This is a genomic window from Luteimicrobium subarcticum, from assembly GCF_002798015.1.
GTDB classification, from domain to species: domain Bacteria; phylum Actinomycetota; class Actinomycetes; order Actinomycetales; family Cellulomonadaceae; genus Luteimicrobium; species Luteimicrobium subarcticum.
Window position 1 is genome coordinate 1 of sequence record NZ_PGTZ01000006.1, and the last position, 57,135, is coordinate 57,135.

Below are 57,135 nucleotides of genomic sequence, written 5' to 3' on the forward strand. Positions count from 1 at the left end.
TATCAAGCACACTGTTGAGTTCTCAAGCAACCGACACACCCAACCTCACCCTCACGGGCTCGCATCGGGGCAACTTCTCCATCTTACCCGCCCCCACCCGCCGGACCAAATCCGTACTGCGGACTCCAGGAGACCGCCGGACCGACCAGCATCGTGAGACGTGCGAACCCTCCAGAACCAAAGCCCTGGCCAAGAAGTAAGGGGTTCGGCCCCCGGGACCAGCCTCACCAGACCAGGCTCAAGGCCTTCTGTCCAGCTCGTCCGTTCCTCCCTGCCGGGGCAACAAGAAGAACACTACACGAGCCCCGCCCAAGCGTCAAAACCGCGAGATACCAACGATTCCGCGCTCGCGACGCCACGCGTCCACCGAACGCGTGGCGTCAGGAGGAAAGGTCGCAGGTCAGGCGCCGACGACGGCCAGCGCCAGCGTCCGCTTGCCCCGGCGCAGCAGCGCGTACCGACCGTGCAGGAGCACCGCCGGCTCCAGGACGACGTCCTCGCCGGTCACCTTCACGTTGTTCACGTACGCGCCACCCTCGGCGATCGCACGGCGAGCCGCCGACCGTCCCGCCACGAGACCGCTCCCCGCGAGCGCGTCGAGCACGAGGCTCCCCGCCGCCACGTCGACGCGCGGGAGCTCCGCCGTCGCCGAGACCAGCGTCTCCTCGTCGAGGCTCGCGAGGTCGCCCCGGCCGAAGAGCGCCTGGCTCGCAGCGATCACCGCCGCCGTCGCATCGGCTCCGTGCACCAGCGTCGTCACGTCGGACGCCAGCGCGCGCTGCGCCTCGCGGGCGGCCGGCCGCTCCGCCACCGCTCGCTCGAGCTCCTCGATCTCCGCCCGGGAGCGGAAGGTGAAGATCTTCAGGAACCGCACCACGTCGGCGTCGTCCGCGTTGACCCAGAACTGGTAGAAGGCGTACGGCGTCATCATGTCGGGAGCGAGCCACACGGCGCCTCCCTCGGTCTTGCCGAACTTCGTGCCGTCCGCCTTCGTGATCAGCGGGGTCGTCATCACGTGCACCGACGCCTGCTCCGCCTTGCGGATCAGCTCGACCCCCGACAGCAGGTTCCCCCACTGGTCGTTGCCGCCCGTCTGAAGCGTGCAGCCCTCGCGCCGGAACAGCTCGAGGAAGTCCATGCCCTGCAGGATCTGGTAGCTGAACTCCGTGAAGCTGATGCCCTGGTCGCTCTCGAGGCGTCGCGCCACGATGTCCTTGGCGAGCATGGTGCCCAGCCGGTAGTGCTTGCCCACGTCGCGCAGGAAGTCGATCGCCGTGAGCTCGCCGGTCCAGTCGAGGTTGTTGACCATCGTCGCCGGGTTCTCCCCGGTGAAGTCGAGGAACCGCGAGATCTGGGTGCGCAGGCGCTCCGTCCAGTCCGCGACCACGTCCTTCGTGTTCAGGGTGCGCTCGCTCGAGGGACGGGGGTCGCCGATCAGGCCCGTCGCGCCGCCGACCAGCGCCAGCGGCCGGTGCCCGGCGAGCTGGAGGTGACGCATGAGCACCAGCTGGACGAGGTGGCCGTGGTGCAGGCTCGGTGCCGTCGGGTCGAACCCGCAGTAGAACGTGACGGGGCCCGACGCGAACGCGTCACGCAGGACGGCCTCGTCGGTCGTCTGGGCGACGAGGCCGCGCCAGCGGAGCTCGTCGAGGATGTCGGTGGTCTGCGGGGCGGCGTCGGCGCCCGAACCGGTCGCGGTGGTCACCGTGCCATTCTGCCAGCGCGACCGCGGGCGCCGAACCGAAAACGGGCCGCGGTCAGCGGAAGCCCGCGCGGTACCGGGTGACCGTCGGCTCGCCGTCGAGCCACAGCCGCCACGGGAACAGGTGCGGGTCCGAGCCGTCCCTGCCGACCCCGACCCGGGGACCCGTCGACACCGCCCCCACCGTGCCGCGAGCAGGCTCGATGCCGACGGCCGACGCAAGACCGAGGGACACCGGCGCGTGCCCGGGCGGCAGGACGAGGTCGGCGCCGTTCGCCCGGATGTCGAGGCCGAGGGCCACGGCGAGCCGCGCCGGCCCCTGCGCCAGGTCGGTCTGCGAGTAGACCGAACCCGCTCCCGCCCGACGCCGCCACGCGAGGTCCTGCCCCTCGACCACCTCGCCCGCGCGCAGCAGCACCGCGGACGCCTCGCCCGTGCGGCCCGTCACGACGTTCACGCAGTGGTGGAGCCCGAGATGGCGGTAGACGTAGAGGTGCCCCGACGCACGGAACATCTGCTCGTTGCGGGCCGACCGGCCGCGAAAGGCGTGCGACGCCGGGTCGTCGGCACCCCGGTACGCCTCGACCTCCGTCAGGCGGACCGCCACCGGACCCTCGGGCGACTCCGTCCGCACGACCGCACCGAGGAGGTCTCGGGCGACCAGGAGCACCTCGCGGTCGAACCAGCTCCGCGCGACCCGCGGCAGGGTCTGGGGCGTGACCGAGGACGGCTCCCCCGCGCCACTGTCGTCCGGCCGGCCCGCCGAGGCGCCGTCCGCGAACGCGTCAGGACTCGTTCCGGTCGTGGCCATCCGGCGCACCTCCGTCGTCACGGCTGCCCCCTGCCGTCGGGGCGATCGTACCGAGCGCGACCGCCCGCCGCGGGCGCGACGCGACGATCGCGCCCACCCCGTCGAGGACGACCGCCGCGCGCTCCCACGTGCGGTCGCGCTCGTACGCCGCGCGCTCCTCCGTCATGAAGCCGAGCCACTGCTCGCGCATGCCGGCACCGTCGCGCTCCAGCCCGCGGACCAGGCGCACGTCGTCGGGGGCCTCGACCCAGACCGTGAACGGGTCCAGCGCGTCCACCGGCCGGCGGCCCGCATGGCACCCCTCGACCAGCAGCGGCCTGCTCGGGGACACGTGCCGCCGCTCGGCGCGACGGCCCGCGACCCAGTCGTACCGGCGGTACGACGCGTCCTCGCCGCGCGACCACGGCGTGAGGACGTCGTCGTGCAGCACCCGTACGCCCTCCTCGACGCCGTCCCACCCGGCGTACAGGTCGTCCATGTGGACGACCTGAGCAGCGAGCGGAGCGGCGAGCTGGGCCGCCAGAGTGGTCTTCCCCGAGCCCGCGGGCCCGTCGACCACGACGAGGAGCCTGCCCGTCGCCCCGGACGCCGCGTGCTCGCGCGCACGGCGCACGAGCAGCGCGAGGACGTCCGGCGCCACACTCATCTCAGCGGTCCTCCCCCGTCGGCCGGCTCAGCCCTGGACCCAGAACCGGAACTCGGCGGAACGCTCCTTCGCGGCCTGCAGCTGCTCCGCCACGCGCGCCGGGGCGGTACCGCCCACGGCGTCGCGCGACGCGAGCGATCCCTCGACCGTGAGCACCGCGCGCACCTCGGGCGTGAGGTGCTCCGAGATGGCCGCCAGGTCGTCGTCCGACAGGTCCCACAGCTCGATGCCGCGCTCCTCGCACACGCGCACGCACGCGCCCGCGACCTCGTGGGCCACCCGGAACGGCACACCGTCCCGGACGAGCCACTCGGCGATGTCCGTGGCGAGCGAGAAGCCCTGGGGCGCCAGCTCGGCCATCCGGTCGGTGTCGAACGTCATCGTCGCGACCATGCCGGCGAACGCCGGCAGCAGCGCGTCGAGCGTGTCGACCTGGTCGAACACCGGCTCCTTGTCCTCCTGCAGGTCGCGGTTGTACGCGAGCGGGAGGCCCTTGAGGGTCGCCAGCAGGCCCGTCAGGTCACCGATGACGCGGCCCGCCTTGCCGCGGGCCAGCTCGGCGATGTCGGGGTTCTTCTTCTGCGGCATGATGCTCGACCCCGTGGAGAACGCGTCGTCCAGCCGGACGAAGCCGAACTCCTTGGTGTTCCACACGATGATCTCCTCCGCGAACCGCGACAGGTCGATCCCGACCATCGCCGCCACGAAGGCGAACTCCGCGACGACGTCCCGCGACGCCGTGCCGTCGATGGAGTTCTCGACCGGGCCCTCGAAGCCGAGGTCGGCGGCCACCGCCGCGGGGTCGAGGCCCAGCGACGAGCCGGCGAGCGCGCCCGAGCCGTACGGCGAGCGGGCCGCCCGGGCGTCCCAGTCGATCCAGCGGTCCACGTCGCGCAGCAGCGGCCACGCGTGCGCCAGCAGGTGGTGCGCGAGCAGCACCGGCTGGGCGTGCTGGAGGTGCGTACGGCCCGGCATCGGGGCCGCCGGGTGCGCCTCGGCCTGGTCGATCAGGGCGTCCACGACGTCCAGCACGTGACCCGCCAGAACGCGCGACTGCTCCCGCAGGAACATGCGCACCAGCGTCGCGATCTGGTCGTTGCGCGAGCGGCCCGCGCGCAGCTTGCCGCCCAGCTCCGGACCGGCGCGCTCGATGAGACCGCGCTCGAGGGCCGTGTGCACGTCCTCGTCGTCGTCGGCCGCGACGAACACCCCCGACGCCACGTCCGTCGCGAGACGGTCGAGCGCGTCGAGCATCCCGGCGAGCTCGTCGTCGTCCAGCAGGCCCGCCGCGTGCAGGACGCGCGCGTGGGCCCTCGAGCCCGCGACGTCCTGCGGCGCGAGGCGCCAGTCGAAGTGCGTCGACTTCGACAGGCGCGCCAACGCCGCGCTCGGGCCGCCGGCGAACCGGCCGCCCCACAGGCTCAGGCGCTCCGACGCGGTCGACGCCTCGGCGGCCGCGCCGGCAGGCTCGTCGGCCGGGACGGGCTGCGCGCCGGACGTGGTGTCAGGGGTGTGGTCGGTCATGGCTCAGAACGCCCCGGTCCCGAAGTCCACGCCGTTGCCGAACTTCACGTCGCGCGCCGCGGCGAGCTTCGCCTGCAGGCCGTAGATCTCGATGAACCCGCGGGCCTGCGACTGGTCGAACGAGTCGCCCTCGTCGTACGTCGCGAGGTTGAAGTCGTACAGGCTCGCCTCGCTGCGGCGACCCGTGACCGTCGCACGACCGCCGTGCAGCACCAGGCGGATGTCGCCCGACACGTACTTCTGCGTGTCGTCGATGAACGCGTCGAGCGACCGCTTCAGCGGGCTGAACCACATCGCGTCGTACACGAGCTCCGTCCAGCGCTGCTCGATCTGGCGCTTGAAGCGGGCCTGCTCGCGCTCGAGGGTCACGTTCTCGAGCTCCTGGTGAGCCGCGATGAGCGCGATCGCGCCCGGCGCCTCGTAGATCTCGCGCGACTTGATGCCCACGAGACGGTCCTCGACGATGTCGATCCGGCCGACGCCCTGGGCGCCCGCACGGCGGTTCATCTCCTGGATCGCCTGCAGCGGCGTGACCTGCACGCCGTCGAGCGCGACCGGGACACCCTGCTCGAACGTGATGACGACCTCGTCGGCGACCGGCGGGAACGTCGGGTCGTCCGTGTAGGAGTAGACGTCCTTCGTGGGCTCGTTCCAGATGTCCTCGAGGTAGCCCGTCTCGACGGCGCGGCCCCAGACGTTCTGGTCGATCGAGAACGGGTTGTGCTTCGTCGTCGCGATCGGCAGCGCGTGCTTCTCCGCGTAGTCGATGGCCTTCTCGCGCGTCAGGGCCAGGTCGCGCACCGGGGCGATCGACTTGAGGTCCGGGGCCAGCGACGTCGTCGCGACCTCGAAGCGCACCTGGTCGTTTCCCTTGCCGGTGCAGCCGTGCGCGACCGTCGTCGCGCCGAACTGGCGGGCCGCCCGCACCATGTGCTTGACGATCACCGGACGCGACAGCGCCGAGACCAGCGGGTAGCGGTCCAGGTACAGGCCGTTCGCGCGCAGCGCCGGCATGCAGTAGTCCGTCGCGAACTCGTCACGGGCGTCCGCGACGTACGCCTCGACGGCACCGCAGTCCATCGCACGCTGCCGGATCACCTCGAGGTCCTCGCCGCCCTGGCCGACGTCGACCGCCACGGCGATGACCTCGGCGCCCGTGGCCTCTCCGATCCAGCCGATGGCGACAGAGGTGTCCAGGCCGCCCGAGTAGGCGAGCACCACGCGTTCAGTCATGTCGGTCTTCTCTCTCTGCTCTTGCTTGTCGCTGTTGTCGTTCTTGTGATGGATATGCCGGCGGGATGCAGGCGTCAGGCGCCTGCGAGCGCCAGGAACCGTGCCGCCACGGCGTCGCCGCCGTCCTCCGCGCGGGCGACCACCAGGACGGTGTCGTCGCCCGCGACGGTGCCGAGGACGCCCGGCAGCACGGAGTGGTCGATGGCCGAGGCCAGGTACTGCGCCGCTCCGGGCGGAGTCCGCAGCACGACGAGGTTCCCGGACGCCTCCGCGGCGACCAGGACCTCGGCGCACACGCGCGCGAGGCGGACCGCGAGGACCTCCGTCCCCGCGGCGACGGCGGCACGGTCGCCGCCCTCGGCGGGCACGGCGTAGACGAGCGAGCCGTCGACCCCGCGGACCTTCTCGGCACGCAGCTCGACGAGGTCGCGCGACAGCGTGCCCTGCGTCACGTGCACGCCGCCCGTGGCGAGGAGCTCGGCGAGCTCCGCCTGCGAGTGGACGGCGTGGTGCTGCACGGCCCGGACGATCCGGGCGTGCCGTGCCGCCTTCGTCGTGGGGACGGACGGGTCCGCGGACGCGTGGACGCTCACTCGTGCTCCAGGAGCCAGGTCAGCAGCGCCTTCTGGGCGTGCAGCCGGTTCTCGGCCTCGTCCCAGACCGCCGACTGCGGGCCGTCGAGGACCTCGGCGCTGATCTCCTTGCCACGGTACGCCGGCAGGCAGTGCAGGACGAGGGCGTCCGCCGCGGCGTGCGCGAGCAGCTCGGAGGTCACCGCGAACGGCACGAACGGGAGCTCGCGCGCGGCGGCCTCGCCCTCCTGGCCCATCGAGACCCACGTGTCGGTCGCGACGACGTCGGCGCCGACGACCGCCTCGACGGAGTCGGTCGTCACAAGGACGGACCCACCCGTCGTGGCGGCGATCGCCTCGGCGTCGGCGACGATCTGCGGGTCCGGGTGGAAGCCCGCAGGACCGCCGACGCGGACGTGCATCCCCGCGGTCACGCCGCCGAGCAGGTACGAGTGCGCCATGTTGTTGGCCGCGTCGCCCAGGTAGACGAGGGTCTTGCCAGGGAGACCGTCGACGCCGCCGCGGAGCTGGGCGACCGTGAGCAGGTCCGCGAGGATCTGGCACGGGTGGAACTCGTCCGTGAGCGCGTTGACCACCGGGACGCGCGACACGGCCGCCATCTCCTCGATGCGCGCCTGGCCGAACGTGCGCCACACGATCGCGGAGCACTGCCGGTCCAGCACGCGGGCGGTGTCGGCGATCGGTTCACCCCGGCCGAGCTGGCTCGTCGCCGCGTCGATCACCAGCGGGTACCCGCCGAGCTCGGCGACACCCGCCGAGAACGACACGCGGGTGCGCGTCGACGGCTTGTCGAAGATCACCGCGACCGCACGCGGACCGGCGAGCGGCGTGCGCACGAACCGGTCGTCGCGGAACGCGAGCGCCAGCTCGAGGACCTCGCGCTGCTCCGCGGGCGTGAGGTCGTCGTCGCGCAGGAAGTGGCGTGGGGTGCGGGACATCTCAGCTCTCCTTCGAGGGGGTCGGGAGGGACGCCGGCAGCGCGGCCAGGAACGCGACGAAGTCGTCGGCCTGCTCGGTCGTCAGGACGAACGGCGGCGCGAGGCGCACGGTGTCGGGAGCGACGGCGTTCACGACGAAGCCGGCCTCGAGCGCGCGCTCGGCGACGAGCGCCGCCACCGGCGCGGTGAGCCGGACGCCCACGAGCAGCCCGGCACCGCGGGTCCCGGCGACGAGCGGGTGCCCGGTCGCCTCGACCGCCGCGCGCAGGTGCGCGCCGACGCGTCGGACGTTCTCCAGCAGGCCGTCGCGCTCGATCACGCCGATCGTCGCGAGGGCCGCGGCGGACGCCACGGGGTTCCCGCCGAACGTCGTGCCGTGCTGGCCACGCCCGAGGAGCCGCGCGGCACGTTCGCCGAACGCCACCACCGCACCGATCGGGAAGCCGCCGCCCAGGCCCTTCGCGAGCGTCATGACGTCCGGCTGCACGACGTCGCCCGCCGCGGCGCGGTGGTCCGTGCCCTGGTGGGCGAACCAGGTGCCGGTGCGCCCCATGCCGGTCTGCACCTCGTCGAGCACGAGCAGCGCTCCGTGCTGCGTGCACAGCTCCCGGGCGCGCGCCAGGAACCCCGCGGGCAGCGGGAGGACGCCCGCCTCGCCCTGCACGGGCTCCGCGAACAGGGCGGCGACCTGCGGGCTGCCGTCAGCGTCCGACGCCGCGAACGCGGCCTCGAGACCCTCGATCGTCGGCGGGACGAACTCGACGCCGCCCGGCAGCGGCGCGAACGGCTCGCGGTACGCGGCCTTCGACGTCAGGGCGAGCGCGCCCATCGTGCGGCCGTGGAACGAGTTCTCCAGGGCGAGGACGCGGGTGCGGGTCCCGTCGTCGTTGGTGCGGCGCGACATCTTGAACGCCGCCTCGTTCGCCTCGGTGCCCGAGTTCGCGAAGAACACCCGCGAGCCCTCGGGGGCGTCGGCGAGCGCCAGCAGCCGCTCGGCGAGCGCGACCTGCGTCGGCGAGGCGAAGAAGTTCGAGACGTGGCCCAGCGTGCCGAGCTGCGCGCTGATCGCCGCGGTGAGCGTCGGGTGCGCGTGCCCCAGCGTGTTGACGGCGATGCCGCCGAGCAGGTCGAGATACCGCTTGCCGTCGGCGTCCCACACGTAGGCGCCCTCGCCGCGCACCAGCACGCGCTGCGGCGGGCCGAAGGTGTCCATCACGGCGTGCGTGTACCGCTCCGTCCAGGCGGCGGCCGACGGGCCGGCCGGGCCCTGCGTCGACACCGTCTCACCGGTCGCCGCGGTGAGGATCTCGCTCATGCGGGGGCTCCTTCGGAGGTGGCACCGTCGGGGGTGGCACCGTCGGGGCGGTCTGGGACGGCACCGTCGGGCAGGACCATCGTCCCGTTGCCCTGCGCCGTGAAGATCTCGAGCAGCACCGAGTGCGGCACCCGGCCGTCGATGATGGTCGCGGACGGGACGCCGGAGCGTACCGCGCGCAGGCACGCCTCCATCTTGGGGATCATGCCCGACGCGAGGGACGGCAGGAGCGCGTCCACCTCGGCGGCCGTGATCTGCGTGACCAGCGAGCTCTTGTCGGGCCACGACGTGTACAGACCCTCGACGTCCGTCAGGACGATGAGCTTGCGCGCGCCGAGCGCGGCGGCGAGCGCGGACGCCGCCGTGTCTGCGTTGACGTTGAGCACCTGGGTGGGGTCGTCGACGTCGGGCGCGACCGTCGACACGACGGGGATGCGGCCGGCGTCCAGGAGGTCCTGCACGGCCTGCGGGTCGACGGTGACGACGTCGCCGACGAGCCCCACGTCGACGGGCTCGCCGTCGACGAGCGCCTGCCGACGCTCGGCACCGAACAGGCCGCCGTCCTCGCCCGACAGGCCCACCGCGTGCGCGCCGTGCGTGTTGATGAGCCCGACGAGCTCGCGCGAGACCTGGCCGGTGAGGACCATGCGGACGACGTCCATCGCCTCCGGCGTCGTGACCCGCAGACCGCCGCGGAACTCCGACTCGATCCCGAGGCGGTCGAGCATCGCGGAGATCTGCGGACCGCCACCGTGCACGACGACGGGCCGCAGCCCGACCGTGCGCAGGAACACCATGTCCTCAGCGAAGGCGCGCTTGAGGTCGTCGTCCACCATGGCGTTGCCGCCGTACTTGACGACGACGAGCGCACCGTGGAAGCGCTCGAGCCACGGGAGCGCCTCGACGAGCACCTCGGCCTTCTGGTCGGGGCGCAGGTCGGTGCGGGTGTCGAAGTGGAAGCCCGGCTCCGTCGGGACGGACGAGGGCGGGGTCGTGGTCTCGTCGCCGCTAATCATGTGGAGTACGCGCTGTTCTCTTCGACGTAGGCGTGCGTGAGGTCGTTCGTCCAGACCGTCACGACCTCCGTGCCGGCGTGCAGGTCGATCGCGACGCGCACCTCGCGCTGCGACGCGAGGTCGACGAGGTGGCGCGGCTCGTGCGCGCGGCCAGCCCGGCAGACCTGGACGCCGTTGATCGTCACGTCGATGAGCTCGGGGTCGAACGGCGCGACGTCCTCGGGGACCGTGCCGACCTGTGCGAGCACGCGCCCCCAGTTCGGGTCGTTGCCGTAGATCGCGGCCTTGAACAGGTTGGACCGTGCGACCGCCCGGGCGACGGCGAGACCCGCGTCCTGCGTGTCCGCGTTCTCGACCGTGACGGCGATGTCGTGGCTCGCGCCCTCGGCGTCCGCGATGAGCTGGCGGGCGAGGTCCGCGCACACGCTCTCGAGCGCGGCGGTGAACGCCGCCGGCTCAGGACGGGCGCCGCTCGCGCCCGACACCAGCAGCACGACCGTGTCGGACGTCGACATGCAGCCGTCCGAGTCGATCCGGTCGAACGTGAGGCGCGTCGCCTCGCGCAGCGCGAGCTCGGCCGTCGCCGCGTCGACGTCGGCGTCCGTCGTGATGACGCAGAGCATGGTGGCGAGCGCCGGGGCCAGCATGCCGGCGCCCTTGGCCATGCCCCCGACGGACCACACGCCCGTGTCGCCGTCCACCGTGAAGTGCGCCGTCTTGGCGACGGTGTCCGTCGTCATGATGGCGGTCGCCGCGTCCGGACCACCGGTCGCGGACAGGGCGTCCGCGGCGAGGTCGACGCCCCGCAGCAGCGTCTCGCGCGGCAGACGCTCCCCGATGAGCCCGGTCGAGCACACCACGACGTCGCCGGCCGAGACCCCCAGCGCCTCGCCGACCTGCTCGGCCGTGCGGTGCGCGTCCTGGAAGCCCTCCGGCCCGGTCGACACGTTCGCGCCGCCGGAGTTGAGGACGACCGCGCTCACGACGCCGTCGGACACGACCTGGCGCGACCACACGACAGGGGCACCGACCACGCGGTTCGACGTGAACACGGCCGTGCCGACCTGGAGCGGGCCGTCGTTGACGACCAGCGCCATGTCCGGCTTGCCGGACGGCTTGAGGCCGGCGGTCACGCCCGACGCACGGAAGCCCGCGGGCAGGGTCACGCCGGGCGACGCCTCGGACGGCCGGTCGGCCGTCGTCGGCGGGGCGGGGGGCAGGCTCACGGTGCGACTCCCTGGGTGGTCAGGCCGAGCTCCTGGTGGAGGCCCAGCGCGATGTTCATGGACTGGAGGGCGCCGCCCGCGGTGCCCTTGACGAGGTTGTCGATCGCGGTCACGGTGACGACGCGTCCGGCGCGGCGGTCGACCGCCACCTGCACGAGGGCGGTGTTCGCCCCGACCGTCATCGCCGTCGTGGGCCACTGCCCCTCGGGGAGCAGCTCGACGAACGGCTCGGCGACGTACGTGTCGGCCCACGCCTGGCGGATCTCGGCGTCGGCCGCGTCCTCGTGCCCCGGGGCGAGGCGTGCCGTGACGGTCGCGAGGATGCCCCGGGACATCGGGACGAGGACGGGGGTGAACGAGAGCCCGACGGCGTCCCGGCCCGGTCCCGCGCCCGCGCTGCGCAGGTTCTGCGCGATCTCGGGGACGTGCCGGTGCGTGCCGCCGACCGCGTACGGCACCGCGGACCCGAGCCCCTCGGCGGCGAGCAGGTGGGGCTTGAGTGCCTTGCCCGCGCCGGAGTAGCCGACGGCGAGGACCGCGACGACGTCCGAGGTGTCGACCAGGCCGCTCGCGACGCCGGGCTGGAGGCCGAGCGTGACGGCGGTGACGTTGCAGCCGGGGACGGCGATGCGCCGGACGCCGGCGAGGTTCTCGCGCTGGCGGGTGACCGTGCCGTCCGCGCCCGCCACCAGGAGCTCCGGGAGCCCGTAGGGCCAGGTGCCCGCGTGCTCCGAGCCGTAGTACTCCGACCAGTCGTCGGCCGACACGAGGCGATGGTCGGCGCCGAGGTCGAGGACGAGCACGTCGTCGGGCAGCTGGGCCGCGACCGCCCCGGACGCGCCGTGCGGCAGCGCGAGGACGACGACGTCGTGCCCCGCGAGCGCCTCGGGCGTCGTGGGCTCGAGGACGCGGTCGGCGAGCGAGCGCAGGTGCGGGTGGTGCTGCCCGAGCGGCGTGCCGGCGCTCGAGTGCGCGGTGAGCGTGCCGACCTCGACCTCGGGGTGCCCGGCGAGGAGGCGCAGCATCTCGCCCCCGGCGTACCCGCTGGCGCCGGCCACGGCCACTCTGATCGTCATATGCGAAACCTTACATAGGTATGCGCGCGGCTGCCAAGCCCGTTCCGCCCGGTGGACGCGGACCGTCCGTCCCTGCCGTACTACCGTGGCCGCATGCAGGCCGTCCTCGCCACCGCACCCGGAGGACCCGAGGTCCTCACCGTCCACGACGTGCCCGACCCGGAGCCCGGACGCGGCGCGCTGCTCGTCCGGCTCGCCGCCGCCGGCCTCAACTTCATCGACACCTACCGGCGCAGCGGCGTCTACCCCGTCGAGTTCCCGCACGTGCCCGGCAGCGAGGGCGCCGGCGTCGTCGAGGCGGTCGGCGCCGGGGTCGACGGCTTCACTGTCGGCGACCGGGTCGCCTGGGAGTCCGCCCCCGGCTCGTACGCCGAGCTCGTGCTCGTCCCCGCCGACCGCGCCGTGCCGGTCCCCGCAGACGTCCCGCTCGAGACCGCGGCCGCGCTCATGCTCCAGGGCCTCACCGCCCACTACCTCGTCACGTCGACCTACGCGGTCTCCCCCGGCGACGACGTCCTGCTGACCGGGGGCGCGGGGGGCGTCGGTCTCCTCGCCACCCAGCTCGCGACGGCCCGCGGCGCCCGGGTGGTCACGACCGTCGGCGACGCCGACAAGGAGGCCCTCGCCCGTGCCGCCGGGGCCGCCGACGTGATCCGGTACCGCGAGCTCGACGACCTGACGACCGACCTGCCGCGCATCGTGCGGGACCTCACCGACGGGGCCGGCGTCGCGGTCGCCTACGACGGGATCGGCAAGGACACGTTCGACGCGTCGCTCGCGTCCGTGCGCCGCCGCGGCACGCTCGTGCTGTTCGGCGGCGCGTCCGGGCAGGTGCCCCCGTTCGACCTCCAGCGGCTCAACCGCGCCGGCTCGCTGTTCGTCACGCGCCCCACCCTCGGTGACTACGTCGCGACCCGCGACGAGCTCCTCGGACGGTGCGCCGACCTGTTCGCCGCGGTGGGCGCCGGGACGCTCGACGTGCGCGTCGGCGCCACGTTCCCCCTCACCGACGCCGCCGCGGCGCACCGTGCGCTCGAGGGGCGCTCCACGACGGGCAAGGTGCTGCTCGTCCCCGCCTGACCGACCTGTCAGGGACGCCCGAGCCCGTGCAGATGGTCGACCGGACCCGTCCCCCGCCCCACCACGAGCGCGTCGCCGTCGCGCAGCGCACCCGTGAGCCACTCCTTCGCGTCCCGGGCGGCGTCCGGCCACGACCCGCGCACCGGGCGCAGCGCCGCGAGCGCGCTCGACAGGCCACAGCCGGTCCCGTGCGTCGCGACGACGTCGAGCCGCGGGCCGTCGAGGACCGCCAGCACGCCGTCAGGGCCGACCAGCAGGTCGGGCGAACGGTCACCACCCAGGTGACCGCCCGTCACCAGGACGAGCACCTCCCCGCGTCCCGGTGCGTGCCCCGCAGGGCGCCAGGACGACAACCGGTCGGCGAGCCGCACCCCCTGGGCGAGCGCCGCGTCAGGGTCGCCGGCCACCCCCTCGCCGAGGAGCGCGCCCAGCTCGGCCAGGTTGGGCGTCACGACGTCGGCCCGTGCCGCCACGTCCCGCAGCCCCGCGAGCGTCTCGGCGGCCGGGTCGCGGGACAGCGCGCCGCCGCGCGCTCCCCCGACCGACGCACCGAGGACGGGGTCCAGGACGACGAACGGGCGGCCCGTCACGGTCCCGGGCCCGGCGGACGCCGGGACGTCGGCCGCGCGCAGCCGGTCGAGCCAGGCCGCGACGACCCGCCCGTTCTCGGCCGAGCCGAGCATGCCGATCTTCACGGCGTCGAGCGCGACGTCGCCCGACACCGCGTCGAGCTGGTCGGCCAGGACGTCCGGCGGGGGCACGTGCACCGACCGCACCCCGTCCAGCGTGTCCTGGACCACGATCGCGGTGACCACCGCAGCGCCGTAGGCGCCGTGCGCGGCGAACGTCTTGAGGTCGGCGGCGACGCCCGCCCCGCCGGTCGGGTCCGTCCCGGCGACCGTGAGGACGCGCTGGCGCGACGGGACGCGGCCCGGTGCCGTCGTCGTCGCCGTCACGTCGCCGTGCGGTCCCGGGCGAGGTCCTGCAGGAACGTCTTGAGCAGCGGTCCCGCCGTCGTCGCGCCGTACGAGCCGTCCTCGACGAAGACGCAGACGCCCACGTCCCCGGTCGTCGCGATCATCCACGCGTGGACGTGCGACCCGTCGCCGTACTGCGCGGTGCCGGTCTTCGCCGCGACGTCGCCGCCGAGGGGCTCGAGGACGGTCCCCGTGCCGTCGGTGACGACCGACCGCATGAGGCTCCGCAGCGTCTTCGCCTCGGTGGCGGTGAGCTTGCTCGGCGCGGCCGCGGGCGCCGTGCTCGACGCCGTGCCTGACGCCGTGCTCGACGAGGTGCTCGACGGGTCGGGTGCCGCCGTCGCCGGTGCGGACGACGACTTCGGGTCGACCAGGACGGGCGACACACGGTGCCCGGCCGCCACGCTCGCCGCGACCGTCGCCATCGTGAGCGGCGACGCCTCGACGCGCCCCTGACCCATCAGGGACGCCGCATGGTCCGTCCCCGTGCTGTCCGCGGGCACGGACCCGAAGAACGCGGGCACCCCCAGGTCGGACGGCACCCCGATCCCGAGGTCCGCCGCCGCGGCCGCGAGGGCCGGCTGGTCGATCTTCGCGGCCTGCGACACGAACGCCGTGTTGCAGGAGTACGCGAACGCTGTCCGCAGCGAGATCTTGCCGAGCCCCGACGACGGGTAGTCGGGGTCGTTCCTGAACGACTTGCCGGACTGCGTCGTGCTGGGCTCGCAGGTGAGCGTGGACGACGGGGTCGCGCCCGTGCGGAGCAGCGCGAGGGAGCTCGCGAGCTTGAACGTCGACCCGGGCGCGTACCTGCCCGTCGTCGCGGTCGACAGGCCGCCACCGGCCGTCGCGCTGGCCGCCGCGAGCACGTTGCCCTTCGCGTCGACCGCGACGATCGCCGCCGGGACCTTCTGCCCCTCGAGGATCTGTTCCGCGTCCGTCTGGAGCGCGCTGTCGAGCGTGAGGGACACGGGTGTGCCGTCCGCCGCGTCCACGCGGAACAGCTCGCCCTCCGTCGCGCCCGCAGCGGCGTCCGTGCCGCCGTCGGTCGGTGCGGAGGACGCCTCGTCCGCCGGACCGTCCGTCGGGTCGGCCGTCTCAGCCGACGTGTCGACGGACACGCCGTCCGCGTCCACCAGGCGCACCACGACGCCCGGCGTCCCCGAAAGCTGGGCGTCGTACTCCTTCTCGATGCCGGAGATCCCGGTCGTGTCGCCCGCCTGCACCCGCCCGTCCGACGCCTTGACGATGTCGGCCGTCGCCGGACCGACGGTGCCGAGCAGGGGACGCGCCCAGTCGTGCGTCGGAGCGAGCGCCATCGTGGAGTCGACGACCCGCACCCCGCGGATCGCGGCCAGCGCGTCGACGTCGGTGGGGTCGTCCGCGCGCAGGGTGAGCGCGGCCACGAACGCCTTGTCCCCCGCGTCCGCGACCTGCTTCGCGTACGCCGCGGGGTCCAGGTCGAGCCTCGCGGCGAGCGACCGGGCGGCGGCACGGGCGCCCGCGGCGCCCACCAGGGTCTTGTCGACCCCGACGACGTGCACGGCACGGTTCTCGACGATCGCGTGACCCGACGCGTCGAGGATCTCGCCGCGCTGCGCGGCCAGAGCCTCGACCGTGACGCGCTCGCCGTCCGCCAGGCCGTCCAGCAGGACGCCGGGGTCCCAGCGCACCGCCCAGCCGTCGAGGTCGGCCTCGTGCGGGCCACCGGACGATCCACCAGAGGACGGCGCGGCAGAGGACGTGACGGCCGGCGCCGCGGTCCGGGTCGCCGTCGCCCCCGCCGTGCCCTGCTCGAGGTGCACGGTCGTCGAGTACGTCCAGGCACGGTCGGCGAGCAGCGGCCACGACCACCGCAGCGTGGCCGTCGCCTCGTCCTCGTGGTCGGGGTCGCGCTCGACGTCCGCGACCGTGATCGCGGGACGCACGGGGACCGCCGCGAAGACGGCGCGGCGCTCGGCCGTCGCGTCCGCGGGGTCCGTGCCGACGAGGGGCACGCCGTCGACCGAACCGCCCTGCAGGGACGACGCCAGCTGGTCGGCGAGGGCCTGGATCGGGGCGTCGTCAGGCGTGGGCGCCTCCTTCGACGACGACCCCGTGCACCCGGCGACGACGAGCACGAGACCGGCAGTCCCGAGCGCCACCATCGCGCGGGTTCGCGTGCCGCGCGGGCGGGTGACGCCGTCCGCGGACGCCCTGCGTCCCTCCGGTCGCTCCGGCCGGTCGGTCGCCTCGTGCTGCAGGCCCACGTGTCCCCCTCGTCCGTCGCGGTGCCCGTCGGGCACCGGTCTCCAGGACACTATGCGAGATGCCCGGATCGTCCAAGGCGCCTGCGGCAGGTCCGGGGGCGACGGCCGGTCAGGCCGCGGGCAGCAGCCGGTCGAGGAACCTGACGACGGCGTCCGCGACGGCCGCGGTGTCCCGGCGCAGGGAGTGGTCCCCGGCCACCACGACCACCTCGCGGGCGGGGGCTGCCGGCGGTCGACCGAACGCGTCCCGCACCCCCTGCACCACGAGTACCGGAACGGGGACGGCATCCAGCTCGTCCAGCCGGCTCACCTCGGGGCGGCCGGGCGGGTGGACGGGGAACGCGAGCGCGACCACGGCCACCGCGCCCGCCGCGGCCGCGGTCCGGCACGCGACGCGCGCCCCCGACGACCGGCCGCCCACGACGAGCGGCAGCCCGCGCAGGGCGCGTCGGCGCCCGACGGACGCGACCGCGGCCGCCCACGCCGCGTCGAGCTGACGCGCGGGAGCGGGCGCGCGACGGCCCGCCACCCGGTAGGGCTGCGTGAACAGCGCGACCGCGACCCCGCCGGCGAGCGCCGCGTCACGGACCGCGACGAGGTCCGGCGCGTCGACGTCCCCGCCGGCGCCGTGTCCGAGCAGGAGCACCCCGCGGACGGGACCCCGCTCGGCCTCGGGGAGGCCGATCACCAGCCGGCCGTCACCGACGGGCGTCGCGAGGCGCCGTCCTGCGCTCACCGGCGCCATCCGCATCCCCTCACCGCCGGCGCCACGGCCCTCGGGTCAGGACCGCAGCGTCGCGCCGACGGCCTCCGCCGCCGCCGCGACCACCCGGTCGCGCACCGCCGCCGTCTCGTCCGCGGTGAGCGTGCGGTCGGCCGCGCGCAGGCGCAGCGAGAACGCCAGCGACTTCTTGCCCGCGCCGACCTGGGCGCCCGTGAACACGTCGAACAGCCGGAGCTCCTCGAGGAGGTCGCCCGCACCGCGGACCACGGCCGCCTCGACGTCCGCAGCGGGGACGTCCGCGTCCACGACGAGGGCGACGTCCTCCTTCGCGAGCGGGAACGCCGAGACGGGCGTCGCCGCGACGGGCACGGCGGGGGCCGCCCCGACCAGGGCGTCCACGTCGAGCTCGAACGCGACCGCGCGAGCGGGCAGCCCGAGGTTCTCGACGACCTGCGGGTGCAGCTCGCCGGCGTGCCCGACGACGGTGCCGTCCGCGAGCGCGAGACGCGCGCACCGGCCGGGGTGCCACGGGCGGTGGTCGGCGTCCGCGGTCACCACGACGTCGACGCGCAGCGTGTCGGCCACGAGCCGTGCGAGCGCGACGGCGTCCGACCACTCGGCGCGGCGACCGGCACCCCACCAGCCCGACGGCTCGAGCTCGCCGGCCAGGACGCCGGCGACGTGCCGCGGCTGGTCCGGCAGCGCGGCGGCGAGGGCGGCGAGGTCCGCGTCCGACGGCCGCGACCCGCCGGGGAGCGACGGCGCGGCGGGCGCTCCGACGCGGGGCCGCGTGACCAGCCCGGTCTCGAAGACCGCGAGGTCGGTGATACCGCGACCCACGTTCCGCCGGGCGGTCGCGAGGAGCGTCCCGAGCAGGTTCGTGCGCATCTCGTGCTGCTCGTCGGACAGCGGGTTGACGAGCGAGACGGCGACCCGGCGGGGGTCGTCCTCCGGCAGGAGGAGGTCGTCGTGCTGCGCCGGCGCGACGAACGGGTACGACAGCACCTCGACGAGCCCGGCCTCGGCGAGCGCGCGAGCGAGCGAGCGGCGCGCCTGCTGCCCGGCAGTGAGACCGGTGCCGGCGGGAGCGGACGGCAGGATCGACGGGATCGCGTCGTACCCGTCGAGCCGGGCGACCTCCTCGACGAGCGACGCCGCGTCCACGAGGTCGGGCCGCCACGACGGCGGCGTGACCTCGAGCACGCCCGCGTCACCCCCCGCGTCCACGACAGCGTCCACCACCGTGCAGCCGATCTCGGCGAGCAGCGCGCGCACGCGCTCCTGCGGGTAGTCGACCCCGGTGAGGCGTGCCGGCTCGTCGAGCGCGAGCCGGACCACCGGCGCCGGGGCCTCGGCGGTGCGGTCCAGGTCGCTCACCGCGGCGTCGACCGCGCCGCCGCCGAGCTCGACGAGCAGGTCGACGACGCGCTGCGCCGCGACCGCGGCCAGCCGCGGGTCGACGCCGCGCTCGAACCGCTTGGCCGCCTCGCTCGCGAGCCTGTGTCGCCGCGCCGTGCGCGCGACCGACACCGGGTCGAAGTGCGCCGCCTCCACGAGCACGTCCGTGGTGGTCACCGAGACCTCGCTCGACGCGCCGCCCATGACGCCGGCGATCCCGAGGACGCGCGTGCCCTCCTCGCCGTCCGCGAGCGCGGGCGAGTCCGTGATGAGCAGGTCCTCGGGGTCGAGCGCGCGGTCCGCGTCGTCGAGCGTCGTGAGGCGCTCGCCCGCCGCGGCGCGGCGCACGACGAGCGGGGCGGCCACCTTCGCGAGGTCGTAGCAGTGCGTCGGCTGGCCGAGGTCGAGCATGACGTAGTTCGACACGTCCACGACCAGGGAGATCGGGCGCATGCCCGACTGGGTGAGCCGCCGCTGCATCCACGCCGGGCTCGCCGCCTGCGGGTCGATGCCCCGCACGACGCGCGTCACGAACCGGTCGCAGCCCACGACCCCGTGCACCGGGGCGGCGTCGGCGACCTCGACGGGGAACCCGTCGGGCGTCGCGGACGGCAGCGGCGCCGCGAGCGACGACTCGAGCCCCCGGTCCGTGAACGACGCGCCGGTGGAGTGCGCGAACTCACGCGCCACGCCGCGGTACGAGAAGCAGTACCCGCGGTCCGGCGTCACGTTGATCTCGAGGACCTGCTCGCCGATGCCGAGCAGCGCGATCGCGTCGGTGCCCGGCGTGACGTCGTGGCCCAGCTCGGCCGAGTAGCCGTGCTGCTCGAGGACGATGATGCCGGCGTGGTCCTGGCCGAGCCCCAGCTCGCGGGCCGAGCAGATCATGCCGTCCGACACGTGCCCGTACGTCTTGCGGCTCGCGATCGGGAACGGGCCGGGCAGCACCGCACCCGGCAGGGCGACGACGACCTCGTCCCCGACCGTGAAGTTGTGCGCGCCGCAGACGATGCCCCGCGGGACCGGGTTGCCGGAGTCGTCGGTCGCGTTGTGCGACCCGACGTCCACCTGGCACCAGTTGATCGTCTTGCCGTTCTTCTGCTGCTCGGGCGTCATCGCGACGACCTTGCCCACGACGACCGGGCCGGTGACCTGCGCGCCGTGGATGCCCTCCTCCTCGAGCCCGACGCGGACGAGGTCGGCGGCCAGCTGCTCGGCGGTGAGGCCCTCGGGGAGCTCGACGTGCTCGGCGAGCCACTCGGTGACGACGTACGGCATCAGATCTCCATCCCGAACTGCGACGTGAAGCGCACGTCTCCCTCGACCATGTCGTGCATGTCCGCGATCCCGTGGCGGAGCATGAGCGTGCGCTCGATGCCCATGCCGAACGCGAACCCGGTGTAGACGTCCGGGTCGATGCCCACGGACCGCAGGACGTTCGGGTTGACCATCCCGCAGCCGCCCCACTCGATCCAGCCCGGGCCGCCCTTCTTCTGCGGGAACCAGAGGTCCATCTCGGCGCTCGGCTCCGTGAACGGGAAGAAGCTCGGCCGCAGGCGCGTGCGTGCCTCGGGCCCGAACATGGCCTTCGCGAAGTGGTCCAGGGTGCCCTTGAGGTGCGCCATCGTGAGCCCCTTGTCGACGGCGAGGCCCTCGACCTGGTGGAACACGGGCGTGTGGGTCGCGTCGAGCGCGTCCGTGCGGAACACCTTGCCGGGGCACGCGATGTACACCGGCAGGTCACGCTGGAGCAGGGTGCGCGCCTGGACCGGCGACGTGTGCGTCCGCAGGACGAGGTTGGACGACGTGTCGTCGCCCGCGCCGGCGCCGCGGACGTAGAAGGTGTCCTGCATCTGGCGCGCGGGGTGGTCGGGGCCGAAGTTCAGCGCGTCGAAGTTGAACCACTCGGTCTCGAGCTCGGGGCCCTCGGCGATCTCCCAGCCCATCGCGACGAAGAAGTCGGCGATCCGCTCCTGGAGCGTCTCGAGCGGGTGCCGGGCACCGCGGGGGCGGCGGTCCACCGGGAGGGTGACGTCGACGGACTCCTCGACGAGCACCCTCTGCGCGCGCTCGGCCTCGAGCGCGGTCTGCCGCTGTGCGATCGCCTGGGCGACACGTCCGCGGCGGGGGCCGAGCAGCTTGCCCGCGGCGGCCTTGTCCGCGGGCGCGAGCGTGCCGATGGCCCGGTTCGCGAGGGCGAGCGGGCTGCGGTCGCCGGTGTGCACGGTGCGGACGGCCTTGAGCGCGTCGAGGTCGTCGGCGCCCGCGACCGCGGTGAGCGCCGCGTCCACGGCCGCGTCGAGCGCGGTCTGGTCGAGCGGGCTCGGGGCGTCGCTGAGCTGGTGGTCTGCCGGGTCAGGGCTGGGCATGGCTGCCTCTCGGGAGAGGTCCGCGCACGGACCGGGACGAGGGTTCGGCGCGGGCACGGCCACCGTGGCGGACGCGCCGCACGCACCGACGGACGAGTCTAGTGCGCCCCGTGCGACGGGGCACCGAGCGGCCACGTGGCGACCACGCGGTACAGCGGCCCGCCGTGCGGCCCCTCGCCGGGCAGCGACTCGAGGAGCTCGAGGGTGTCGACCGTCCATGCGGGCCCCTCGTAGACGGCGAGCGCCCGCGCCGGCGCGTCGAACGCGGAGGCCTGCGCAGCGCGGGACGCGCCCCGCCGGCCGCGCGCCGGGCGCGCCCGGGCGACGGACAGGTGCGGCCGGTGCGGCCGGACGTCGTCCGGGACCTCCCTGACGCTCGCATCGAGACATCCCTGTGCCAGGCGCACCAGGTCCTCGGCCGCCCCGTCGACACCCATCCACAGCACCCTGCCCTGGAACGAGCCGGCGCCGCGCAACCGGAGCTCGAACGGCTCCGTGCCCGCCGCGACGGCCGCGAGGTCGTCGAGCAGCTCGGGGACGGCCCCCTCGGGGACGTCGGCGTAGAACGCCGTGGTGAGGTGCCGGTCGTCGCGCGGCACCCAGCGCACGGCCGTCTCGCGGCCACGGCCCGGCAGCACCGACCTGGGCACCCCGACGCCGTCGAGGGCGCGGTCCAGGTGGTCGAGGACGGCGGCGGGCGGCCTGACCGACGCGAACAGCCGCATCAGCGCTGCGCCCGGCTCGACGCGTACAGGCAGAGGGTCGCCGCCGTCGCGAGGTTCAGCGACTCCGCCAGACCGCGGATGGGGACGCGCACGGTGGCCGCCGCGAGCCCACGCTCGGCGTCCGACAGGCCCTGGGCCTCCGTGCCGAACAGCCACGCCGTGGGCGCGGCGAGGTCCACCGCGGTGCCGGTGCCGGTGCCGGTGCGACGGGACGCCGCAGCGTCCGCGAGCTCGTCGAGGTCGCGGGCGCCGCCGCCGTCCGCGGCGAGCACCACGAGGCCCGCGGCGCCGAGCGTCGAGACGGCCTCCTCGACAGGCACGCCCGTCACGACGGGCAGGTGGAACAGCGAACCGGCTGTCGACCGCACGACCTTCGGGTTGAACGGTTCGACGGAACCCGTCGTCAGGACGACGGCGTCCGCACCGGCGGCGTCGGCCGCTCGGATCACCGTTCCGGCGTTGCCGGGGTCACGGACGGACGACAGGACCGCCACGAGACGCGGCCCTCGTGCTCCGGAAGGCCGGTCGACGAGGTCGCTCAGCGACGTCGACCACGTCTCCGCGACGGCCAGCACGCCCTGCGCGTCCGCGCTCATGGCGGTCAGGACCTCGTCCGACGCCTCGTGGACGTGCAGCCCGGCGTCCCCGGCACCCCGTGCGATCTCGGGGTACCGGTCCGCCGCCGCCGCGGTCAGGTAGACGTCCTGCACGCGTCCGGGCGCGTGCTGCACCGCCTCGCGCACCGCCTGCGGGCCCTCGACCAGGAACCGGCCCGTGCGCTGACGCACGGAACGCCCGGCGAGCGCCCGCACCTGCCGTACCCGGTCGCTGCGCGGGTTGCGCAGGACGGGGTCGGAGGCGGGGGCTCGCCGGGCGTCCGAAGAGGCTGCGGCAGCACGGGAGGCGTCGCGGTCGGGACGACCGGGCTCACGCACCGCTGCGTCGCGCCGGGTCGTCAGGCTGCGACCTTGGGCGCGTTGACGTCCGCGGGGAGCGCGCCCTTGGCGACCTGCACCAGGGCGTTGAACGCGACGACGTCGTTGACCGCGAGGTCGGCGAGGACGCGACGGTCCACCTCGACACCCGCGAGCTTGAGGCCCTGGATGAGACGGTTGTACGTCAGGCCCTGCGCGCGCGACGCAGCGTTGATGCGCTGGATCCACAGCTTGCGGAAGTCGCCCTTGCGCTTCTTGCGGTCGCGGTACGAGTAGACGAGGGAGTGGGTGACCTGCTCCTTCGCCTTCCGGTACAGGCGCGAGCGCTGGCCGCGGTAACCGCTGGCGCGCTCAAGGGTCGTACGGCGCTTCTTCTGGGCGTTGACCGCCCGCTTCACGCGTGCCACGTGATGCTCCTTGCGTTCGGGGCTCGATGCGAGGACGGCCGAGGGCGACGGGTGCGCCCTGGCCGGTCAGCTCACTTACCGAGCAGCTTCTTGATCTTCTTGACGTCGGACGGCGCGACGACCTGGTCCTGGGCCAGACGGCGCGTACGCCGGCTGGACTTGTGCTCGAGCAGGTGGCGGGCGTTCGCCTGCTCGCGCATGACCTTGCCGCTCCCGGTGGTGCGGAACCGCTTCTTCGCGCCGGAGTGCGTCTTGTTCTTCGGCATGGCTGCCGTCTCTCCTCGGGTCTGGTCGGTCACGCGGGGTGACCGACTGGTGCGGGCCGTGCGGGCACGGCCCATGTCTGTGGGGCGTCAGCCCTTGTCTGCCGCACCGGGGCGCGGGGCCCGCGCACCGGGCTTGGGCGCCGCGGGACGCGGCGCGCCCGGCTTGGGAGCGACCGGCCTGGGGGCCACGGGCCGGGGCGTCGGAGCCTTCGGCGTCGCGGTCGGAGCGGCGTCTGCGGCCGGCGCGCTCGACGCAGCTGCCGCGGGCTTGGCCGCGACGGGCTTCGCCGTGGCCGGCTTCGCGGCGGCGGGCCGGGTCGTGGCCGGCTTCGCGGCAGGCTTGTCGGACGGCTTGGTCGCGGCCGGGCGGGTCGCCGCCGGCTTCGTGGCGACCGGCTTCGTGGCCGCAGGCTTCTCGGGGGCAGGCTTCTCGGCGGCGGGCTCGCTCGCTGCCGAGGGCTCGTCCACCGGCTCCGCGGGGGCGGCCGCGACGGGCTCGGGGGCAGCGTCCGGCTCGACCACCGGGGCAGGAGCCTCGGCGACCAGCTCGTCCACGCCCTGCTCGTCGACGCTCAGGTCGTCCACGGCCTCGTCGGTACCGCGCTCAGCGGCCTTGCGCTCCGACTTGGTCATGCGACCGGCGTCGATCTCGGTGGAGCGGCGGCGCTGCTCGGTCTTGGCGTCGGCCTTCTTCTTGACCGGGCCCAGGACCATGGTCATGTTGCGGCCGTCCTGCTTCGGCGAGCTCTCCACGAAGCCGAGCTCCGCGACGTCCTCGGCGAGGCGCTGCAGCAGACGCATGCCCATCTCCGGGCGCGACTGCTCGCGACCACGGAACATGATCATGACCTTGACCTTGTCGCCGGCCGACAGGAAGCGCTCGACGTGGCCCTTCTTGGTGCCGTAGTCGTGCGGGTCGATCTTGAGGCGGAACCGGATCTCCTTGAGGACCGTGTTCGCCTGGTTCCGACGCGCCTCACGGGCCTTCATGTCGGCCTCGTACTTGAACTTGCCGAAGTCCATGAGCTTGCACACGGGCGGGCGTGCGTCGGGGGCGACCTCGACCAGGTCGAGATCGGCGTCCTGCGCAAGACGCAGGGCGACCTCGGTGCGGACGACTCCGACCTGTTCCCCGTCGGGACCGATGAGTCGGACCTCGGGGACACGGATCCGATCGTTGATGCGAGGCTCGCTGATGTCTGGCTCCTTGGCAGTCGTGGCAACGACCCCAGGAACGGGAATGGCCCCCGTCCCTGAGCGCAGGTGGGGGCCGTCACAGACGCACACCGTCGAGACGGCGTACGGTCGTCGGTGCGGCGTGAGCCGCGACTCCGGCGACGGGACCCGGCCTCTGTCGCAGCCCTGCAGGATGCCTGCAGGCTGTCGGTCGAGACCCGGGTGGGACGAGTCCACTTGCGCACCCGGACGACCTCCCCCGGCCGCGCTCGCCCACGGAAGAGGTGGGGTGTGCACTGCGAGGGGACGCCGACACGGGTCGGTCAGTCACCGAGTCTAGCACGCCGGACGCCTCCCCCTGCGCGGGCGGCCCGCCGGCGCGGCCACCCGGCACCGCGCACGGACGCCCGATGGGAGAATGGGCGGATGACCGACTCCCCGCCCCCCGTCCCAGCGGCGGACCCCGCCGACCAGGCCGTCCGCGACATCGCCGACGTCGCCGCCGTCGAGGTGATCACCACCGCCGCGGTCCACCTCATGAGCGCCGCAGCCGTGAAGTGCGGCCTGGCAGACGACGCCGCCGCACGGGACGACCTCGACCTCGACGAGGCCCGCAAGCTCATCAACGCGCTCGCCGCCCTCGTCACCGCGAGCGCCCCCGACATCGGCAACCAGCACGCCCGCTCGCTGCGCGACGGCCTGCGCTCCCTCCAGCTCGCCTTCCGTGAGGCGTCCGTCTATCCCGACGCGCCCGGCGAGGGTCCCGGCGAGAAGTTCACCGGATCGGTCGTCTGACGCCGCCCGTCTCGCATGGCACCGTCCGGGCGCCGCACGTAGCGTGGCCGACATGAGCGGCGAAGAGCGCGAGTGGACCCCTGACCTCGGCCGGCTGACACAGGCCTCCGACGACTCCCTCGCCGTAGGACGCGTCTACGGCGAGGCCTACGAGCACGACGGCACGCTGGTGATCCCCGTGGCGCGCGTCGTGGGCGGTGCGAGCATCGGCGCCGGCGGCGGTGGCGGCACGTGGTCCGGGTCCGGCACCGGCCGCGGTGGCGGTACCGGCTCGGGGCGCGGCTCCGGGAGCGGGCGTCTCGGCCGGCTGCGTCGCGCCCGCGCCGACGTCCCGGAGCTTGAGGCCTCGGCCGCCGGCGCACCGGCGGCCGAGGACGCCGCCCACGGCATCGCCGGTGACGGCACGGGGACGGGCGCGCTCGGCGATGCGCAGGCAGAGGCGAAGGGCGATCTCCAGGGCGAGGCCAAGGGCGACGCCCGCGGTTCCGGGGGCACCGGAGGCGGCGCCTACGGCGTACAGGTCCGACCGCTCGGCGTCGTCGTCGTCGAGCAAGGTCACGCACGGTGGGTGCCGGTCGTCGACGCCAACCGGGTGATCCTCGGCGGGCAGGTCGCGGCAGCGGTGGCAGCCGTCGCGATCGGGTGGGGCTTGCGGCGCCGGAACCGTTGACACGCGGCCCCGAAGTCACCGGTGCCCCGAACGGCGCAGAGTCCCGAACGGCGCAGGGCAGGACGACACAGAGCGGGCCGGGTCGACGTCACCGATGTCGACCCGGCCCGCTCTGCGCTTCCGGTCAGATCAGCAGCCTCGCCGCCAGTCAGGCGTGCTGGCGGATCACTTGCAGTTGTCCTTGGCCCAGTCGCTCACCTTGGTGGCGGAAGTCTGCATCGAGCTCGCCTCGGACGCCAGGTCGGTGAGGCCGGCAGCAGCCGTCTGCACCGCCGCCTGGTCCGAGGTGTCGACACCGTCGAACGCCTTCGAGAAGTCCGCGAGGAACTTCTTCATGGTGTCCCAGTCGGACGAGATCTCGTCCGGCGCATCGACGTCCTTCACCTTGTCGTTGACGTCGGAGATCTTGTCGACCGTGCCGCCCAGGTCGGACGAGTCCAGGTCGTCGAGGCTCGTGTCCTCGGCGACCGACTTATAGGTGTCGCAGAACGTCTTGGTGGAGTCGTCACCCGAGCTGCAGGCGGCGAGGCCACCGGTCAGGAGAGCGAGGCTCACGGCGGCGGAGGCGAGACGGGCACGACGGATCGTCCGGATCGAGGAGGTCATGGCAGGCATCCTTTCCTGAGCGCGCGCCCTGAGTCCACCCGGATCCCGCTGGGTGGGTGGGGAGTACTCCCCATCCACCCAGACATCCACCCTGACGTCGTCCACGCGCTCGCCGTCAGCCCCGCGCGAGGCAGAGCTCGCGGCCGTCGTCCGACGTGACCGTCCCGACGGCGTCCGTCGGGCACTCGCTGTCCGTCGAGACGACGGCCCGTCCCACGTACTGGTGGTCGTGCGAGCAGTCGACCGCCTGGAGCATCGAGCCCGAGCCGTCCTTCCAGCACGAGCCCACGCCGGTCGACGCGTGCGCGTCCTTGCTCGTGTCCGACATGTGCCCGACGACGAGCACGACGCCCACCAGGCACGCGACGACGGCGGCCCCGGCGACGACGAGGAGCCCCCGGTCGCGCGACAGCGACGTCGCGCCGCTGCTCAGGGCACCGCGATAGGCCACGACGGACCGGACCAGCAGCGACGCGGCGACGAGGAACGCGCCGATCCAGATCAGGCCGCCGTGCCCGGTCGCGGCGTAGGTGATCCCGAGCCCGACCCCCAGGAGGACGACCGCGATCACGAACTGCTTGATCGCCTGCTTGCGCTGCGCGACGCCGACCGCGACCGCGGCCTCGGGCGTCGGCTCCACGGGCGCCGACCCGAAGCCTGCCGGCGCGCCCCACCCCGCGGGCGACGCGGTGGGCGACTCCTCGAGCGCCGTCGTCGCGCCGGGCGCCGTCGCCGTGACCGGTGCGGCGTCCGTGCCGGGCGTCGCCGGGTCGGGGGTAGGCACGTTCTGGTCCATCAGTGGTCTCCTCGCTGGTCGCGGCGCCCCCAGACCGGGCCGCACGTCGCGCGGAACCTACCATCTCGGACGAACCTCGCGGACCACACCATCCACAGGTCGGCCGGACCGACCGTCTCTCAGCCGGCGCGCCCGATCCTCAGCTCGAGCGAGTCGACCCGCTCCCCCACCACCGGCGACGCGGCCAGGTGCGCGTTGACACCGGCGATGGTCCGGTCGAGACCGGCCCGGTCCAGGCCGGGGTCGATGCGCAGCACGACCGCCACCTCGGCGGTCCGACCGGGCTGCGCGTCCGCGGACGCGACATGGGGCACCACGTCCGCGACGGCCGCGACGGCCGCCACCACGTCCGCGTCCACCACGCCGTCGATCACCGCGGGAAGCCACGGCCGGCCCTGCGCGAGCGCCCACACGGCCGGGCGCGGCACGACCGCCGTCACCGGGCCGGCGGGGTCGACCACCAGCAGAGCCCAGTCCTCGCTCACGGCGGACAGCGCCGCGCGTGGGACCTCCACGGGGACGGGTCGCGCCTCACGTCGCCAGGCCGCCATCGACGCGACCGACGTGAAGACCGGCAGAGCGCGACGGCCGTCGGGCGCCTCGAGCGCGACCACGCCCGACGACGCCTCCTTGTCGACGTGCAGGCCGTCCTCGGTCACGTCCGACGCCTCGAGCTCGGCGAGCACCGGGACGAGCACGCGGGTCGCACCGAGCCGCGCCACGACCGCGGCGAGCGTCGCGGTGCCCCCCGCCCAGGCCGCGAGCAGGTCCGCCAGCTCGGCGTCGGCCGACCCGTCGTCGCCCGCGAACCCGGACGTCGGCGGCAGCGCGCGACCCGTCACGGGCGCCCCGCGACGTCGAGCGCCTGCGGGAGCGTGAACGCGCCGGCGTACAGCGCCTTGCCGACGATCGCGCCCTCGACACCGTCCGGGACGAGCGCCCGCAGCGCCTCCAGGTCGCCGAGGCCCGAGATGCCGCCCGACGCGACGACCGGCGCGTCCGTCCGCGCCGCGACGTCCCGCAGCAGGTCGATGTTCGGGCCGCGCAGCGTCCCGTCCTTCGTCACGTCGGTCACGACGTAGCGCGGGCACCCCGCCTGCTCGAGGCGCTCCAGGACCTCCCAGAGGTCGCCGCCCTCCTGCGTCCACCCGCGGGCGGCGAGCGTCGTGCCGCGCACGTCGAGCCCGACGGCGACGCGGTCGCCGTGCTCGGCGATGACCTTCGCGGTCCACTCCGGGTTCTCCAGGGCCGCCGTGCCGAGGTTGACGCGACGGCAGCCGGTCGCGAGCGCCCGCTCGAGCGACGCGTCGTCGCGGATGCCGCCCGAGAGCTCGACCTGGACGTCGAGCCGACCGACGACCTCGGCGAGCAGCTCGGCGTTCGAACCCCGCCCGAAGGCCGCGTCGAGGTCGACGAGGTGGATCCACTCGGCGCCGCCGGACTGCCAGTCGAGCGCCGCCGTGAGCGGGTCGCCGTACGAGGTCTCCGAGCCTGCGGCGCCCTGGACGAGGCGGACGGCCTGGCCGTCGGCGACGTCGACGGCGGGCAGCAGGACGAGTCGGTCGGTCATGGGTGCTCCTGATCTGGCGGCACCCGGCGCGTGCCGGGTGCGGGTCGGTCGGGTCGGTCGGGTCGATGGGTGCGTGCGGGTGTCGCTGCCGACGGTGCGGGCGACGGCGTCAGAGCGTCGCGACCCAGTTCTCGAGCAGGTGGGCGCCGGCGTCGCCGGACTTCTCCGGGTGGAACTGCGTCGCGGACAACGGGCCGTTCTCGACCGCCGCGACGAACCGGCCGCCGTGCTGCGACCAGGTCACGAGCGGCGCACGGAACGGCGAGTCGGGCGGGTCGTCCGTGCCGAGGGTGAAGTCCTGCGCGGCGTAGGAGTGGACGAAGTAGAAGCGCTCGTCCTCGATGCCGGCGAACAGCGCGCTGCCGTCGGGGACGTCGACGGTCGACCACCCCATGTGGGGCACGACGGGCGCGTCGAGCCGGCGCACGCTCCCGGGCCACTCCCCCATGCCCTCGGTCACGACGCCGTGCTCGTCGCCCTCGTCGAACAGCACCTGCATGCCCACGCAGATCCCGAGGACGGGCCGGGCGCCGGCGAGCCGGCGGCCCACGACCTCGTCCCCGCGCACCGCGCGGAGCCCGGCCATGACGGCGGCGAACGCGCCCACCCCCGGCACGACGAGCCCGTCGGCCTCCTGCGCGGCGGCCCGGTCGCACGTCAGCGTGACCTCGGCTCCGACGCGCTCCAGGGCGCGGACGGCCGAGCGCACGTTGCCGAAGCCGTAGTCGAGGACGACGACAGACCGGGAGGTCACGACGCCTTCCCCTTCTTCTTGGCGGAGCGCTTCGCGGCGCGCGCGGTCGACGCGAGCGCCCGCATCGCCGCGAACCGGCCCATCCCGACGCTCGACACGACGCCCGGCAGCTCGTCGACGGTCTCGACGCCGAGCAACAGGTTCTCGAGCGCGTCGGGGGCACCGCCGAGCACGATCGCGGGAGCGAGCTTGTCGCCCTGCACGCCGTCCAGCCACCGGTGCGCGGTGATCCGGTCGTCCCGGCGCTCGAGCAGAATCGCGGGCAGGCCGGACATCGCACGGGTCAGCGTCTCGGCCACGCGCTGCGGAGCGCCGGGCGACGTGTCGCGGCACACGACGAACACGCCGATGCCGGACAGCACCGCGTCGACCTCGAGGCCCGCGAGGGCGCACGCCGCCGCGAGCGGCTCGGCCGCGCCCACCTGCGTCACGACGACCGCGACGGGTCGCGGCGCGTCGGGCGCGGCGGTGGCGTCGTCGAGCCCGCTGAGGTCGTCGGGCACCGTCACGTCCGGGAAGACGTCCTCGCCCGACGGGTCCGTCACAGCGCGCCCTTCGTCGACGGGACGCCCTCGACCCGCGGGTCGGGCGCGACCGCGGCACGCAGCGCCCGCGCGAGCGCCTTGAACTGCGCCTCGACGATGTGGTGCGGGTCGCGTCCGGCGAGCACGCGCACGTGGATGCAGATGCCTGCGTGGTGCGCGATCGACTCCAGCACGTGCCGCGTCAGGGACCCGGTGAAGTGGCCGCCGATGAGGTGGTACTCCTGGCCGGCGGGCTCGCCCTCGTGCACCAGGTACGGGCGGCCCGAGACGTCCACGACCGCGAGCGCGAGCGCCTCGTCGAGCGGGACGGTCGCGTCGCCGAACCGCGAGATGCCCTTCTTGTCACCGAGCGCGACGCGCAGCGCCTCGCCCAGCACGATCGCCACGTCCTCCACGGTGTGGTGCGCGTCGATCTCGGTGTCGCCCGTCGCCCGCACCGTCAGGTCGATCAGGGAGTGCTTCCCGAGTGCCGTGAGCATGTGGTCGTAGAACGGCACGGACGTCGAGACGTCGGTGCGGCCGGTCCCGTCGAGGTCGATCTCGACGACGACGGTCGACTCGGAGGTCGACCGCTCGATGCGGGCGGTGCGCGCACCGGGCGTGGTCACGGGTTCCGTCACTGCTGCTCCTCGTCCAGGTCGGCCACCTCGGTCAGGGCGGTCCGGAAGGCCTGCATCTCCTGCGGCGTGCCGATCGACACCCGCATCCATCCGTCGGGTCCCACCTCGCGGACGAGCACGCCGCAGTCGAGCAGGCCCTGCCACACCGCGTGCCGGTCCGCGAACGTCCCGAACAGCACGAAGTTCGCGTCGGACTCCGCGACGTCGAGCGCGCGGCCCTCGTGGCGCTGCGCCCGCAGCCAGGCGGCGGTCGCGTCACGCTCGGCGCGCAAGGAGCCGACCTGCGCCATGAGCTCGTCCGAGTGCTCGAGCGCGGCGCGAGCGGTCGCCTGCGTCACCGCCGACAGGTGGTACGGCAGCCGGACGACGCGCAGCGCGTCGACGAGCGCCGTGGACGCGGCGAGGTACCCGAGGCGAGCGCCCGCGAGCCCGAACGCCTTCGACATCGTGCGGCTCACAGCCAGGTTCGGGTGCCGGTCGAGCAGCTCGAGCGCACTGGGGACGCCCACGCGCCGGAACTCGCCGTACGCCTCGTCGACGACGACGACGGGGCGCGCGCCACCACCCAGGTCGATCGTGTCGACCGCGGCGAGCACCGCGTCGAGGGTCTCGGGCGGCAGGGCCGTGCCCGTCGGGTTGTTCGGGCTGGCGAGCAGCACCACCGACGGACGGACCTCGGCGATCGTCGCGGCGGCCTCGACGGGGTCGATCGCGAAGTCGTCCTCGCGGCGGCCCGCGACCCACGCCGTCGACGTGTCGCGCGCGTACTCGGGGTACATGGAGTAGGTCGGCGCGAACGACAGGGCGGTGCGGCCCGGGCCGCCGAACGCCTGCAGCACCTGGACCATGATCTCGTTGGAGCCGTTCGCCGCCCAGACCTGCTCGGGCGCGAGCCGTACCCCGGACTCGACCGCGAGGTACTCCGCGAGGTCGGCCCGCAGGCCGAGCGCCTCGCGGTCGGGGTAGCGGTTGAGGCCGCGCGACGCCTCGGCCACCCGGCGCGTGATCGTCGCGACCACGGCGTCCGACGGTGGGTACGGGTTCTCGTTGACGTTGAGCAGCACGGGCACGTCGAGCTGCGGGGCGCCGTACGGCACCTCGTCCGCGAGCTCGGGACGCAGCGGGAGGGGGTGCTCCTGCCCGCTCGGGACGCTGTCGGTCACAGCCGCGTCGGTGGCGGCCACGGCGCCCGAGAGGCGCCGCAGCGCGTCGGGCGACGGGTCGCGCAGCGATCCGCCGGAGGCACGGGGTGGGGTCACGGGTCCAGTCTACGGATCCCGGCGGCCGCACCCAGGCGATTGTCCGGCACGCGGGCGCATCCCCTCTCGACGTGCTCGCGCCGGCGGGCCTGTGCACGACGCGCCGGACTGTGGGCGACGCCCCCTAGGGTCGTGGTGTGACCCAGGACGCGACCACCGACCCCACCCGCACCACGTCCCGCCCCGTTGCGAGCGCCGTGCCCGCCGACCTCGCCGACCGCACCGCGCTGCGCGCGGAGGCGGAGACGGCGCTGCGCGCGCTCGTCGGGCGGGAGGACGCGCGGCTCCGCGAGGACCAGTGGGTCGCGATCGAGGCGCTCGTCGCCGACCGGCGTCGTGCGCTCGTGGTGCAGCGGACCGGCTGGGGCAAGTCCGCCGTGTACTTCGTGGCGACCGCGCTGCTGCGCGCCCGCGGCGCCGGGCCGACCGTGCTGGTCTCCCCGCTCCTCGCGCTCATGCGCGACCAGGTCGCCGCGGCGGCGCGCGCCGGGATCCGGGCCGAGACGATCAACTCGGCCAACGTCACCGAGTGGGACGCCGTCCACGAGGCGGTCGCGGCCGGCCAGGTCGACGTGCTCCTCTGCTCGCCCGAGCGGCTCAACAACCCCGGCTTCCGGGACGAGGTGCTGCCGCGGCTCGCCGCCGACGCCGGGCTCGTGGTGGTCGACGAGGCACACTGCGTCTCCGACTGGGGCCACGACTTCCGTCCCGACTACCGCCGCATCCGGACGCTGCTCGCCGACCTGCCGGCCGGCGTCCCCGTCCTCGCGACCACCGCTACCGCGAACGCCCGCGTCACCGCGGACGTCGCCGAGCAGCTCGGCGTGCACGGTGCACCCGGTGCCGCGCCGGCGGCGGACGTCCTCGTGCTGCGCGGCAGCCTCGACCGCGCGTCGCTGCACCTGGCCGTGCTCGAGCTGCCCGACGTCTCGACACGCCTCGCCTGGCTCGCCGAGATCCTGCAGGACGCCCCCGGCTCGGGGATCGTCTACTGCCTCACGGTCTCGCAGGCCGAGCAGGTCGCGAGCCAGCTGCGCGCCACGGGTCTCGCCGTCGCCGCGTACACCGGGCAGACCGACCCGGCCGAGCGTGAGGCGCTCGAGGCGGACCTCAAGGAGAACCGGGTCACCGCGCTGATCGCGACGTCAGCCCTCGGGATGGGGTTCGACAAGCCGGACCTGGCGTTCGTGGTCCACCTCGGCGCCCCCTCGTCGCCGATCGCGTACTACCAGCAGGTGGGGCGCGCGGGGCGCGGGGTCGACCAGGCCGTCGTGGTGCTGCTCCCCGGCGCCGAGGACCAGCGCATCTGGGACTGGTTCGGCTCGATGGCGTTCCCGCCCGAGAACCAGGTGCGCGCGACGCTCGACGTCCTCGGGGCGGGTGGCACGATGTCGGTCGCACAGCTCGAGACGCACGTCGACCTGCGCCGCTCGCGCCTCGAGCAGATGCTCAAGGTGCTCGACGTCGACGGTGCCGTGCGCCGGGTCAAGGGCGGCTGGGAGGCGACCGGGCAGCCCTGGTCGTACGACGCGGAGCGGTACGCGCGCGTCGCGCAGGCGCGCGCGGCCGAGCAGCAGACCATGCGCGACTACCAGGCGACGTCGGGGTGCCGCATGGCGTTCCTGCGCGGCGTGCTCGACGACCCCGACCTCGAGCCCGGGTGGCGCTGCGGACGGTGCGACCGCTGCGGCGGCGTGGAGCTCCCCGGGGCACCCGACACCGACGCCGTGTCGGCCGCCCGGGCCGACCTCGACCGTCCGGGCGTCGAGGTCGTGCCGCGGCGCCAGTGGCCCAGCGGTATGGACACGCTCGGCGTGGACCTGCGCGGGCGCATCGCCGCCGACGAGCGGGCGGAGCCGGGACGCGCCGTCGCGCGCCTCGACGGCCTCGGGTGGTCGGTCCCGCTGCGCGAGCTCTTCGCGCCCGGCGCGGGCGACGTCGAGACGCCCGTCGCGCTACGGACAGCCGCTGCCCGGGTGCTCGACGACTGGCTGCGCGCGGGGGGACCGTCGGCAGCCGACGACCACGCCGCGGAGACTGATCGCTCCGAGAACCCCGAGCGCCGCGAGCACGGTGGGGCGGACGAGGGCCTCGACGGGGCGGGTGCGCTGCCTCCCGTGGACGGCGTCGTCGGGATCCGGTCCGTGACACGCCCCGCGCTCGTCGGGCACCTGGCCCCGGGTCTCGCGCGCTACCTCGGCGTGCCGTTCCTCGGCGGCCTCGGACCGGTGCCCGGCCAGGAGCCGCCCACGCCGCACGACGTGAACTCGGCGGCCCGTCTCGCGTCCGTCGCGCGGCGGCTGGGGCTCGACGACGGGCTCGACGTCACCGGTCGGCACGTCTTGCTCGTCGACGACCGGACCGACTCCGGCTGGACGCTCACCGTCGCGTCCCGACTCCTGCGGCGCGCGGGCGCGGCATCCGTGCGACCGTTCGTGCTCGCCGTCGGCTGACGTGCGGCAGACCGCCCGCGCGCGTGGGCGACGCCGGGTCGAGCCCGGTCAGCCGCCGACGACGACCGCGCCGTCCTTGACCGACGACGGGAGCTCCTGCAGCGCGGACGGCGCCGGGCCCTTGAGCACCTTCGCGCTCGCGAGGTCGAACTCCGACCCGTGGCACGGGCAGTAGAGGTCCTTGCGCTCGTCGTCGGGGATGACCGTGCAGCCCTGGTGCGTGCAGATCGCGCTGAAGACGTGCACCTCCCCTGCGGTCGGCTGGGTGACGAGGATCTTCGCCCCGGACGCGAGCGTCCCCTTGACGGCCCCACCCACCGGGACGTCGGCGAGCTGCGCCACGGTCTCCGCGCTCGACGGCGTGCTGAGCGTCGCCTTTCCCCCGGTGTTCGAGCTGCACGCCGCGAGCACGCCGACCGCCGCGGTCGCGCCCACGCCGAGGAACAGGCCACGCCGCGTCGGTGTGAGGGCAGCCACGCCAGTCGGTGTGCCGTCGTGCGGTCGTGCCGGTGCGGTCATGACGATCTCCTCAGGTGGGCGGAACAGCCGGGGAGCTCGATCATTCAGCCGCCCGTCCACCTGTGCAAACGCCGGGTGCTCAGTCGGCGAAGCGTGCGCGGACGGCCTCGCCGTGCGCCGGGAGGTCCTCGGCGCCCGCGACCGCGACGATCCGGTCGGCGAGCGCGCCCAGCGCCTCGCGGTCGTACTCGACGACCTGCACGGCCCGGACGAACGAGTGGACGCCGAGACCGCTCGACGAGTGCGCCGCACCGCCCGTGGGCAGCACGTGGTTGGAGCCCGCCATGTAGTCACCGAGCGAGACCGGCGCATAGGGACCGACGAAGATCGCCCCGGCGCTCGTCACGCGGTCGGCCCACGACGCGGCGTCCGCCGTCTGGATCTCGAGGTGCTCGGCGCCGTACGCGTCGACGACGGCCAGACCCTGCTCGAGGTCGTCGACCAGGACGACGGCCGACTGCGGACCCGCGAGCGCCTCGGCGACGCGCTCCGCGTGCTTGGTGTGCGCTGCACGCTGGGCGACGCGCTCCTCGACGGCGTCCGCGAGGACCGTCGACGGCGTCACGAGGACCGCGGCCGCCATGGGGTCGTGCTCGGCCTGGCTCACGAGGTCGGCGGCGACGTGGTCGGGGTCGGCGGTGTCGTCGGCGAGGACCGCGATCTCCGTCGGGCCGGCCTCGGAGTCGATGCCGACCACACCGCGCACCAGGCGCTTCGCGGCGGCGACGTACACGTTGCCGGGACCGGTGATGACGTCGACCGGCTCGCACAGGACGTCGCCGTCCTGCGGCTCGGACCCGGCGGCACCGTAGGCGAGCATCGCGACGGCCTGCGCGCCGCCGACCGCGTAGACCTCGTCGACGCCGAGGAGGGCGCACGCCGCGAGAACCGTGGGGTGCGGCAGCCCGTCCGCGTCACGCTGCGGCGGCGACGTCACGACGAGCTCGGCCACACCGGCCTCCTGGGCCGCGACCGCGTTCATGACGACCGTCGAGGGGTACACCGCGAGGCCCCCCGGCACGTAGAGGCCGACGCGGCGGACGGGGATCCACCGCTGCCGGACCCGGGCGCCCGGTGCGAGCTCGACGACCCCGTCGACAGGACGCTGCGCGGCGTGCACAGCACGCACGCGGCGGATCGCCTCCTCCAGGCCCGCGCGGACGGTTGGGTCCAGGCCGGCGAGCGCCGCGGAGAGGGCGGCGGCCGGGACGCGCAGGTGCTCGGGGCGCACCCCGTCGAACCGTTCGGCGAGGTCGCGCAGCGCGGCGGCACCGTGTGCCCTGACGTCGGTGATGATCGGCGCGACGCGCTCGGCCGCGTCCTCGACGCGGACCTCGGCTCGCGGCATCGCAGCAGCGAGCTCGCGGCGGGACAGGGTGCGACCACGCAGGTCGAGGCGGGAGATCACACGTCCATCGTAGGCAACCGTGGACCGGCCCGGCCCGACCTTTTCACCGACCGGACGCCGGGCGCTCGACGGGCGCCCGACGGGCTACGGCCACCGGTGCGGGATGATGGGCGCATGAGCTCCCCCGACATCGTGCCGATCTCCGACGACGAGATCCGCCTGGGCCAGTTCCTCAAGCTCGCCGGCCTGGCCGAGTCGGGCGCCGAGGCCCGCGAGCTGGTGGCCGAGGGCGAGGTCAGCGTGAACGGCGAGGTCGACACCCGCCGCGGGCGCCGGCTCGTGGTCGGCGACGTCGTGCGGGTGGACCTGCCCCAGGGCGCGGCGCACGCCCAGGTCGGCAGCGCGGGCACCGCCGACTGAGCCCTCCGGGCCTGCCTCTCAGCCGGCCATGTACGTCGAGCACATCACCTTGTCGACCGTGAGACGCAGGACGACCCGGTCCGGGTTCGGCTCGAGCGCGCGGTAGCGGCGCCCGTACCGCGCGACCGCGTCCGCGACCTCGTCGGCGTCGTCGACGATCTCCGCCGTCCCCTCGAGCGTGATCCACCGGCCGCCCTCCACCTGGCACACGGACACCCGCGGTGCGCGGCCCTCGTCACGCTCCCGCTGGACGTTGCGCGCCTTGACCGAGGCACGGTTCGTCGTGATGCGGACCGCTCCCGCGCCGTCGTCCCACGTGAACGCGACGGGCACGACGTGCGGCGAGCCGTCGGCACGCAGGGTGGTGAGGGTCGCGAGGTGGCGCTCGGTGACGAAGACGCGCTGCTCGGGGTTGAGGTGGACCACCCCACGATCCTAGGAGACCGGTGCGTGTCCCGGCGTGTACGGGAGGCCCGGGTCGGGGCGATCCCTCATAGCCGCGGGAGGGGTCCGGGGCTAGCGTCCGAGGCGTCCCCACTACCCCCGGAGGTGAGCGATGACCGCACGACGCCGTGCGACCGCGCTGCTCGCGGGCATCGCCGTCGCGGCGACCGCGAGCCTGGCTCTGACCCCTGTCCTTCTCGCCCAGACGGCGGGTGCGGCCACCACGTGCGCCGCCCTGACCTGGACCGAGGGCTCCACCTACACGGCCGGCACCCAGGTGACGTACGCCGGCCACACCTACACCGCGCTCGTGACGCACACCGCGTACGTCGGGGCGGGCTGGACGCCGTCGTCGACGCCGTCGCTCTGGAAGGACGGCGGGGCCTGCACGGGCACTCCGACGTCCACGCCCACGTCCACCCCCACGGCGACGCCGACCGTCACGCCGACGAAGACCGCCACCCCGACGGCGACCCCCACCGTCACACCGACGGTCACCCCGACCGTGACGCCCACCCCGACCCAGACGTCGACGACGCCTGCCGGGTGCGGCCAGCAGCAGCGGCCGACGGGCAAGGTGCTCCAGGGCTACTGGGAGAACTGGGACGGTGCGTCCAACGGCGTCCACCCGGGCCTCGGCTGGATCCCGATCACCGACTCCCGGATCGCCCAGCACGGCTACAACGTCGTCACGCTCGCGTTCCCCGTGATCCGGTCCGACGGCACGGCCCTGTGGGAGGACGGCATGGACACCGGCGTCAAGGTGCCCACCCCGGGCGAGATGTGCCAGGCGAAGGCGCAGGGCAAGACGCTCCTCATGTCGATCGGCGGCGCCACCGCCGGGATCGACCTCAGCTCGAGCACCGTGGCCGACAAGTTCGTCGCAACGATCGTCGCGATCCTCCAGGCGAACCACTTCGACGGCATCGACATCGACATCGAGACCGGTCTGTCGGGCAGCGGGAGCATCTCGACGCTCTCGACGTCGCAGGCGAACCTCATCCGGATCATCGACGGCGTGCTCGCGAAGATGCCCGCCGGCTTCGGCCTGACGATGGCGCCCGAGACCGCGTACGTCACCGGCGGCTCGGTCACCTACGGCTCGATCTGGGGGTCGTACCTGCCGATCATCAAGAAGTACGTCGACAACGGCCGCCTGTGGTGGCTCAACATGCAGTACTACAACGGGTCGATGTACGGCTGCTCGGGCGACTCGTACAACGCGGGGACCGTCCAGGGGTTCACCGCCCAGACGACGTGCCTCAACAACGGCCTGACGATCCAGGGCACCACGATCAAGGTCCCGTACGACAAGCAGGTCCCGGGGCTGCCCGCGCAGTCGGGCGCCGGCGGCGGGTACATGGCGCCGTCGCTCGTCTCCCAGTCGTGGAACGCGTTCAGCGGCCAGCTCAAGGGCCTCATGACGTGGTCGGTCAACTGGGACGGCTCGAAGAGCTGGACGTTCGGGGACAACGTCAAGTCCCTCGAGGGCCGCTGACGGTCACCTGAACCTAGAAACACCGGCGGGGCCCGGGAGCCGACGGCTCCCGGGCCCCGCCGCCGTCGTCACGTCAGGCAGCTCGGTCCGAGCAGCGCCTTGAGGTCACCGAACAGCGCGGGGCTGCGCTCGACGCGCAGCGTGTCTTCCAGCCGCATCACCGTGGCGCGACCGGGCGCCGTCAGCTTGAGGTGCACCTCGCTCGTGCCCGGGTGCGTCGTGAGGATCTCCCGCAGGCGCTCGACCATCGGCTGCGTGCAGCGCGCCGACGGCACCACGACGGTCACGGGCGCGTCCGCGGACGCCGACACGTCGGGCAGCGAGACCTCCATGGCCTGGAGCTGCATGGTGTCGTCGCGCCGCCGCAGCCGGCCCCTCAGGGCGACGACGGTGTCTTCGGCGAGGATCGTCGAGTAGGCGAGGTACGTCTCGCCGAAGAAGTTGACCTCGATCCCGCCTTCGAGGTCCTCGACGGTGACGGACGCCCACGGGTTGCCCGACTTGGACCAGCGGTGCTGGACGTTCGTCAGCAGGCCCGCGATGGTCACGACCGAGCCGTCGGCCCGTTCCTCGTCGGCCAGGAGCGTCGCCACGGTGGTCTCCGCGGCTCGGGCGAGGACGTGCTCCAGGCCGGACAGCGGGTGGTCGGACACGTACAGGCCGAGCATCTCGCGCTCGAACCCGAGCCGCTGCTTCTTGTCCCAGTCGGGCAGGTCGGGGACCTCGACGCTGAACCCGATGTTCGCGTCCCCGTCACCACCGAAGTCGGCGAACAGGTCGAACTGCCCCTCGGCCTCCTTGCGCTTGACCGAGATCACCGAGTCCACGGCCATCTCGTGGATCGCGAGGAGCGACCGGCGCGTGTGGCCGAGGGAGTCGAAGGCCCCGGCCTTGACGAGCGACTCGATGGTCCGCTTGTTGCAGACCACCGCGGGCACCTTGTCGAGGAAGTCGGTGAAGGAGACGAACTCCCCCTTGGCCTCACGGGCCGCGACGATCGCGTCGACGACGTTCGCACCGACGTTGCGCACCGCCGTGAGCCCGAAGCGGATGTCCTGGCCGACGGCGGTGAAGTTCGCGGCCGAGGAGTTCACGTCGGGCGGGAGGACCGTGATGCCGAGGCGGCGGCACTCCGACAGGTACAGGGCCGACTTGTCCTTGTCGGCCTTGACCGAGGTGAGCAGCGCGGCCATGTACTCGGTCGGGTAGTTCGCCTTGAGGTACGCCGTCCAGTACGTCACCACGCCGTATGCCGCGGAGTGCGACTTGTTGAACGCGTAGTCGGCGAACGGGACGAGGATCTCCCAGAGCGTCTTGACCGCGGCGGTCGAGAAACCGCGCTCGTTCATGCCGGCCTCGAACCCGGCGTACTGCTTGTCGAGCTCGGCCTTCTTCTTCTTGCCCATCGCGCGGCGCATGTTGTCGGCCGCGCCGAGCGAGAACCCGGCGAGCACCTGGGCGATCGCCATGACCTGCTCCTGGTAGACGATCAGGCCGTACGTCTCCCCCAGGACCGGCTCGAGCGCCTCGGCGAGCTCCGGGTGGATCGGCTCGATCGGCTGCCGGCCGTTCTTGCGGTGGGCGTACTTGTTGTGCGAGTCGGCGCCCATCGGACCCGGGCGGTAGAGCGCCGAGACGGCCGTGATGTCGGCGAACACGTCGGGCTGCATCGAGCGCAGCAGGGCGCGCATGCCACTGCCGTCGAGCTGGAACACGCCCAGGGTGTCGCCGCGCCCCATGAGCTCGTAGGTGGGCCGGTCGTCGAACGGCAGGTCTTCGAGGACGAGCTCGAAGCCCCGGTTCGCGCGGATGTTCTCGACGGCGTCGTCGAGCGTGTGGAGGTTGGACAGACCGAGGAAGTCCATCTTGACGAGGCCGAGGGCCTCGCACATCGGGTACTCGAACTGCGTGATGACCTGGCCGTCGCCCTTGGGGTCCATGATCGGGACGACGTCGATGATGGGCTCGCTCGCCATGATGACGCCCGCGGCGTGCACGCCGGTCTGCCGGATCTGGCCCTCGAGCCCGAGCGCCGTCTGGTAGATCCGCTGCACGTTCGGGTCGGTGTCGTGCAGCGTGCGGAACTCCTGCGCCTCGGCGTAGCGCGGGTCGTTCTCGTCGAACACGGCCTTGAGCTTGATCGACTTGCCCATGACGTCCGGCGGGAGCGCCTTGGTGATCTTGTCGCCCGTGGAGAAGTCGTACTCGAGGATGCGGGCCGCGTCCTTAATCGCGGCCTTCGCCTTGATCCGGCCGAACGTCGCGATCTGCGCGACGCGCTCCGCGCCGTACTTCGCGGTGACGTACGCGATGACCTCGCCGCGGCGGTGGTCGTCGAAGTCGATGTCGAAGTCGGGCATCGACGGGCGCTCCGGGTTGAGGAAGCGCTCGAAGAACAGGCCGTGCTCGATCGGGTCGAGATCCGTGATCGCGAGCGCGTACGCGGCGATCGACCCGGCGCCCGAACCACGGCCGGGCCCGACGCGGATGCCGTTGCGCTTGGACCACTGGATGAAGTCCGCGACCACGAGGTAGTAGCCGCAGTACCCCTTCTGCGCGACGACGCCCAGCTCCATCTCGACACGCTCGCGGACCACCTCGTCCAGCATGTCGCCCGGGTAGCGGGCCTCGATGCCCCGCCAGACCTCCTTGCGGAACCAGCTCTCCTCGGTCTCGCCCGCCGGGATGTCGGCGCGGGCCATGTACCCGCCCGTCGACTCGACGAACTCGACGTCGCAGCGCTCCGCGATCTCGAGCGTGTTGTCGCACGCCTCGAGGAGGTCCTGACCGCCCCACAGCTCGCGCATCTCGCGTGCCGACTTGATGTAGTAGCCGCTGCCCTCGAACGCGAACCGCTTGCCGCCCTGCGCGTACGTGGGCTCCGAGAGCCGGCTGCCCGAGTTGACGCACAGCAGCGCCTCTTGTGCGCTCGCGTCCTCCGGGTTGTTGTAGTGCGAGTCGTTCGTGGCGATCGGCTTGATGCCGAGCTCCTTGCCGAGCCGGAGCAGGTCGTCGCGGACGCGCTTCTCGATGCTGATGCCGTGGTCCATCAGCTCGAGGTAGACGTTGTCGCGACCGAAGATGTCCTGCAGCTCACCGGCCTCGCGCAGCGCCTCGTCCCACTGCCCCAGACGGAGCCGCGTCTGCACCGCGCCGCTCGGGCAGCCCGTCGAGACGATGAGGCCCTTCGCGTACGTGGACAGAAGCTCCTTGTCCATCCGGGGCTTGTAGAAGTACCCCTCGAGGCTCGCGCGCGACGACAGCCGGAAGAGGTTGTGCATGCCCTCCGTGGTCTCCGACCACATCGTCAGGTGGGTGTACGCGCCACCGCCCGAGACGTCGTCGCCGCCCTCCTCGGCCGTCTCGCCGCGCCCCCAGCGCACCCGGGTACGGTCGCCGCGCGCCGTGCCCGGCGTGACGTACGCCTCGATGCCGATGATCGGCTTGACCCCGGCGTTCTTCGCCTTCGAGTAGAAGTCGTACGCGCCGTGCAGGTTGCCGTGGTCCGTCATCGCGATGGCCGACATGCCCTGCTCGCTCACGCGGGCGAACAGGCCGTCCAGCAGCGAGGCCCCGTCGAGCATCGAGTACTCGGTGTGCACGTGCAGGTGGGTGAAGTCCTCGGTCGAGGTGGCAGACGGCATGGCCTCGAGTCTAGGTCGCCTCGCCCACAGACCTGCCCACCGAGCCGGTACGTCGACAGGCGAGCCGTGGGCGCGGCCAGCGTGCCGCACGACGGGTCAGGACGCGCCGAGGACCTTCGTCGCGTCGCGGTGCTCGATGCCCGCGTCGAGGTACACCGGACCGTCCACGACGTACCCGACGCGCTCGTAGAAGCCGATCGCCTGGACCTGCGCGCTCAGCTCGGAGCGCACCGTCCCGTCGGGGCCGGCGTGCTCGGCCAACGCGAGGTCCTCGAGGGCGCGCATCAGCAGTGCGCCCACGCCCGTCCCCCGGGTCGTGCCGTCGACCGCCACGCGCCCCACGTGGACCTCGCCGACGTGCGCGGGGTCCGTGAGCAGGCGCCCGGTCGCGACGACCGCCCCGGACGCGTCACGCACGAGCACGTGCGTGGTCGTCGCGGCCGTGTCGAGCGCGTCGATCTCCTCCTCGAGCGGCACCTGCTGCTCGACGACGAAGACTCGCGTGCGCAGAGCCCACGCCTCCTCGAGTCCGGCGCGGTCGACGACCCGCTCGGCGGTGTGCCCGCGCGGGCTCACGGGCACCCGTGAGCCGTCGGCGGGCACCGCGGGACGCACCGGTGCACTCACCGCGCACCGTCCCGCACGACCTCGAGAGCGCTCGCCAGGTCGTCCGGGTACTCGCTCGTCACCTCGAGCCACTCGCCCGTGCCGGGGTGCTCGAAGCCGAGCCGCATCGCGTGCAGCCACTGGCGCTCGAGACCGACGCGCGCCGCGAGCCGCGGGTCCGCGCCGTAGGTCAGGTCGCCGACCAGCGGGTGCCGCAGCGCCGAGAAGTGCACGCGGATCTGGTGGGTGCGCCCCGTCTCCAGGTGGACCTCGACGAGCGACGCCGACGGGAACATCTCGAGCAGCTCGTAGTGGGTGACGGACGGCTTGCCGTCGGACGTCACCGCGAACTTGTAGTCCGCGCTCGGGTGCCGGCCGATGGGCGCGTCGATCGTGCCGCTCGTGGGCTCCGGGTGCCCCTGCGCGAGCGCGTGGTACACCTTCTCGACCGTGCGCTCCTTGAACGCCCGCTTGAGGACCGTGTAGGCGTGCTCGCTCTTCGCGACGACCATCAGCCCCGAGGTCCCGACGTCGAGCCGGTGCACGATCCCCTGCCGCTCCGCGGCCCCCGACGTCGAGATGCGGTAGCCCGCCGCGACGAGCGCGCCCACCACGGTCGGGCCGGTCCAGCCCGGCGACGGGTGCGCCGCGACACCGACCGGCTTGTCGATCACCACGACGTCGTCGTCGTCGTGCACGATCCGCATCCCGGGGACGGGCTCGGCCACGACGGCGGGCGTGTCGTCCCGCTCGTCGGGCAGCTCGACCTCGAGCCAGCCGCCCGGGAGGAGCCGGTCCGACTTGCCGAGCACCGCGCCGTCGAGCCGTACGCCGCCCGTCGCGGCGATCTCGGCCGCGCGCGTCCGGGAGATGCCCAGCATCTTCGCCAGCGCCGCGTCGACGCGCTCGCCCGCGAGCCGGTCCGGGACCGGGAACGTCCGCAGCTCCGCCACGCCTCAGCCCTTCGTGGAGGCGCCGGGACGCCCCCCGTCCATGCCGACGCCGCGCAGCGCGAGCAGGGCGATGAGGACGGCCGCGACGACGATCGCGATGTCCGCGACGTTCCCGACGAAGAAGTTCCCGTAGCCGATGAAGTCGACGACCCGCCCACGCGCGAAGCCGGGGTCGCGCAGCAGCCGGTCGATGAGGTTCCCGATCGCGCCGCCGAGCAGCAGGCCGAGCGCGATCGCCCATCCCGTGGACCGGATGCGGCGCGCCGCCCGGACGATCAGGACGACCACCACCACGACGACGAGCGTCAGCAGCCAGGTCATCCCGGTGCCGATGGACAGCGCCGCGCCCGGGTTGTAGACGAGCTGGAGGCGCAGGGCGTGGCCGAGGATCTCGTCCACGTGCCCGTCGGCGAGGTTCGTCTGCGCCCACGCCTTGCTGAGCTGGTCGACGAGCGCGACCACGACGGCGATCACCGTGAGGAGGACGACGAGCCGGCGGTCGGCTCCGGCGGGGCGCCGCGCGGGCTCGGGTGCAGCGGCATCCTGCGACTCGGACGGCAGGACGGGCGTCGCAGGGGCGTCGTCGGCGGGGGGCTGATCGGCTGGGTTCGACATCGCCGCTCAGTGTCTCACGCGTTGGGGCGCCGAAGGCTCACCCGCGGCCGCGCCGGGACGGGTCAGCGACGCTCCTCGCGCTGCTTGCAGTCGATGCAGAGCGTGGCCCGCGGGAACGCCTGCAGACGGGCCTTGCCGATCGCCTTGCCGCAGTGCTCGCAGACCCCGTAGGTGCCCGCGGCGATCCGGTCCAGCGCCCGCGCGTTCTGCGTGAGGAGGTCCTTCGTGTTGTTGACGAGCGTGAGCTCCTGGTCACGCTCGAGGGCGCTCGACCCCGAGTCGGCCTGGTCGTCGCCCGAGCCCTCGCCCGAGTTGCGCAGCAGGTTCGACAGCTCCTCGTCGGCCGCGGCCAGCTCCACCTGGAGCCGGGCGTTCTCCTCGAAGAGATCCTGAGCGAGCTCCTCGAGCTCGGGCGCGGTCCACGGCTCCTCGCCCTCCCGCACCGGGAAGCCCGCCACGTCGTGCGCGAGCACGGGGGAATGCTTGCGGGTCGCAGCAGCGGCGGTGTCGCGCTCGGCCATGGTGATCTCCCTCAGTCGGATTCCGCGAGGCTAGACGCCCGCAGAACATCCCACAACACGAACGGTCGGCATCCTGTTCCCGGCGGGCGCACGAACGCCGGCCGCCCCCGGACAGGGCGACCGGCGTTCGTCGAGCGGTCAGATGCCTGCGGACAGGTCCGCGCCGGACGCGCCGCGCGCGGGGAGCGCGCTGCCGCGGGCGTCGATGTCGCCGAGCAGGTTCTGCAGGTAGCTCTTGAGCCGCGTGCGGTAGTCGCGCTCGAAGATGCGGAGCTCGTCGATCTTGCGCTCCAGGAGCGACCGCTCCTGCTCGAGCTGCGACAGGGTGCGACGCGACGTCTCCTCGGCCTCGCCGACGATCCGTGCGCTCTCCTCCTGAGCCTCTGCCAGGAGGCGCTCGCCCTCGTTCTTGCCCGCGTTGACGTAGTCGTCGTGGACCTTCTGGGCGAGCTGAAGCATGCCGGTCGCGGAGGCGGGCTCGGCACCCTCGACGGCCGGCTCGGCCGACACGGCAGGAGCCGGGGCGGGCGCCTCGGTGCGCTCCGGCACGTAGGTCGACTGCTGGGCCTCGGCGCGGCTGAGCTCCGCGATGCGACGCTCGGCAGCAGCGAGCTTGCCCTTGTTCGCCTCGTTCTCCTCCTGGACCGAGTTGAGGGTTCGGACCACCTCGTCGAGGAAGTCGTCGACCTCCTCGATGTCGTAGCCCTCCTTGAACTTCACGGTCGAGAACGTCTTGCTGAGGATGTCCTCGGCGGTCAGCATTGCCATCGCGTCACCTCGATGATGTAGGGCAGTCCGGAAGGGTTCGTCGCCCCAAGGTAGCCGAGACCGGCGCCTGCCCGCCAAAGGGGGCCAGGTCGGCGCGTCGCGCGGGAGCGCTCGCGAGCGCGCTCACGGGCGGGTTCAGCGCGCCAGCGAGCTCATGACGCCGTAGAGCACGAAGACGCCGATGAACAGCACGGTGAACGCCAGGTCGAGGCGCACCTGACCCAGCCGCAAGGGCGGGATCACGCGGCGCAGGAACCGCAGCGGGGGGTCGGTGAGCGTGTACACGAGCTCCGCGAGCACGAGCACGACGCCGCGCGGGCGCCACTCACGGGCGAAGACCTGCACCCAGTCGAGGACCATGCGGGCCACGAGCAGGATGAGGTACACGAACAGCAGCGTCGCGAGGACGGAGAAGATCACCACGGGGGAACTGTGCCATCCTCCGCGGTCGTGGGGCCAGGCACGATCAGCTCGGGTCGAACAGGCCCGAGCGGGAACGCGTCGGGGCCGGGCGCTCCTCGCCGGCCACCTCGACGTGCTCGGGCGAGAGCAGGAACACCTTGTTCGTCACCCGCTCGATCGAGCCGTGGAGGCCGAACGTGAGGCCCGCCGCGAAGTCGACGAGACGCTTGGCGTCCGCGTCGTCCATGTCGGACAGGTTGATGATGACCGGCGTACCGCCGCGGAAGGCGTCGCCGAGCACCAGCGCGTCGTTGTAGGAGCGCGGGTGCACCGTCACGATGCGCCGCAGGTCCGTCGCCGGGCCGGCCGGCGCCTGCAGCGCACGCAGCTCGCGCGACTCCCGCGGCTCGCGGACCTCCCGGGTCTCGCGGGCCGGCTGACGCGTGATCGGCGTGACCGGCGCGAAGTCGGGCTCGGGCTCCGTCAGGTCGTCGAACTCGTCCACGTACTCCCGCTCCTCCGCCTCGCGGTCGTCGGCGAGCCCCAGGTACAGCATGGTCTTGCGCAGAGATCCGGACATCGTGCTGCTCCTCCCCGGTCGTCAGACCGTCGTCTGCGCTCACGCTATGCCCCGCGGCGGGCGTCGCCCGGCAGGACACGCCCGACGCGCCGCCCGACACGCCCGGTGACGGAGCGCATCGTCAGCCGGCCGTGCGCGAGCCGGGAGCCCGGTGCGCGACGACGCCCGCGAACCGCCCGGTGCCGGACGCGCCGTCCCGCCGGTGCGAGTAGAAGCGCGCGTCCTCGACCGTGCACACGTCCGTCCGGTCGACCCGACCCACGCCCGCCGCGGCGAGCTGCGCAGCGACCGCGGCCGGGAGGTCGAGCGCGGGTGTTCCCTGCCGCGTCACCGCCCAGGCCTGCGGCACCCGCGCCGCGACCTCGTCGCGCATCTGTTCCGGGACCTCGTAGCACCGGCCGCAGACTGCCGGTCCGACGTGCGCCCGGAGCCGCTCGGGCCGAGCGCCCGCACCCACGAGCGCCGCGACCGCCGCGGCCACGACGCCCAGCTCCACGCCCCGGCGCCCGGCGTGGACCGCGGCAACGAGTCCGTCGCCGGCTGCGGCGAGCAGCACCGGGACGCAGTCGGCGACCATGACGCCGGCACCGTGGCCGGACCGGGCCAGCACGGCGTCCGCGTCGCCCAGGCTGTCGCGCCCGGCGGCGTCACGCTCCGCACCGTCGGACCAGACGACCGAACGGCCGTGCACCTGGTTCGCCCAGCCGACCGGAGCTCCCACCCAGTCCCGGACCCGCGCACGGTTGGCACGCACGGCGTCCGGGTCGTCCCCGACGTGCAGGCCGAGGTTCAGCGAGGCGTGCACGCCGCGCGAGACCCCGCCCGTCCGCAGCGTGAAGCCGGCGCGCACCCCCGGGCCGAGGTCCACGGCCAGCACGTCCGGACCCTGGACGTGCCGACCGTCGGACGACGTCACTTGAGGAAGTCGGGCACGTCCAGGTCGTCGAAGCCCGCACGCACACGGTCCTGCTCGACGAGGCGCGGCACCTCGACGGGCGAGGACGCGGCCTCGGCCTCGACGACCACGACGCGGTCCTCGGGGACGTCCGCGTCGAGCGGGACGACCGGCCGCGCTCCGGCGTGGTGCGCCGACGGCGCGAACGACGGAGCGCCGCCGTGCCCGCTCGGCACGGCAGGCGTCGCGCCGACCGCGACCGGGACGCCCACAGGGGCGGTCGGGAGCGCGACGGGCCGCTGGCCGGGCGTCACCGCGGGCACCGCGCCGGTCGCCGCGCTCGTGGGACGCGGCACGCTCGGCGTCGCCGCGACCTGGGCGAGCGCGTGCTCGTCCTTGCGGACCTGCGGGCTGCCACCGTCGAACCCGGCGGCGATCACGGTCACCCGGACCTCGTCGCCGAGCGCGTCGTCGATCACCGCGCCGAAGATGATGTTGGCCTCCGGGTGCGCGGCCTCGTGCACGAGACGCGCGGCCTCGTTGATCTCGAACAGTCCGAGGTCGCTGCCGCCCTGGATCGACAGGAGCACGCCGTGCGCACCGTCGATGCTCGCCTCGAGCAGCGGTGACGAGATCGCGAACTCCGCGGCCTGCACCGCGCGGTCCTCGCCCCGTGCCGACCCGATGCCCATGAGCGCCGAGCCCGCACCCTGCATGACGGACTTCACGTCCGCGAAGTCGAGGTTGATGAGGCCCGGCGTGGTGATGAGGTCGGTGATGCCCTGGACGCCGGAGAGCAGCACCTGGTCCGCGGAGTGGAACGCCTGGAGGGCGGTCACCCCGCGGTCCGACATCGACAGCAGCCGGTCGTTCGGGATCACGATGAGGGTGTCGACCTCGCTGCGCAGCATGTCGATGCCCTGGTCGGCCTGGACCGACCGGCGGCGTCCCTCGAAGGTGAACGGCCGCGTCACGACGCCGACGGTGAGGGCGCCGAGCGCCCGCGCGATACGTGCGACGACCGGCGCGCCACCGGTGCCGGTGCCGCCGCCCTCGCCCGCCGTCACGAAGACCATGTCGGCGCCGCGCAGGACGTCCTCGATCTCGTCGGAGTGGTCCTCGGCCGCCTTGCGGCCGACCTCGGGGTCGGCGCCGGCACCGAGGCCGCGCGTGAGCTCGCGGCCGACGTCGAGCTTGACGTCGGCGTCCGACATCAGCAGGGCCTGCGCGTCGGTGTTGATCGCGATGAACTCGACGCCCTTGAGGCCGACCTCGATCATCCGGTTCACGGCGTTGACGCCGCCACCGCCGATGCCGACCACCTTGATGACTGCCAGGTAGTTCTGCGGAGTTGCCACGGTGTGCCTCTCGATCTGGGGTCCTGCCCGGGTGGTGCGAACCCGGCGTGGTACCGGGAGCCAAACCCTCACCTTCAGGTTGAGGGTTATGGTTATGTCATCCTGTCCTGCAGCGAACGTAGGTGGCGTGCCGCCGACCGGCAACGACCACCGCGCGCGTGTCGCCAATTGCTCCTCGACGTGAGCCTGCGGTCGGCGCCCCGGACCTCACCGCGTCACCGGCAGGTCAGGCGCCGACACGTCGAACACCTTCGCGTGCCGACTCTGCGGTGCCGCACGCAGCGCGGTCAGCACGCGGACCTTCAGCGGCGAGTCCTGAGCGCTCCCCCACACCACAGACTGGCCACCCCGCAGCATCAGCGTCACCGTGTCCTGCGTCGTCGCCGACGCCCCCACGACCTCCCCCGACAACGACTCCGGAAGAGCGCCCACCACCGTCAGCACGGCGTCGAGAGCCGGCCGCGACGACTCGCCCAACGGCACCCGGACCACCGGCACCCCCGCCGGCGGCACGGACACCTCCGCGATCGTCGTCGCGTCCACGTCGAGCAGCGCGTACCGGCTGCCGTCCGGCACCGCCGCCACCGGGTCGCGCGGCGTGATCCGCACCGTCAGGCCACGCGGCCACTCCCGCACGATCGCGACGTCCTTCACGCCCGGGACGTCCAGCAGGTGCTCACGCATCGCCACCGTGTCGAGACGCGGCAGCGGCGTCCCCGCCGCGCCGCCCACGATCTGCTCGACCCGGGCCGAGTCGACCAGGTCGCCCGCACCGACCACGCGCACCTGCGACGCCTGTGCCGCCAGCAGCGGCGAGAAGAAGAGCACCCACACCAGCACGCCGACCAGCACCGACACCGACGCCCCCACGGCGAGCCGGCGCCGCCGACGGTGACGGCGCATCGCGTCACGCTCCGCGAGACGGTCCACCATCCCCGTCGACACGACCGGCACCCGCCGCACCGCCGGCACCGCGCCCGTCGAGGGTCGCGACGCGGTCCGCACGGACGAACCCGGCACCGACGGACCCGGCACCGACGGGAGCCGGACGGTCGGCGCGGTGGGTGGGGCCGACACGGCCCGTCCTGCGACCTCCGTGGCACCGCGGTCAGCGACGTCGGCGACGTGGTGGTCGTCCGAGGTCCCGGCGTCCGGCGCGTCCGGCGCGTCAGGCGGGGTCACGGCGTCCGCGTGCTCGGGCGGCGCCCCGGCGCGCGTCGGCGCCGCACGCCCACGGAGCTGTGCCGGGCGGGGGCGCGGCGGACGGCCGGGCCGCGTGCCGCTCACCCCGCGTCCGCCCCGCGGGCCGCGAGCTCGGTGAGGACCACGTCCGCGAGCTCGGTGACGTCGCCCGCACCGACGGTGAGGACCAGGTCGCCGGGACGGGCGAGCCCGGCGGCACGACGGGCCGCCTCCACACGGTCCTCGACCGCGAGCACCTGGGCCCCCGACGCCGTCGGTCCGGTCCGCGACACGATCGTCGACGCGTCGGTCGACGGGTCCGGGTCCTCGCGCGCCGCGTACACGCCGGTGACGACGACCTCGTCCGCGAGCACGAGCGCCGCCGCGAAGTCGTCCGCGAACGTCCGCGTCCGCGAGTACAGGTGCGGCTGGAACAGGACCACGACCCGGCCCTCCCCCGCGACCGGGCGGGCCGCCGCGAGCAGGGCGGCCACCTCCGTCGGGTGGTGCGCGTAGTCGTCGACGACCCGAACCCCGCCCGCCGTGCCACGGTGCTCGAAGCGCCGGCCCGTGCCCCGGAACGCACCCGCCGCGGCCGCCGCGGCGTCCAGCGGCACGCCGAGGAGTGCCGCCGCCAGCACGGCGGCCGCCGCGTTGAGGGCGTTGTGGGCGCCCGGCACGGCCAGGCGGTACGGCACCTCCGTCCCGACCGGCACCCCGAGACCGGCGCGCTCGACGCGCAGCACCGCGCGGACGCCGCCGTCCCGCACCGGCTCGACGTCCTCGACCACGACGTCCGACGCCGGGTCCGTGCCGTACGTCCAGACGTCCGTCCCGCCCCCAGCGTCCCGGGTCCGGTCCGCGAGCGACCGCGACCCCGGATCGTCCTGGCAGGCGACGAGCCGACCCCCTGGACGCACGCGCGCCACGAACGCGTCGAACGCCTGCTCGAACGCCTCGCGCGACCCGTAGTGGTCGAGGTGGTCGGGCTCGACGTTCGTCACGACGGCGACCACCGGGGCGTAGTTGAGGAACGACCCGTCCGACTCGTCGGCCTCCGCCACCAGGGCGTCGCCCGTCCCGAGGTGGCCGCCGGGCAGCGGCCCGTCGTCGGTGAGCACCTGGCCGCCGATCGCGTACGACGGGTCCTCGCCTGCCTCGCGCAGGACCGTCGCGAGCATCGCCGACGTGGTCGTCTTGCCGTGCGCGCCCGCGACCGCGACGCCGCGCCGGTCCGCCATGACCACCGCGAGCGCCTGCGAGCGGTGCAGGACGCGCAGCCCCGCGGCGCGGGCCGCGACGAGCTCGGGGTTGTCGTCACGCACCGCGCTCGACACGACGAGCGTGCGGGCGCCCGCGACCGCGGCGGCGTCGTGCCCCACGTGCACGTGCACGCCGTCGGCGCGCAGGGCGTCGACCGTGGCGCTCGGCCGGGCGTCGGACCCGGTCACCGGCACGCCGGAGGCCGCGAGCAGCCGGGCGACGACCGACACGCCCGCGCCCCCGATGCCGACCAGGTGCGTCGGTCCGAGGTCCGCGAGCGTCGGGGTGGGGTCGTACGCGCGGGTCATGCGTCACCCCGCGCGGCCTGCTCCACGAGGTCGGCGACGCGCGCCGCACCGTCGCGCACGCCGGTGCGGGACGCCGCGCGCGCCATCTGCGTCCGCCGTTCGGTGTCGGTCAGCAGGGTGGGGACGTGCTCGGCCACCCAGGCCGGCGTCAGGTCGTCGTCCGCCACGAGCAGGCCGCCGCCGGCGTCGACCAGCGGCGTCGCGTTGAGGCGCTGCTCGCCGTTCCCGATGGGCAGCGGGACGTACACCGCGGGGATCCCGAGGGCCGCGAGCTCGCTCACGGTGCCCGCGCCGGACCGGCAGACCGCGAGGTCCGCGACCGCGTACGCCTGGTGCATCTCCCCCAGGTACTCGAGCACGTGGTAGCGCTCGACGCCCGCCACGCCGACCACGGCGGTGCGCACCGCGTCGGCCTTGCCGGTCCCGGTCAGGTGGAGGACCTGGGCGCCCGTGGCGAGCAGCTCACGCGCGGCGCCCGCGACCGCCCCGTTGACCGAGGCGGCGCCCAGCGAGCCGCCCGTGACCAGCACGACCGGCAGCGCGGGGTCGAGCCCGAGCCTGGCGGCCGCCTCGCGGCGCGCCGCCGCGGCGTCCGTGAGCCGGCACTCCACGAGGTCCGCGACCTCGCGGCGCAGCGGCAGGCCCGTCACGACGGCGTCGCGCAGCGGCGTGCTCGCGAACGTCACCCCGACCCGGGCGGCCCACCGGGCACCGAGCCGGTTCGCGAGGCCCGGGCGGGCGTTCTGCTCGTGCACCACCACGGGGGTGCCGCGCCGGCGCGCGGCCAGGTACGCCGGCGTCGCCACGTACCCCCCGAAGCCGACGACGACCTCCGCGCCGATCTCGTCCATCGCCTGCCCCGCCGCGTCGACGGCGGCCCGCAGGCGGCGCGGCAGCGCGACCAGGTCGCCGGACGGACGGCGCGGCAGCGGGACGCGCGGCACCACCGCGAGGGGGTAGCCCCGCTGCGGCACGAGCGTGCTCTCGAGGCCCTCCGCCGTCCCGAGCGCGACGACCGTCACGCTCGGCTCCCGGCGGCGCAGCTCGTCGGCCACCGCGAGAAGAGGATTGACGTGCCCGGCGGTCCCGCCGCCTGCCAGCACCACTGATGTCACCACGTACGTGTCTTCCTAGCTGTCGTTGCGGTCGTGCGTCACGATCACGGGGCGAGGTCGTCCCTGCCGTGCGGTCGAGGGGTCTGGCTCTGTCGCGGCGCGTCGTCCGGCGCGGCGACCCGTGCGGCGCCTCTCGGCCGGGGTCCGTCCCGCGGACCGGCGCACGCCGCCGACCACGGCCAGCGACCGGCGGGCCACCGACGGCCGCGCGGCGAGCGCGAGCGCGGCGCCCGGCTCCGTGCGGGCGAACGCCAGCAGGAGTCCCATCGCGGCGAGCGTCGTGACCAGCGCCGAGCCGCCCGCGGACACCAGCGGCAGCGGGACGCCGATCACCGGGAAGATCCCGACGACCACGCCGATGTTGAGGACGGCCTGGCCGATCACCCAGCACGCCACGGCCCCCGTCGCGATCTGGACGAACGGGTCCGGGTGCCGTCGCACGAGGCGGAGGCAGGCGTACGACAGGACCCCGATCAGGGTGATGACCAGGAGGGTGCCGAGCAGCCCGAGCTCCTCGCCGATGACGGCGAAGATGAAGTCGTTGGGGGCCTCCGGCAGGTAGCTCCACTTCTCGCGGCTCGCGCCCAGCCCGACACCCGTGAGGCCCCCGGTGCCGAGCGCCTGGAAGCTGTGCAGGGACTGGTAGCAGGTGGTGGCCGCGTTCGTGGCGGCGTGCTGGCAGCCCTCGAGCGTGGACTGGATGCGCGTCAGCCGGTTGGAGCCCGCCTGGTTGAACACCAGGACGCGGACGACGAGAGCTCCGGCGATGACCATCCCACCGAGCAGGACCCGCAGCCGCACTCCGGCCACGAACAGCGCCCCGACGACGAGCAGCATGAGGACGAGCGCCGTGCCGAGGTCTTTGCCGACCAGGACGAGCCCGACGACGGCGAGCGCGCCGGGCACCGCGGGGACGAGGGCGTGCAGGGTGCGGCCGAGCAGGTTGCGCTTGCGGGCGAGCACGGTCGCGAGCCAGACCGCGAGGGCGAGCTTGGCCATCTCGGCGGGCTGGACGATGACGGGGCCGACCTTGAGCCACGACCTGTTGCCGTTCGCCCCGAGCCCGATGACGGGGACGAGCGCGAGCAGCACGACCGCCGCGGTGAGCGCGGGCCACGCGAGGCGGCGGAACGCGGCCGGTGGGAGGCGGGACGCGGCCACCATGACGACCAGGCCCATGCCGGCGAAGAGCGCCTGGTTGGAGAACGTCCCGTAGGGCGACTTGTTGTTGGCGATCTGCGTGACCGACGAGCTCGACAGGACCATCGGCAGCCCGATCGCGAGGAGCGCGAGCGTCGTCCCGAGGATGAGGTAGTACGTGGTCAGCGGGTTGTCGGCCACGACGGACAGGGTGCTGCGCGCGACACGCTCCCGGCGTGCCGCCTTGTCGCGGGGCGCGCCCGACCCCGCGGGCCGCGCGGCCGGCACGGCGGCGGGGACCGCGGTGCTGCGGTTCGGTCGTCCGGTGGCGGCCGCACCACGGGACGCCCGCGCCACCCGCGGTGCGGACGAGCCCGGCGTCATGCGTGACGACCCGTGTCGGGACCGAGCGCCCGGGCCTCCTCCGCGAAGGTGTCGCCGCGTTCCGCGTAGGAGCGGAACTGGTCCATCGAGGCCGCCGCGGGGGCGAGCAGGACCGTGTCGCCCGGGCGCGCCAGGGCGCGGGCTGCACGGACGGCTCGCTGCATCACGGTCCCAGTGTCACCGGGGTCCACACGCTCGACCGGGATATCGGGCGCGTGTCGGGCGAGCGCGCCCGCGAACGGCTCCGGGTCCACCCCGACGAGCACGACGGCCCGCAGCCGGTCGGCGCGCGCCCGGACGAGATCGTCGAGCAGCGCCCCCTTGGCGAGGCCGCCCGCGACCCAGACCACGGTGCCCGCGGGGAACGCGCCGAGCGAGGCGGCCGCGGCGTGCGCGTTGGTCGCCTTCGAGTCGTCCACCCAGGCGACCCCGCCGGAGAGGGCGACCTGCTCGATCCGGTGGCCGCCCGGCGCGTACGCGCGCAGGCCGTCGCGCACGGCCCGCGCGTCCACCCCTGCGGCACGGGCGAGCGCGGCCGCGGCGAGCGCGTCCGCGACGACGTGCGGCGGGACCGTGCCGTCCGGGGCGCCGAGGTGTGCGAGATCCGCGAGCGTTCCGACCTCGGCCGCCGACGCGTGCCGGTCGGGGGCGTCGGCCGGGAGGTGGAACGCCCGGTCGACGAGGACGTCCTCGACGAGACCGAGCTCGCTGCGCCGCGGGGCGCCGAGCGTGAAGCCGACCGCACGCGCGCCCTCGACGACGTCCGCCTCGCGCACGAGCGCCTCGGTCCGCGGGTCCGCCACGTTGTAGACGCACGCGACCTGCGCCCGCTCGTACACGCGGCCCTTCGCGGCCGCGTACGCGTCGAGCGTGCCGTGCCAGTCGAGGTGGTCGGGAGCGACGTTGAGGACCGCGCCCGCGAGCACCGACATCGTGTGCGTGAAGTGGAGCTGGAAGCTCGACAGCTCCACCACGAGGACGTCGTTCGCCGGGTCGAGCGCCGCCTCGAGGACGGACGGGCCGATGTTGCCGACGGCAGGGGCGCGCAGACCCGCCGCCTCGAGCATCGACGCCAGCATGCCGACGGTCGTCGTCTTGCCGTTCGTCCCCGTGACGGCGAGCCACGGCGCCGGGGTCCCCGCACCCGGGCCGGTGGCGCGCGGCACGCGCAGGCGCCACGCGAGCTCGACCTCGCTCCACACGGGCACACCCGCCGCGACGGCCTCCACCAGGACGGGGTGCGTCGGCGGCAGGCCGGGGCTCGTCACGACGAGGTCGAACGACTCGACCTGCCCCGCGAGGTCCGCGGGACGGACGTCCGCGTCCTGTGCCCGGTCGTCGACGGTGACGACCTCGCGCGCGACGTCTGCGAGCACCCGGGCGCAGGCCCGTCCGCTCGCTCCCAGGCCCGCGACGAGCACGCGGGCACCGGGGAGCGCGACGTCCGGCACTACGTCACCACCCACTCGCCGTAGAAGACGCCCATCCCGAGGCTCGCGCAGAGTCCCGCGATGAGCCAGAACCGGATGACGATGGTGACCTCGCCCCAGCCCGACAGCTCGAAGTGGTGGTGCAGCGGCGCCATCTTGAACACGCGTTTGCCGGTCGCCTTGAAGTACCCGATCTGGATGACGTCCGACATCGCGACGATGACGAACAGACCGCCGATGATCGCCGCGAGCAGCTCGGTGCGCGAGACGATCGAGAGCCCGGCGAGCGCACCACCGAGCGCGAGCGCGCCCGTGTCGCCCATGAAGATCTGGGCGGGGCTCGCGTTCCACCACAGGAATCCGAAGCAGGCGCCCATGATCGCGGCGGCGATGATCGCGAGGTCGCGCGGGTCGCGCACCTCGTAGCAGGCCGTGACGGCCTCGACCGCACGCTGGCAGTTCTGGTTGAGCTGCCACACCGTGACCATGAGGTACGCGCCGAACACGACGATCGAGACGCCCGTCGCGAGACCGTCGAGACCGTCGGTGAGGTTCACCGCGTTCGACCAGGCCGTGATGAGGAAGTTCGCCCAGACCACGAACAGCACGACGCCGATCGTCGCGCCCGCGAACGCCAGGTCGACCTTCGTGTCGCGCAGGAACGAGATGTACGTCGAGGCAGGCTTCAGGCCGTTCCCGTTGGGGAACTGCAGCACCAGGACGGCGAACGTGATGCCGACGACCGCCTGGCCGATGATCTTCGCCATGGGCGACAGCCCGAGGCTGCGCTGGCGCCGGATCTTCGTGTAGTCGTCGAGGAAGCCGATGAGGCCCAGGCCGCACGTCAGGAACATCACGAGCCACGCCGACGCGCTCGGCGCCCGGCCCGTCATGACGCTCCCGACGACCCAGCCGACCACGGCGGAGCCCAGGATGACGACGCCGCCCATGGTCGGCGTGCCGCGCTTCGTGAAGTGCGCGGTCGGTCCGTCCTGCCGGATGAACTGGCCGTAGTGGTGCTTGACGAGGAACCGGATGAACCACTTCGTGCCGAACAGCGAGAAACCGCCGGCGACCACGCCGGCGACCACGATCGCGATCACGCGGGGACCTCCAGACCGGTGAGCTCGTTCGCGAGCCGCCACAGGCCCGCGCCCTTCGAGGACTTCACGAGGACGACGTCGCCCGCGACCAGCTCGTCGCGCAGGAACGCCGACGCCTCGGCGACGTCGGCCACGTGGACGACCTCGTCACCCCAGGAGCCCTCGCGGACCGCACCGTCGACGAT

General features: G+C 74.0%; 55 protein-coding genes (1 of these 55 only partly in view). 6 read left to right on the top strand and 49 right to left on the bottom strand.

The genetic code is table 11. The features are described 5' to 3' along the window. Window positions 1-400: 400 nt before the first annotated feature. From tyrS to argC, 11 genes are all read right to left on the bottom strand, one after another. A complete protein-coding gene (gene tyrS, locus CLV34_RS00580; protein ID WP_100348359.1) occupies window positions 401-1,705 on the bottom strand; it encodes a tyrosine--tRNA ligase in 1,305 nt (434 codons plus the stop codon). A 52-nt stretch (window positions 1,706-1,757) separates the two neighbouring features. Then, complete coding sequence (locus CLV34_RS00585; RefSeq protein ID WP_100348360.1) at window positions 1,758-2,513, bottom strand: DNA-3-methyladenine glycosylase; 756 nt, start codon at window positions 2,511-2,513, stop codon at window positions 1,758-1,760. Then, the gene (locus CLV34_RS00590; protein ID WP_157803641.1) at window positions 2,488-3,159 is read right to left on the bottom strand and encodes a uridine kinase family protein; all 672 of its coding nucleotides are present in this window, start codon (window positions 3,157-3,159) and stop codon (window positions 2,488-2,490) included. Before CLV34_RS00590 ends, CLV34_RS00585 begins: the two co-directional genes overlap by 26 nt. Before the next feature lie 27 nt (window positions 3,160-3,186). Then, the gene (gene argH / locus CLV34_RS00595; protein ID WP_100348361.1) at window positions 3,187-4,683 is read right to left on the bottom strand and encodes an argininosuccinate lyase; all 1,497 of its coding nucleotides are present in this window, start codon (window positions 4,681-4,683) and stop codon (window positions 3,187-3,189) included. 3 nt (window positions 4,684-4,686) lie between these two features. After that, on the bottom strand, window positions 4,687-5,916 hold the full coding sequence (locus CLV34_RS00600; protein ID WP_100348362.1) for an argininosuccinate synthase: 1,230 nt from the start codon (window positions 5,914-5,916) through the stop codon (window positions 4,687-4,689). 74 nt (window positions 5,917-5,990) lie between these two features. Beyond that, on the bottom strand, window positions 5,991-6,509 hold the full coding sequence (locus CLV34_RS00605; RefSeq protein ID WP_100348363.1) for an arginine repressor: 519 nt from the start codon (window positions 6,507-6,509) through the stop codon (window positions 5,991-5,993). Continuing rightward, window positions 6,506-7,447, bottom strand: a complete 942-nt coding sequence (gene argF / locus CLV34_RS00610) for an ornithine carbamoyltransferase (protein ID WP_100348364.1) — start codon at window positions 7,445-7,447, stop codon at window positions 6,506-6,508. The genes CLV34_RS00605 and argF overlap by 4 nt, the downstream gene beginning before the upstream one ends. 1 nt (window position 7,448) lies before the next feature. Continuing rightward, window positions 7,449-8,762 (bottom strand): acetylornithine transaminase, encoded by a 1,314-nt coding sequence (locus CLV34_RS00615; protein ID WP_100348365.1) that lies wholly within the window; start codon window positions 8,760-8,762, stop codon window positions 7,449-7,451. After that, on the bottom strand, window positions 8,759-9,778 hold the full coding sequence (gene argB, locus CLV34_RS00620; protein WP_100348366.1) for an acetylglutamate kinase: 1,020 nt from the start codon (window positions 9,776-9,778) through the stop codon (window positions 8,759-8,761). The genes CLV34_RS00615 and argB overlap by 4 nt, the downstream gene beginning before the upstream one ends. Next, on the bottom strand, window positions 9,775-11,004 hold the full coding sequence (gene argJ, locus CLV34_RS00625) for a bifunctional glutamate N-acetyltransferase/amino-acid acetyltransferase ArgJ (RefSeq protein ID WP_425436153.1): 1,230 nt from the start codon (window positions 11,002-11,004) through the stop codon (window positions 9,775-9,777). Before argJ ends, argB begins: the two co-directional genes overlap by 4 nt. Then, a complete protein-coding gene (gene argC, locus CLV34_RS00630; RefSeq protein ID WP_100348367.1) occupies window positions 11,001-12,080 on the bottom strand; it encodes an N-acetyl-gamma-glutamyl-phosphate reductase in 1,080 nt (359 codons plus the stop codon). Before argC ends, argJ begins: the two co-directional genes overlap by 4 nt. A gap of 93 nt (window positions 12,081-12,173) precedes the next feature. On the opposite strand from argC, the gene CLV34_RS00635 reads away from it, so the two are divergent. Beyond that, the gene (locus CLV34_RS00635) at window positions 12,174-13,160 is read left to right on the top strand and encodes a quinone oxidoreductase family protein (RefSeq protein ID WP_100349094.1); all 987 of its coding nucleotides are present in this window, start codon (window positions 12,174-12,176) and stop codon (window positions 13,158-13,160) included. An 8-nt stretch (window positions 13,161-13,168) separates the two neighbouring features. Here the strand turns inward: CLV34_RS00635 and CLV34_RS00640 are convergent, their stop codons facing one another. The 10 genes from CLV34_RS00640 to infC all read right to left on the bottom strand — a co-directional run bounded on the left by CLV34_RS00640 (window position 13,169) and on the right by infC (window position 24,473). Beyond that, window positions 13,169-14,116: a bifunctional hydroxymethylpyrimidine kinase/phosphomethylpyrimidine kinase gene (locus CLV34_RS00640; RefSeq protein ID WP_100348368.1), complete on the bottom strand. Its 948-nt coding sequence runs from the start codon at window positions 14,114-14,116 to the stop codon at window positions 13,169-13,171. Further along, a complete protein-coding gene (locus CLV34_RS00645) occupies window positions 14,113-16,386 on the bottom strand; it encodes a penicillin-binding transpeptidase domain-containing protein (protein WP_245858847.1) in 2,274 nt (757 codons plus the stop codon). The genes CLV34_RS00640 and CLV34_RS00645 overlap by 4 nt, the downstream gene beginning before the upstream one ends. Window positions 16,387-16,495: 109 nt before the next feature. Next, entirely contained in the window at window positions 16,496-17,131 is a 636-nt protein-coding gene (locus tag CLV34_RS00650) for an alpha/beta hydrolase family protein (protein ID WP_425436154.1), read from the bottom strand. A 36-nt stretch (window positions 17,132-17,167) separates the two neighbouring features. After that, window positions 17,168-19,786: a phenylalanine--tRNA ligase subunit beta gene (gene pheT / locus CLV34_RS00655; RefSeq protein ID WP_100348369.1), complete on the bottom strand. Its 2,619-nt coding sequence runs from the start codon at window positions 19,784-19,786 to the stop codon at window positions 17,168-17,170. Continuing rightward, window positions 19,786-20,877 (bottom strand): phenylalanine--tRNA ligase subunit alpha, encoded by a 1,092-nt coding sequence (pheS, locus tag CLV34_RS00660; RefSeq protein WP_100348370.1) that lies wholly within the window; start codon window positions 20,875-20,877, stop codon window positions 19,786-19,788. Before pheS ends, pheT begins: the two co-directional genes overlap by 1 nt. 98 nt (window positions 20,878-20,975) lie before the next feature. Beyond that, window positions 20,976-21,602 carry an RNA 2',3'-cyclic phosphodiesterase gene (gene thpR / locus CLV34_RS00665; protein ID WP_100348371.1) on the bottom strand — a complete coding sequence of 209 codons (627 nt, stop codon included), beginning with the start codon at window positions 21,600-21,602 and terminating at the stop codon, window positions 20,976-20,978. Next, window positions 21,602-22,447 (bottom strand): TrmH family RNA methyltransferase, encoded by an 846-nt coding sequence (locus CLV34_RS00670; protein ID WP_100349097.1) that lies wholly within the window; start codon window positions 22,445-22,447, stop codon window positions 21,602-21,604. Before CLV34_RS00670 ends, thpR begins: the two co-directional genes overlap by 1 nt. Before the next feature lie 110 nt (window positions 22,448-22,557). After that, window positions 22,558-22,944 carry a 50S ribosomal protein L20 gene (gene rplT, locus CLV34_RS00675; protein WP_100348372.1) on the bottom strand — a complete coding sequence of 129 codons (387 nt, stop codon included), beginning with the start codon at window positions 22,942-22,944 and terminating at the stop codon, window positions 22,558-22,560. Window positions 22,945-23,015: 71 nt separating this feature from the next. Further along, window positions 23,016-23,210, bottom strand: coding sequence for a 50S ribosomal protein L35 (rpmI, locus tag CLV34_RS00680; RefSeq protein ID WP_100348373.1), 195 nt, complete (start codon window positions 23,208-23,210; stop codon window positions 23,016-23,018). An 87-nt stretch (window positions 23,211-23,297) separates the two neighbouring features. Beyond that, complete coding sequence (gene infC / locus CLV34_RS00685) at window positions 23,298-24,473, bottom strand: translation initiation factor IF-3 (RefSeq protein ID WP_425436174.1); 1,176 nt, start codon at window positions 24,471-24,473, stop codon at window positions 23,298-23,300. A gap of 339 nt (window positions 24,474-24,812) precedes the next feature. On the opposite strand from infC, the gene CLV34_RS00690 reads away from it, so the two are divergent. Next, a complete protein-coding gene (locus CLV34_RS00690) occupies window positions 24,813-25,181 on the top strand; it encodes a DUF1844 domain-containing protein (RefSeq protein ID WP_100348374.1) in 369 nt (122 codons plus the stop codon). Between the two features lie 52 nt (window positions 25,182-25,233). Further along, window positions 25,234-25,851 (top strand): hypothetical protein, encoded by a 618-nt coding sequence (locus CLV34_RS00695; RefSeq protein WP_157803642.1) that lies wholly within the window; start codon window positions 25,234-25,236, stop codon window positions 25,849-25,851. 165 nt (window positions 25,852-26,016) lie between these two features. Here CLV34_RS00695 and CLV34_RS00700 read toward each other — a convergent pair whose 3' ends face one another. The 8 genes from CLV34_RS00700 to CLV34_RS00735 form a co-directional block, all read right to left on the bottom strand. Further along, window positions 26,017-26,457: a hypothetical protein gene (locus CLV34_RS00700; protein WP_100348376.1), complete on the bottom strand. Its 441-nt coding sequence runs from the start codon at window positions 26,455-26,457 to the stop codon at window positions 26,017-26,019. Window positions 26,458-26,572: 115 nt separating this feature from the next. Further along, window positions 26,573-27,253 carry a hypothetical protein gene (locus CLV34_RS00705; RefSeq protein WP_100348377.1) on the bottom strand — a complete coding sequence of 227 codons (681 nt, stop codon included), beginning with the start codon at window positions 27,251-27,253 and terminating at the stop codon, window positions 26,573-26,575. Window positions 27,254-27,372: 119 nt separating this feature from the next. Further along, window positions 27,373-28,095: an SseB family protein gene (locus tag CLV34_RS00710; protein ID WP_100348378.1), complete on the bottom strand. Its 723-nt coding sequence runs from the start codon at window positions 28,093-28,095 to the stop codon at window positions 27,373-27,375. After that, window positions 28,092-28,823 carry a bifunctional 1-(5-phosphoribosyl)-5-((5-phosphoribosylamino)methylideneamino)imidazole-4-carboxamide isomerase/phosphoribosylanthranilate isomerase PriA gene (priA, locus tag CLV34_RS00715; protein ID WP_100348379.1) on the bottom strand — a complete coding sequence of 244 codons (732 nt, stop codon included), beginning with the start codon at window positions 28,821-28,823 and terminating at the stop codon, window positions 28,092-28,094. Before priA ends, CLV34_RS00710 begins: the two co-directional genes overlap by 4 nt. 109 nt (window positions 28,824-28,932) lie before the next feature. Beyond that, complete coding sequence (hisH, locus tag CLV34_RS00720; protein ID WP_100348380.1) at window positions 28,933-29,577, bottom strand: imidazole glycerol phosphate synthase subunit HisH; 645 nt, start codon at window positions 29,575-29,577, stop codon at window positions 28,933-28,935. Then, window positions 29,574-30,122, bottom strand: coding sequence for a hypothetical protein (locus CLV34_RS00725; protein ID WP_100348381.1), 549 nt, complete (start codon window positions 30,120-30,122; stop codon window positions 29,574-29,576). Before CLV34_RS00725 ends, hisH begins: the two co-directional genes overlap by 4 nt. Next, window positions 30,119-30,700 (bottom strand): imidazoleglycerol-phosphate dehydratase HisB, encoded by a 582-nt coding sequence (gene hisB, locus CLV34_RS00730; protein ID WP_425436175.1) that lies wholly within the window; start codon window positions 30,698-30,700, stop codon window positions 30,119-30,121. The genes CLV34_RS00725 and hisB overlap by 4 nt, the downstream gene beginning before the upstream one ends. A 38-nt stretch (window positions 30,701-30,738) precedes the next feature. Beyond that, complete coding sequence (locus CLV34_RS00735) at window positions 30,739-31,905, bottom strand: histidinol-phosphate transaminase (protein ID WP_100349100.1); 1,167 nt, start codon at window positions 31,903-31,905, stop codon at window positions 30,739-30,741. A gap of 233 nt (window positions 31,906-32,138) precedes the next feature. On the opposite strand from CLV34_RS00735, the gene CLV34_RS00740 reads away from it, so the two are divergent. Then, complete coding sequence (locus CLV34_RS00740; protein ID WP_100348382.1) at window positions 32,139-34,454, top strand: RecQ family ATP-dependent DNA helicase; 2,316 nt, start codon at window positions 32,139-32,141, stop codon at window positions 34,452-34,454. A 48-nt stretch (window positions 34,455-34,502) separates the two neighbouring features. On the opposite strand, the gene CLV34_RS00745 is transcribed toward CLV34_RS00740, so the two are convergent. Both CLV34_RS00745 and hisD read right to left on the bottom strand, forming a co-directional pair. After that, window positions 34,503-34,973: a QcrA and Rieske domain-containing protein gene (locus CLV34_RS00745; RefSeq protein WP_100348383.1), complete on the bottom strand. Its 471-nt coding sequence runs from the start codon at window positions 34,971-34,973 to the stop codon at window positions 34,503-34,505. A gap of 79 nt (window positions 34,974-35,052) precedes the next feature. Then, entirely contained in the window at window positions 35,053-36,381 is a 1,329-nt protein-coding gene (gene hisD, locus CLV34_RS00750; protein WP_100348384.1) for a histidinol dehydrogenase, read from the bottom strand. Window positions 36,382-36,495: 114 nt separating this feature from the next. Between hisD and CLV34_RS00755 the strand changes: the two genes are divergently transcribed. Next, window positions 36,496-36,741, top strand: coding sequence for an RNA-binding S4 domain-containing protein (locus tag CLV34_RS00755; protein WP_100348385.1), 246 nt, complete (start codon window positions 36,496-36,498; stop codon window positions 36,739-36,741). A gap of 18 nt (window positions 36,742-36,759) precedes the next feature. On the opposite strand, the gene CLV34_RS00760 is transcribed toward CLV34_RS00755, so the two are convergent. Next, complete coding sequence (locus tag CLV34_RS00760) at window positions 36,760-37,167, bottom strand: pyridoxamine 5'-phosphate oxidase family protein (RefSeq protein WP_100348386.1); 408 nt, start codon at window positions 37,165-37,167, stop codon at window positions 36,760-36,762. Between the two features lie 130 nt (window positions 37,168-37,297). Between CLV34_RS00760 and CLV34_RS00765 the strand changes: the two genes are divergently transcribed. Beyond that, window positions 37,298-38,683: a carbohydrate-binding protein gene (locus CLV34_RS00765; RefSeq protein ID WP_100348387.1), complete on the top strand. Its 1,386-nt coding sequence runs from the start codon at window positions 37,298-37,300 to the stop codon at window positions 38,681-38,683. Window positions 38,684-38,751: 68 nt separating this feature from the next. On the opposite strand, the gene dnaE is transcribed toward CLV34_RS00765, so the two are convergent. The 17 genes from dnaE to CLV34_RS00850 form a co-directional block, all read right to left on the bottom strand. Continuing rightward, the gene (gene dnaE / locus CLV34_RS00770; RefSeq protein ID WP_100348388.1) at window positions 38,752-42,327 is read right to left on the bottom strand and encodes a DNA polymerase III subunit alpha; all 3,576 of its coding nucleotides are present in this window, start codon (window positions 42,325-42,327) and stop codon (window positions 38,752-38,754) included. Between the two features lie 96 nt (window positions 42,328-42,423). Next, window positions 42,424-42,954 (bottom strand): GNAT family N-acetyltransferase, encoded by a 531-nt coding sequence (locus CLV34_RS00775; protein WP_245858852.1) that lies wholly within the window; start codon window positions 42,952-42,954, stop codon window positions 42,424-42,426. After that, window positions 42,951-43,886 (bottom strand): RluA family pseudouridine synthase, encoded by a 936-nt coding sequence (locus CLV34_RS00780; protein WP_100348389.1) that lies wholly within the window; start codon window positions 43,884-43,886, stop codon window positions 42,951-42,953. Before CLV34_RS00780 ends, CLV34_RS00775 begins: the two co-directional genes overlap by 4 nt. Window positions 43,887-43,889: 3 nt before the next feature. Next, window positions 43,890-44,501: a signal peptidase II gene (locus tag CLV34_RS00785; protein WP_100348390.1), complete on the bottom strand. Its 612-nt coding sequence runs from the start codon at window positions 44,499-44,501 to the stop codon at window positions 43,890-43,892. A gap of 62 nt (window positions 44,502-44,563) precedes the next feature. Then, window positions 44,564-45,022, bottom strand: coding sequence for a TraR/DksA family transcriptional regulator (locus tag CLV34_RS00790; protein WP_100348391.1), 459 nt, complete (start codon window positions 45,020-45,022; stop codon window positions 44,564-44,566). 138 nt (window positions 45,023-45,160) lie between these two features. Beyond that, complete coding sequence (locus CLV34_RS00795) at window positions 45,161-45,790, bottom strand: DivIVA domain-containing protein (RefSeq protein WP_100348392.1); 630 nt, start codon at window positions 45,788-45,790, stop codon at window positions 45,161-45,163. Between the two features lie 135 nt (window positions 45,791-45,925). Continuing rightward, complete coding sequence (locus CLV34_RS00800) at window positions 45,926-46,210, bottom strand: YggT family protein (protein ID WP_100349102.1); 285 nt, start codon at window positions 46,208-46,210, stop codon at window positions 45,926-45,928. 46 nt (window positions 46,211-46,256) lie between these two features. Then, complete coding sequence (locus tag CLV34_RS00805; protein ID WP_100348393.1) at window positions 46,257-46,772, bottom strand: cell division protein SepF; 516 nt, start codon at window positions 46,770-46,772, stop codon at window positions 46,257-46,259. Between the two features lie 121 nt (window positions 46,773-46,893). After that, window positions 46,894-47,688 (bottom strand): purine nucleoside phosphorylase YfiH/LACC1 family protein, encoded by a 795-nt coding sequence (locus CLV34_RS00810; protein ID WP_245858853.1) that lies wholly within the window; start codon window positions 47,686-47,688, stop codon window positions 46,894-46,896. Further along, window positions 47,685-49,025, bottom strand: a complete 1,341-nt coding sequence (gene ftsZ / locus CLV34_RS00815) for a cell division protein FtsZ (protein ID WP_100348394.1) — start codon at window positions 49,023-49,025, stop codon at window positions 47,685-47,687. Before ftsZ ends, CLV34_RS00810 begins: the two co-directional genes overlap by 4 nt. Before the next feature lie 207 nt (window positions 49,026-49,232). Then, window positions 49,233-50,207: a cell division protein FtsQ/DivIB gene (locus CLV34_RS00820; protein WP_157803643.1), complete on the bottom strand. Its 975-nt coding sequence runs from the start codon at window positions 50,205-50,207 to the stop codon at window positions 49,233-49,235. Window positions 50,208-50,308: 101 nt separating this feature from the next. After that, window positions 50,309-51,778, bottom strand: coding sequence for a UDP-N-acetylmuramate--L-alanine ligase (gene murC, locus CLV34_RS00825; protein WP_100348396.1), 1,470 nt, complete (start codon window positions 51,776-51,778; stop codon window positions 50,309-50,311). Then, window positions 51,775-52,896 (bottom strand): undecaprenyldiphospho-muramoylpentapeptide beta-N-acetylglucosaminyltransferase, encoded by a 1,122-nt coding sequence (gene murG / locus CLV34_RS00830; protein ID WP_245858855.1) that lies wholly within the window; start codon window positions 52,894-52,896, stop codon window positions 51,775-51,777. Before murG ends, murC begins: the two co-directional genes overlap by 4 nt. A 12-nt stretch (window positions 52,897-52,908) precedes the next feature. After that, window positions 52,909-54,417 carry a putative lipid II flippase FtsW gene (ftsW, locus tag CLV34_RS00835; RefSeq protein ID WP_100348397.1) on the bottom strand — a complete coding sequence of 503 codons (1,509 nt, stop codon included), beginning with the start codon at window positions 54,415-54,417 and terminating at the stop codon, window positions 52,909-52,911. Then, window positions 54,414-55,868: a UDP-N-acetylmuramoyl-L-alanine--D-glutamate ligase gene (gene murD, locus CLV34_RS00840; protein ID WP_100348398.1), complete on the bottom strand. Its 1,455-nt coding sequence runs from the start codon at window positions 55,866-55,868 to the stop codon at window positions 54,414-54,416. The genes ftsW and murD overlap by 4 nt, the downstream gene beginning before the upstream one ends. Then, complete coding sequence (gene mraY / locus CLV34_RS00845) at window positions 55,868-56,950, bottom strand: phospho-N-acetylmuramoyl-pentapeptide-transferase (RefSeq protein ID WP_100348399.1); 1,083 nt, start codon at window positions 56,948-56,950, stop codon at window positions 55,868-55,870. Before mraY ends, murD begins: the two co-directional genes overlap by 1 nt. After that, window positions 56,947-57,135, bottom strand: partial view of a UDP-N-acetylmuramoyl-tripeptide--D-alanyl-D-alanine ligase gene (locus CLV34_RS00850; RefSeq protein ID WP_100348400.1) — the final stretch only. 1,218 nt of this gene lie beyond the right edge of the window; 189 of the gene's 1,407 nt are visible here — the last part of the coding sequence; the start codon falls outside the window, past its right edge; its stop codon occupies window positions 56,947-56,949. The genes mraY and CLV34_RS00850 overlap by 4 nt, the downstream gene beginning before the upstream one ends.

Bases quoted from the DNA above. Each gene is read 5' to 3' on its own strand.
- CLV34_RS00585 (WP_100348360.1), bottom strand. From the start codon at position 2,513: ATGGCCACGACCGGAACGAGTCCTGACGCGTTCGCGGACGGCGCCTCG.
- CLV34_RS00590 (WP_157803641.1), bottom strand. From the start codon at position 3,159: ATGAGTGTGGCGCCGGACGTCCTCGCGCTGCTCGTGCGCCGTGCGCGC.
- argH (WP_100348361.1), bottom strand. From the start codon at position 4,683: ATGACCGACCACACCCCTGACACCACGTCCGGCGCGCAGCCCGTCCCG.
- CLV34_RS00600 (WP_100348362.1), bottom strand. From the start codon at position 5,916: ATGACTGAACGCGTGGTGCTCGCCTACTCGGGCGGCCTGGACACCTCT.
- argF (WP_100348364.1), bottom strand. From the start codon at position 7,447: ATGTCCCGCACCCCACGCCACTTCCTGCGCGACGACGACCTCACGCCC.
- CLV34_RS00615 (WP_100348365.1), bottom strand. From the start codon at position 8,762: ATGAGCGAGATCCTCACCGCGGCGACCGGTGAGACGGTGTCGACGCAG.
- argB (WP_100348366.1), bottom strand. From the start codon at position 9,778: ATGATTAGCGGCGACGAGACCACGACCCCGCCCTCGTCCGTCCCGACG.
- argC (WP_100348367.1), bottom strand. From the start codon at position 12,080: ATGACGATCAGAGTGGCCGTGGCCGGCGCCAGCGGGTACGCCGGGGGC.
- CLV34_RS00635 (WP_100349094.1), top strand. From the start codon at position 12,174: ATGCAGGCCGTCCTCGCCACCGCACCCGGAGGACCCGAGGTCCTCACC.
- CLV34_RS00650 (WP_425436154.1), bottom strand. From the start codon at position 17,131: ATGGCGCCGGTGAGCGCAGGACGGCGCCTCGCGACGCCCGTCGGTGAC.
- pheT (WP_100348369.1), bottom strand. From the start codon at position 19,786: ATGCCGTACGTCGTCACCGAGTGGCTCGCCGAGCACGTCGAGCTCCCC.
- pheS (WP_100348370.1), bottom strand. From the start codon at position 20,877: ATGCCCAGCCCTGACCCGGCAGACCACCAGCTCAGCGACGCCCCGAGC.
- thpR (WP_100348371.1), bottom strand. From the start codon at position 21,602: ATGCGGCTGTTCGCGTCGGTCAGGCCGCCCGCCGCCGTCCTCGACCAC.
- rpmI (WP_100348373.1), bottom strand. From the start codon at position 23,210: ATGCCGAAGAACAAGACGCACTCCGGCGCGAAGAAGCGGTTCCGCACC.
- CLV34_RS00690 (WP_100348374.1), top strand. From the start codon at position 24,813: ATGACCGACTCCCCGCCCCCCGTCCCAGCGGCGGACCCCGCCGACCAG.
- CLV34_RS00695 (WP_157803642.1), top strand. From the start codon at position 25,234: ATGAGCGGCGAAGAGCGCGAGTGGACCCCTGACCTCGGCCGGCTGACA.
- CLV34_RS00700 (WP_100348376.1), bottom strand. From the start codon at position 26,457: ATGACCTCCTCGATCCGGACGATCCGTCGTGCCCGTCTCGCCTCCGCC.
- CLV34_RS00705 (WP_100348377.1), bottom strand. From the start codon at position 27,253: ATGGACCAGAACGTGCCTACCCCCGACCCGGCGACGCCCGGCACGGAC.
- priA (WP_100348379.1), bottom strand. From the start codon at position 28,823: ATGACCGACCGACTCGTCCTGCTGCCCGCCGTCGACGTCGCCGACGGC.
- CLV34_RS00745 (WP_100348383.1), bottom strand. From the start codon at position 34,973: ATGACCGCACCGGCACGACCGCACGACGGCACACCGACTGGCGTGGCT.
- CLV34_RS00755 (WP_100348385.1), top strand. From the start codon at position 36,496: ATGAGCTCCCCCGACATCGTGCCGATCTCCGACGACGAGATCCGCCTG.
- CLV34_RS00765 (WP_100348387.1), top strand. From the start codon at position 37,298: ATGACCGCACGACGCCGTGCGACCGCGCTGCTCGCGGGCATCGCCGTC.
- dnaE (WP_100348388.1), bottom strand. From the start codon at position 42,327: ATGCCGTCTGCCACCTCGACCGAGGACTTCACCCACCTGCACGTGCAC.
- CLV34_RS00785 (WP_100348390.1), bottom strand. From the start codon at position 44,501: ATGTCGAACCCAGCCGATCAGCCCCCCGCCGACGACGCCCCTGCGACG.
- CLV34_RS00790 (WP_100348391.1), bottom strand. From the start codon at position 45,022: ATGGCCGAGCGCGACACCGCCGCTGCTGCGACCCGCAAGCATTCCCCC.
- CLV34_RS00795 (WP_100348392.1), bottom strand. From the start codon at position 45,790: ATGGCAATGCTGACCGCCGAGGACATCCTCAGCAAGACGTTCTCGACC.
- CLV34_RS00805 (WP_100348393.1), bottom strand. From the start codon at position 46,772: ATGTCCGGATCTCTGCGCAAGACCATGCTGTACCTGGGGCTCGCCGAC.
- murC (WP_100348396.1), bottom strand. From the start codon at position 51,778: ATGACCCGCGCGTACGACCCCACCCCGACGCTCGCGGACCTCGGACCG.
- ftsW (WP_100348397.1), bottom strand. From the start codon at position 54,417: ATGACGCCGGGCTCGTCCGCACCGCGGGTGGCGCGGGCGTCCCGTGGT.